Source organism: Streptomyces sp. NPDC047043, assembly GCF_040644055.1.
Classification (GTDB): Bacteria; Actinomycetota; Actinomycetes; order Streptomycetales; family Streptomycetaceae; genus Streptomyces.
In genome coordinates this window covers 56,460-113,748 of sequence record NZ_JBEYVO010000005.1, presented here as the reverse complement: position 1 = coordinate 113,748, position 57,289 = coordinate 56,460, and the positions used below count along the sequence as shown (strand labels likewise).

Here is a 57,289-nt window from a genome sequence, read left to right as displayed (position 1 = left end):
GCGCCGCCGGTCTGCTCGCGGCCTGGGTCATCACGATCGACAAGTTCAAGCTGCTCGAGGCCAAGGTCGAGGGCAAGACCTTCACCCCCGGCTGCAGCCTGAACCCGGTCGTCTCCTGCGGCAGCGTCATGGAGTCCAAGCAGGCCGCCGCCTTCGGCTTCCCCAACCCCATGCTCGGCCTGGTCGCCTACGGCATCGTCATCTGCGTCGGCATGAGCCTGCTGGCCCGCGCCCGCTTCCCGCGCTGGTACTGGCTCACCTTCAACTTCGGCACGCTCTTCGGTGTGGCCTTCTGCACCTGGCTGCAGTTCCAGTCGCTGTACCGGATCAACGCGCTGTGCCTGTGGTGCTCCCTGGCCTGGGTCGCGACGATCACCATGTTCTGGTACGTCACGTCCTTCAACATCCGCAACGACTTCCTGCCGACCCCGCGCTGGCTGAAGAGCTTCTTCGGCGAGTTCACCTGGGTCGTGCCCGTGCTGCACATCGGCATCATCGGCATGCTGGTCCTGACCCGCTGGTGGGACTTCTGGACCAGCTGACGGTCCCGAACGGATTGTCAGTGCGGTGATTTAGGGTTTCAGCGTGGAGCCCGACCTGTTCACCGCAGCCGCAGAAGAACGCCAGGAGAAGGACCCGACCGGCAGTCCCCTGGCGGTGCGGATGCGCCCGCGCACCCTCGACGAGGTCGTGGGCCAGCAGCATCTGCTGAAGCCCGGCTCGCCCCTGCGCCGCCTGGTCGGCGAGGGTGCGGGAGGCCCCGCCGGACCGTCCTCGGTGATCCTCTGGGGCCCGCCCGGCACCGGCAAGACGACCTTGGCGTACGTCGTCTCCAAGGCCACCAACAAGCGCTTCGTCGAGTTGTCGGCGATCACCGCGGGCGTCAAGGAGGTCCGCGCGGTCATCGACGGCGCCCGCCGCGCCACGGGCGGGTACGGCAAGGAGACCGTCCTCTTCCTCGACGAGATCCACCGCTTCAGCAAGGCCCAGCAGGACTCCCTGCTCCCGGCGGTCGAGAACCGCTGGGTGACGCTGATCGCGGCGACGACGGAGAACCCGTACTTCTCGGTGATCTCCCCGCTCCTGTCGCGGTCCTTGCTGCTGACCCTCGAGCCCCTCACCGACGACGACGTCCGGGGCCTGTTGAAGCGGGCGCTGAGCGACGAGCGCGGCCTCAAGGACGCCGTCACCCTCCCCGAGGACACCGAGGACCACCTTCTGCGCATCGCCGGCGGAGACGCCCGCCGCGCGCTGACCGCCCTGGAGGCCGCGGCCGGAGCGGCCCTCGACAAGGGCGAGACGGAGGTCTCCCTGACGACCCTGGAGGAGGTCGTCGACCGGGCGGCGGTGAAGTACGACCGCGACGGCGACCAGCACTACGACGTCGCCAGCGCCCTCATCAAGTCGATCCGCGGCTCCGACGTCGACGCCGCCCTGCACTACCTGGCCCGCATGATCGAGGCCGGCGAGGACCCCCGCTTCATCGCCCGCCGCCTGATGATCTCCGCGAGCGAGGACATCGGCCTGGCCGACCCGGGCGCCCTGCCCATAGCGGTCGCCGCCGCCCAGGCCGTCGCCATGATCGGCTTCCCCGAGGCCGCCCTCACCCTCAGCCACGCCACCATCGCCCTCGCCCTGGCCCCGAAGTCCAACTCCGCGACCATGGCGATCGGCGCGGCCCTGGAGGACGTACGCAAGGGACTGGCCGGACAGGTGCCTCCGCACCTGCGCGACGGCCACTACAAGGGCGCCGCCAAGCTCGGGCACGCGCAGGGGTACGTGTATCCGCACGACCTGGCCGAGGGCATCGCCGAGCAGCAGTACGCACCGGACGCCCTCAAGGACCGCGAGTACTACGCACCCACCCGGCACGGGGCGGAGGCGCGGTACGCGGACGCGGTGGAGTGGACCAGGAAGCACCTCGGTCGTAAGCGGTCCTGAGCACCCTGTAGACTTCGCCGAAGTGCTGAGTCCCGCGCAGTCAGAGCAGGACATCCAGCCGGAACCCCAGCGGGTTCCAGGAGCGTCGCGCACCGTCGAACGGTGTCGCGGGCAGCCCACCACCACTCGTCGTACGACGGGAACGGTCGGTGGGCCACTCGCGTGCTGCACGTATGTGCCCAGACCAGGGGAGCGGCTGCCCACCCCGTCCACTCGGACGAGGAGGGTTTCCCCGGCTGCGGATGCGACCTCCCTCAACCCTGACAAGCCGAAAACCAAGAAATGAGACAGAGACAGTGGCGAATCAGTCCCGCCCCAAGGTCAAGAAGTCGCGTGCCCTCGGCATCGCGCTGACCCCGAAGGCCGTCAAGTACTTCGAGGCCCGCCCCTACCCGCCGGGTGAGCACGGCCGTGGCCGCAAGCAGAACTCGGACTACAAGGTCCGTCTGCTGGAGAAGCAGCGTCTGCGCGCGCAGTACGACATCTCCGAGCGCCAGCTGGTCCGCGCCTACGAGCGTGCCTCCAAGGTGCAGGGCAAGACCGGTGAGGCCCTGATCGTGGAGCTCGAGCGCCGTCTCGACGCCCTGGTCCTGCGTTCGGGCATCGCCCGCACCATCTACCAGGCCCGTCAGATGGTCGTTCACGGCCACATCGAGGTCAACGGCCAGAAGGTCGACAAGCCGTCGTTCCGTGTCCGTCCCGACGACGTCGTGATGGTCCGCGAGCGCAGCCGCGAGAAGACCCTCTTCTCGATCGCCCGTGAGGGCGGCTTCGCCCCCGAGGGCGAGACCCCGCGCTACCTGCAGGTGAACCTCAAGGCCCTGGCGTTCCGCCTGGACCGTGAGCCGAACCGCAAGGAAGTTCCGGTCATCTGCGACGAGCAGCTCGTCGTCGAGTACTACGCCCGCTGATCTTCAGCAGGCGGTAGCACCACCTCAGCCCGCCGTCTCCCCGCCCTTCCGGGTGCGGGAGGCGGCGGGTTCGTGCATCTCCACCCGCGCCGTCGTGTGCCGCACCGGCCCCCGCGGCGACGGCACGGCGTCCAGCGGCCGCTCCAGCGCCCGCGACACCGCCGCCTCCCGCACCAGCCGCGCCCCTTCCCGTACGCACTCCTCGTACCGCTCGTCGCCCAGCCGCTCCCGGGCCATGGCCTCGCACAGCTCGTGCGGGGCGTTGTAGTACGCCGAGCCGAACAGCGGCAGGCCCACCGAGGGCCACATCCGGCCCGCTGCGCCCTGCAGCACCGCGGCCTCCGCCGCATCGCCCTGCACCGCCGTGACCAGGGCCAGCAGCTCGACCGACAGCACCGAGCCGAGCAGGTCGTGGAAGGCGTGGGCGCCGGCCAGGCAGTCGGTCAGCAGGGCACGGGCCCGTGCCGGATCGCCCTCGGCCCAGGCCGCGTACGCCAGGACGAACAGCGCATAGGCACGGGTCCAGCGTTCGCCGTGGTCCTCGCACACCTGGCGCACGTCCTCGCACAGCCGCACCGCGCCCGGCAGATCGCCCTGGAAGGCGCGGGTCATGGCCAGCTCGACCTGTGCCATCAGCACATTGCTGTTGAGCTCGCCGATCTCCTGGTAGCGGTGCAGCGCCGAGCGCAGCAGTGTCTCCGCACGCGCCATGTCGTCGCTGACCAGGGCCAGACACCCGCTGCGGTGCTCCGCATACGCGACGGCCGTCGGGTCAGCGGCGCGCTCCGCCTCCTCCCGGCACTCCTGCAGCGCCGCCAGCGCGGGCACCGTGTCGCCCTGCAGGATCGCCACATAGCCGAGCACCCACAGCGCCTTCAGCCGGGACTGCTCGTGCCCCGAGTCCTGCTGTACGACCTGCTCCAGCCAGTGCCGCCCCTCCGACAGGCGTCCGCAGCCCGCCCAGTAGAACCACAGCGAGCCCGCCAGGTACTGGCCCAGATGCGCCTCGTCCGGCTCGCTCAGACAGTGCTCCAGCGCACAGCGCAGATTCGGCAGCTCCGCCTCCACGCGCGCGGCCACCTCGGCCTGGCGCGGCGAGAACCAGTCCAGCTCGCACCAGGTCGCCAGGCCCAGGTACCAGTCGCGGTGCCGCCGTCGCAGCCGGAGCGCGTCACCCGTCGCCTCCAGCCAGTCGGCGCCGTACGCCCGGACCGTGTCGAGCATCCGGTAGCGCACACCCGTGGGTGTCTCCTCACGCGCGACCACCGACTGTGCGAGCAGTTCGGTGAGCACGTCGAGGACGTCGTCGGCGGCCAGACCGTGCCCACTGCACACGTACTCGACGGCCTCCAGGTCGAACCGCCCGGCGAACACCGACAGCCGCGACCACAGCAACCGCTCCTGGGGCGTGCACAGTTCATGACTCCAGCCGATCGCCGTGCGCAGCGTCCGATGCCGGGGCGGCGCGTCGCGCCCGCCGCCGGTCAGCAGCCGGAACCGGTCGTCCAGCCGCTCCAGCAACTGCCCGGGGGACAGGGCCCGCAGCCGCCCCGCGGCCAGTTCGACCGCGAGCGGGATCCCGTCCAGACGCCGGCACACCTCCCGTACGGCGGGGTCCTCGCCGGCCGCCACCCCGTGCCGCTGCGCCCGGTCGGCGAACAGCGCCACCGCCTCGTCCTCGCCCAGCGGCGCCAGCGGGAACACCCGCTCGCCCGCCACGGCCAGCGGCCTGCGCCCCGCGGCGAGCACCCTGAGCCCGGGCACCCGCCGCAGCAACTCGCCCACCAGCCCGGCACACGCATCCACCAGATGCTCGAACCCGTCCAGAACCAGCAGCAGTTGACGCTCGGCGAGATGCGCGAGCAGCGTCTCGCGCGGCAGCCGCGTCGTGTGGTCCGTCAGCCCGAGGGCTGCTACGAGGGCGTGGTCGACGAACTCCGGATCGCGCACCGGCGCCAGCTCCACCCGCCACACCCCGTCACGCGGCGCGCACCGCGCGGCCGCCCGCGCCGCGAGCCGTGACTTGCCGACCCCGCCCGCACCGGTCACCGTCACCAGCCGAGCGGCGTCGAGCGCCCGCGTCAGCCCGGCGAGTTCGGCCGTACGTCCGACGAAGGAGTTGGGTTCCAGGGGCAGATTGCCGTCCACGGAGCCGGCGCTGCACTGATGATCCCGCATGGAATACGGAGCGTACTGAGGCGTGTTCGTTCCGTACAATCGCTTCGCGCAACTCGGCAGCGCGCGGAGGGTAATCCGGTGCGGAGCCCCGTCCCCGGCGCGATAGGCTCGGTCCACTACTTTTCGATGTTCAGGCACGTTTCAGGGAGCGGGTGCACACGGTGTCCGGTGGAGAGGTGGCCGGGATCCTGGTGGCCGTCTTCTGGGCGATCCTGGTCTCCTTCCTCGCCGTCGCGCTGGCGAGGGTGGCCCAGACGCTCAGGGCGACCACCAAGCTGGTGGCGGACGTGACCGACCAGGCCGTCCCGCTGCTGGCCGACGCCTCCGCGGCGGTGCGCTCCGCGCAGACCCAGATCGACCGGGTCGACGCGATCGCGACCGACGTCCAGGAGGTCACGTCGAACGCCTCGGCGCTGTCGACCACCGTCGCCTCCACCTTCGGCGGCCCCCTGGTCAAGGTCGCGGCTTTCGGCTACGGCGTCCGCCGGGCCCTCGGCGCCCGCCGGGACGACGTGCCCGCCAAGGAGTCCCGGCGTACCGTGATCGTGGGCCGGACGGTCCCCGCGGCGCGGCGGGAGAAGCGCAAGTACCGCGGAAAGAAGGACTGAGCGAACCGATGTTCCGCCGTACTTTCTGGTTCACCACAGGCGTGGCCGCCGGTGTGTGGGCCACCACCAAGGTCAATCGCAAGCTGAAGCAGCTGACCCCCGAGAACCTCGCCGCGTCCGCGGCCAACAAGGCGATCGAGGCAGGTCACCGGCTCAAGGACCGCGCGGTCGGCTTCGCGCTCGACGTCCGCGACAACATGGCGCAGCGGGAGGAGGAACTCGGCGACGCGCTCGGGCTGAACGCCTCCGTCGACCCCGAACTCCCCGCACCCCGGCGGTACGCCGCCATCGAGAACCGCAACAGCCCGAAGTACGTCGAGGGCTCGACGTACCAGACGTACTCGTACAACCGGAATGAGGACCACTGATGGAGTCGGCCGAGATTCGCCGCCGCTGGCTGAGCTTCTTCGAGGAGCGCGGGCACACCGTCGTCCCTTCGGCGTCGCTCATCGCGGACGACCCGACTCTGCTCCTGGTCCCCGCCGGCATGGTGCCCTTCAAGCCCTACTTCCTGGGTGAGGTCAAGCCGCCCTTCGACCGCGCCACCAGCGTGCAGAAGTGCGTGCGTACGCCGGACATCGAAGAGGTCGGCAAGACCACCCGGCACGGCACGTTCTTCCAGATGTGCGGCAACTTCTCCTTCGGCGACTACTTCAAGGAAGGCGCCATCAAGTACGCCTGGGAGCTGCTCACCAGCCCCCAGGACAAGGGCGGTTACGGCCTCGAGCCCGATCGTCTGTGGATCACCGTCTACAAGGACGACGACGAGGCCGAGCGCATCTGGCACGAGGTCGTCGGTGTGCCGAAGGAGCGCATCCAGCGCCTCGGCATGAAGGACAACTACTGGTCCATGGGTGTCCCCGGCCCCTGCGGCCCCTGTTCCGAGATCAACTACGACCGCGGCCCCGAGTTCGGCGTCGAGGGCGGCCCCGCCGTCAACGACGAGCGGTACGTGGAGATCTGGAACCTCGTCTTCATGCAGTACGAGCGCGGCGAGGGCATCGGCAAGGACAACTTCGAGATCCTCGGCGAGCTCCCCAGCAAGAACATCGACACGGGCCTCGGCCTGGAGCGCCTCGCCATGATTCTGCAGGGCGTGCAGAACATGTACGAGATCGACACCTCCATGGCCGTCATCAACAAGGCCACCGAGCTGACCGGCGTGGCCTACGGCGACGCCCACGGCTCGGACGTCTCCCTGCGCGTGGTCACCGACCACATGCGTACGTCCGTCATGCTCATCGGCGACGGCGTGACCCCGGGCAACGAGGGCCGCGGCTACGTCCTGCGCCGCATCATGCGCCGCGCCATCCGCAACATGCGCCTGCTCGGTGCCACCGGCCCGGTCGTCCTCGACCTGATCGACACCGTGATCGGCATGATGGGCCAGCAGTACCCCGAGCTGGTCACCGACCGCGAGCGCATCGAGAAGGTCGCCGTCGCCGAGGAGAACGCCTTCCTCAAGACGCTGAAGGCCGGCACCAACATCCTCGACACCGCCGTCACCGAGACCAAGCAGTCCGGTGGCACGGTCCTCGCCGGTGACAAGGCGTTCCTGCTCCACGACACCTGGGGCTTCCCGATCGACCTCACCCTCGAGATGGCCGCCGAGCAGGGCCTCTCGGTCGACGAGGACGGCTTCCGCCGCCTGATGAAGGAGCAGCGGGAGCGCGCCAAGGCCGACGCCCAGGCCAAGAAGACCGGCCACGCCGGCGCCGGTGCCTACCGTGAGATCGCCGACAAGGTCGGCGAGACCGACTTCATCGGCTACTCGGACACCGAGGGCGAGTCCACGATCGTCGGCATCCTCGTCGACGGCGCCTCCTCCCCGGCCGCGACCGAGGGCGACGAGGTCGAGATCGTCCTTGACCGCACCCCGTTCTACGCCGAGGGCGGCGGCCAGATCGGCGACACCGGCAAGATCAAGGTCGACTCGGGTGCCGTCATCGAGGTCCGCGACTGCCAGAAGCCGGTCCCGGGCGTCTACGTCCACAAGGGCGTCGTCCAGGTCGGCGAGGTCACGGTCGGTGCCAAGGCCCACGCCTCCATCGACGCCCGCCGCCGTACGGCCATCGCCCGTGCCCACTCGGCCACCCACCTCACCCACCAGGCGCTGCGCGACGCGCTCGGCCCGACGGCCGCCCAGGCCGGTTCCGAGAACCAGCCCGGCCGCTTCCGCTTCGACTTCGGCTCCCCGTCCGCCGTTCCCACGACCGTGATGACCGACGTCGAGCAGAAGATCAACGAAGTCCTCGCCCGCGACCTCGACGTCCGCGCCGACATCATGGGCATCGACGAGGCCAAGAAGCAGGGCGCCATCGCCGAGTTCGGCGAGAAGTACGGCGAGCGGGTCCGCGTCGTGACCATCGGCGACTTCTCCAAGGAGCTGTGCGGCGGCACGCACGTGCACAACACCGCCCAGCTCGGCCTGGTGAAGCTGCTCGGCGAGTCCTCGATCGGCTCGGGTGTCCGCCGTATCGAAGCCCTCGTCGGTGTGGACGCCTACAACTTCCTCGCCCGTGAACACACGGTCGTCGCCCAGCTCCAGGAGCTGATCAAGGGCCGTCCGGAGGAGCTCCCGGAGAAGGTCTCCGCCATGCTCGGCAAGCTGAAGGACGCCGAGAAGGAGATCGAGAAGTTCCGCGCCGAGAAGGTGCTGCAGGCCGCCGCCGGTCTCGCCGAGTCCGCCAAGGACGTCCGCGGCATCGCGGTCGTCACCGGTCAGGTCCCGGACGGCACCACCCCCGACGACCTGCGCAAGCTGGTCCTCGACGTGCGCGGCCGCATCCAGGGCGGACGGGCCGTCGTAGTGGCCCTCTTCACGGTCAACAACGGCAAGCCGCTGACGGTCATCGCCACCAACGACGCCGCCCGCGAGCGCGGCCTCAAGGCCGGCGACCTGGTCCGCACGGCCGCCAAGACCCTCGGCGGCGGCGGTGGCGGCAAGCCGGACGTCGCCCAGGGCGGCGGCCAGAACCCGGCCGCGATCGGCGACGCCGTCGACGCCGTCGAGCGGCTCGTGGCGGAAACGGCCAAGTGAGCACCGACGAACGGTCGAGCGAGGACGGCCCGGTGATGCGCCGGGGCCGTCGCCTCGCGATCGACGTCGGGGACGCCCGCATCGGGGTCGCCTCGTGCGACCCCGACGGGATCCTCGCCACCCCGGTGGAGACGGTCCCCGGGCGTGACATCCCGGCAGCTCAGCGCCGGTTGAAGCAACTGGTCGAGGAGTACGAGCCGATCGAGGTCGTCGTCGGCCTCCCGCGCTCCCTCAAGGGGGGCGAGGGCCCGGCCGCGGTAAAGGTTCGCGGCTTCGCACAGCAGCTCGCGCAGGGCATCGCACCCGTTCCGGTCCGGCTCGTGGACGAGCGGATGACGACGGTGACGGCCAGTCAGGGACTGCGCGCCTCGGGCGTGAAGTCCAAGAAGGGCCGCTCGGTCATCGACCAGGCAGCCGCTGTGATCATCCTGCAGCAGGCCTTGGAATCCGAACGGGTGTCAGGTAAAGCACCCGGCGAGGGCGTCGAAGTGGTCATCTGATCGCGATACGGTAACGTTCCGCGCGACTGTGCCGCTGTTCGAACAGCCGGTGCATAGCAAGAGGCGGAACGGAAACCGGCCATAAGCCGCGTATCCGCCGCCTCGCGGCTCTAGGGGATCGATGACTGAGTATGGCCGGGGCCAAGGCTCCGAACCGTGGCATCCGGAGGACCCGTTGTACGGGGACGACGGATGGGGTGGACAGCAGGCCCACGCGGGCCAGCAGTCCCCCTACGGCGGCCAGCCACAGCACTATCCGGAGCAGCCGCAGCAGCACTACGGCAGCTGGGGCGACGGCGGGCAATCCGCATACGGCCAGGCGCAGCAGCACTACCCCCAGTACGACCAGCAGTACGGACAGCAGTACGGGAACCAGGGACAGCAGAACTACGCAGGTCAGGGACAGCAGCCGTACGACAACGGCGGCTGGGGCACGGGCACGCACGGGCACGTGCAGTACACCGACCCGTCGGACCCGTACGGACAGCAGTCCGCGGGGTACGGCGGGGGGCAGAACGACTACTACAGCGCGCCCGACGCCTACCCGCCGCCCGAGCCGCCCGCCCGCAGGCAGGCCGAGCCCGAGTCGCAGACCGACTGGGACCCTGGTCCTGACCAGGGCGAACACGCCTTCTTCGCAGGCGGGGCCGATGACGAGGACGAGGACGACGACCCGCGGGCCGACCGCAAGGGGCGCGGCGGCAAGAAGCCGAAGAAGCGCCGCAACGGATGCGCCTGCCTCGTCATCGTGATGGTCTTCGCCGGAGCCCTCGGCGGCGTCGGCTACTTCGGCTGGCAGTTCTACCAGGACCGTTTCGGCCCGGCCCCCGACTATGCCGGTGACGGCAACGGCGACCAGGTCACGGTCATCATCCCCAAGGGCGCCGGCGGCTATGTGATCGGCCAGAAGCTGAAGGAAGCGGGTGTCGTCGAGAGCGTCGACGCATTCGTCTCGGCGCAGCAGGCGAACCCCAAGGGCAAGAGCATCCAGGACGGCGTCTACACACTGCAGAAGCAGATGTCGGCGGCGAGCGTCGTCGAGCTGATGCTCAGCCCGAAGAGCCGCAGCAACCTGATCATCGCCGAGGGCACCCGCAACTCGAGGGTCTACCAGCTGATCGACGCGCGTCTGGGCGTCGCCGCCGGCACCACGGCGAAGGTCGCGAAGAACGACTACAAGAAGCTCGGCCTGCCTTCCTGGGCGCTGAACCACGCCAATGTGAAGGACCCGCTGGAAGGATTCCTCTACCCCTCCAGCTATGCGGCCACCAAGGGGCAGAAGCCCGAGGCCGTCCTGAGGGACATGGTCTCCCGCGCCAAGGGGAAGTACACGGAGCTCGGCCTCGAGAAGAAGGCGAAGAGCCTCGGACTCGACGACCCCTGGCAACTGCTCACCGTGGCGAGCCTGGTGCAGGCCGAGGGCACGAGCCACGACGACTTCCGCAAGATGGCCGAGGTCGTCTACAACCGCCTCAAGCCCGGCAACCCCGAGACCTACGGCTCGCTCGAGTTCGACTCCACGTACAACTACGTGAAGAACCAGAGCAAGATCGACCTGAGCATCGCCGAGCTCAGGAAGTACAACAACCCGTACAACACGTACTACATCAAGGGCCTGCCTCCCGGCCCCATCGACAACCCGGGCGAGGAGGCGCTCAAGGGCGCGCTCAACCCCACGCACGACGGCTGGTACTACTTCATCTCGCTGGACGGCAAGACCAGCAAGTTCACGAAGACGCTCGCCGAGCACAACAAGCTGGTCGACGAGTTCAACGCGTCGAGGAACAAGGACTGATGACGACAACCCGCAGGGCGGCCGTGCTCGGCTCGCCCATCGCCCACTCGCTGTCGCCGCAGCTGCACACCGCGGGCTACCGGGCGCTCGGCCTGGACGGATGGTCGTACGACAGGTTCGAGATCGACGAGTCGGCGCTGCCCGGGTTCTTCGCGCAGCTCGGACCGGAGTGGGCGGGGCTGTCGCTGACCATGCCGCTCAAGCGGGCGGTGATCCCGCTCCTCGACGAGATCACCGACACCGCGGCCTCGGTGGAGGCCGTCAACACCGTCGTCTTCCGGCCGGACGGGCGGAAGGTCGGCGACAACACCGACATCCCCGGCCTGGTGGCCGCACTGCACGAGCGCGGCGTCGAGAAGACCGAGTCGGCGGCGATCCTGGGCGCCGGCGCCACCGCCTCGTCCGCCCTCGCCGCGCTCGCCCGGATCTGCACCGGCGAGGTCACCGTCTACGTGCGCAGCGAGCAGCGGGCGGCCGAGATGCGGCAGTGGGGCGAGCGGCTCGGCGTCCAGGTCCGCCCGGCGGACTGGGCCGACGCGGCACGGGCCTTCGAGGCACCCCTGGTGATCTCCACGACGCCCGCCGGCGGCACCGACGCCCTGGCCGGACAGCTCCCCGCCCAGGTCGGCACCCTCTTCGACGTGCTCTACGAACCCTGGCCCACACGCCTCGCCGCGGCCTGGCAGGAGCGCGGCGGGCCCGTGCTCAGCGGCCTCGACCTGCTGGTGCACCAGGCCGTCTTCCAGTTCCACCAGTTCACCGGCGACCCGCGCTCCCCACTGGCCGCGATGCGCGAGGTGGCCGAGCGCCGCTGACCCGGCAGGCTCTCCCGGCGCCCTTCGCCCTGTCCGTTTGTCGGACTCCGATCGGAGTCGCCTCGCGGACGTGGGAGGATCGGAGGTGGCGGGCCGGGGCCGCGCACCTGGTCGCGCCGTCGCCGTACGCGAGGACGTGCGTACGCAGGCAGTACCAGGGCGCGAGCACTGAGGAGCACCGTTGAGCAGGTTGCGCTGGCTGACCGCGGGGGAGTCCCACGGTCCCGCACTCGTGGCGACGCTGGAGGGCCTTCCCGCCGGTGTGCCGATCACCACGGAGATGGTGGCGGATCACCTGGCCCGGCGCCGGCTCGGTTATGGACGCGGTGCGCGGATGAAGTTCGAGCGCGACGAGGTCACCTTCCTCGGCGGTGTCCGGCACGGCCTGACCCTCGGTTCCCCGGTCGCGATCATGGTGGGCAACACCGAGTGGCCCAAGTGGGAGCAGGTCATGGCGGCCGACCCCATTGATCCGGAGATCCTGGCGGGCCTGGCCCGCAACGCGCCGCTGACCCGGCCGCGCCCCGGCCACGCCGATCTGGCGGGGATGCAGAAGTACGGCTTCGACGAGGCCCGGCCGATCCTGGAGCGGGCGTCCGCGCGGGAGACAGCGGCCCGGGTGGCGCTGGGTGCGGTGGCCCGGTCGTATCTGAAGGAGACGGCCGGCATCGAGATCGTCAGCCACGTCGTCGAGCTGTGCTCCGTCAAGGCCCCGCAGGGTGTGTACCCCACGCCGGCCGACGTCGAGAAGCTGGACGCCGACCCGCTGCGCTGCCTGGACGCGGACGCGTCGAAGGCGATGGTGGCCGAGGTCGACCAGGCCCACAAGGACGGCGACACCCTCGGCGGTGTGGTCGAGATCCTGGCCTACGGCGTCCCGGTCGGGCTGGGCTCGCACGTGCACTGGGACCGCAAGCTGGACGCCCGCCTGGCGGGTGCCCTCATGGGCATCCAGGCCATCAAGGGCGTCGAGCTCGGCGACGGCTTCGAGCTGGCGCGGGTGCCGGGCTCCAAGGCGCACGACGAGATCGTCAACACCCCCGAGGGGATCCGGCGCGTCTCCGGCCGCTCCGGCGGCACCGAGGGCGGGCTGACCACGGGTGAGCTGCTGCGGGTGCGGGCGGCGATGAAGCCGATCGCGACCGTGCCGCGCGCGCTGCAGACCGTTGACGTGACCACCGGCGAGGCCACGCAGGCGCACCACCAGCGCTCGGACGTGTCCGCGGTGCCGGCGGCCGGCATCGTCGCCGAGGCGATGGTCGCGCTCGTCCTGGCGGACGCGGTCGCGGAGAAGTTCGGCGGCGACTCGGTGCCCGAGACCCGCCGCAACGTGCAGTCCTACCTCGAGAACCTGGCCATCCGGTGAGCGCTCCGCAGGTCGTCCTGGTCGGGCCGATGGGCGTGGGCAAGTCCACCGTCGGACAGCTGCTGGCCGAGCGGCTCGGGGTCGGCTACCGCGACACGGACGACGACATCGTCGCCGAGCAGGGCCGGAGCATCGCGGAGATCTTCGTCGACGAGGGCGAGCCGATCTTCCGGGCGATCGAGAAGGCCGCCGTGCGGAAGGCGCTGGCCGAGCACGACGGCGTTCTCGCGCTGGGCGGCGGCTCCATCCTCGATGCGGACACGCGCGCGCTGCTGGCCGGACAGCGGGTCGTCTACCTCTCGATGGACGTCGAGGAGGCGGTCAAGCGCACCGGGCTGAACGCGGCCCGCCCGCTGCTGGCGGTCAATCCGCGCAAGCAGTGGCGCGAGCTGATGGAGGCGCGCCGCTCGCTGTACGAGGAGGTCGCCACCGTGGTGGTGGCGACCGACGGCCGTACGCCCGAAGAGGTCACCCAAGTCGCCCTGGACGCACTGGAGTTGAAGGAAGCATGAGCGAGACAGTCACCCGGATCCAGGTCGGCGGGACCGCGGGCAGCGACCCGTACGAGGTTCTGGTGGGCCGTCAACTCCTGGGCGAGCTCGGTGGGTTGATCGGGGAGAAGGCCAAGCGGGTCGCCGTCGTGCACCCCGAGGCGCTCGCCGAGACCGGCGAGGCGCTGCGGGCCGATCTGGCCGGGCAGGGCTACGAGGCCGTCGCCATCCAGGTGCCGAACGCGGAGGAGGCCAAGACCGCAGAGGTCGCCGCCTACTGCTGGAAGGCGCTCGGCCAGTCCGGCTTCACCCGCACCGACGTCATCGTCGGCGTGGGCGGCGGCGCGACCACCGACCTCGCCGGTTTCGTGGCCGCGACCTGGCTGCGCGGCGTGCGCTGGATCGCGATCCCCACCACCGTCCTCGCCATGGTGGACGCGGCGGTCGGCGGCAAGACCGGCATCAACACCGCCGAGGGCAAGAACCTGGTGGGCGCCTTCTTCCCGCCCGCCGGCGTGCTGTGCGACCTGGCCGCGCTGGAGTCCCTGCCGGTCAACGACTACGTCTCCGGGCTCGCCGAGATCATCAAGGCGGGCTTCATCGCCGACCCGGTGATCCTGGAGCTCATCGAGTCCGACCCCGAGGTCGCGCGCACCCCGGCGGGCCCGCACACCGCGGAGCTCATCGAGCGCTCGATCAGGGTCAAGGCCGAGGTCGTCTCGTCCGACCTGAAGGAGTCGGGTCTGCGCGAGATCCTCAACTACGGCCACACGCTCGGCCATGCCATCGAGAAGAACGAGCGCTACAAGTGGCGGCACGGCGCCGCGGTCGCCGTCGGCATGCACTTCGCCGCCGAACTCGGCCGTCTGGCAGGCAGGTTGGACGACGCCACCGCGGACCGCCACCGCACGATCCTCGAATCCGTCGGCCTTCCCCTGCACTACCGCTACGACCAGTGGCCCAAGCTGCTGGAAACCATGAAGGTCGACAAGAAGTCCCGCGGCGACCTGCTGCGCTTCATCGTCCTCGACGGCCTGGCCAAGCCGACCGTCCTGGAGGGCCCCGACCCTGCGGTCCTGCTCGCCGCGTACGGAGAAGTGGGCGAGTAAGTCCGGCGGAGCGCCACCCGTCCGATTTGCCTTACGGGCATGGGCACTTCGGGCCGTCCCCGGCCGTTCACCAAACGGCGGCCGGGGAAGGTACCGTTCGGTAAGGAGCGGGGTCCGCACCCTGCTGCCAGCGTCAATTGCCTGTACGAGACGGAGTGGCACCGGATGCAGCACGCAGTGGGTTCTCCGCTGCCGCCGCCCCACCAGCCGGGGCACGGACCGGCCGCCGGCTGGTCGCCGGCCGCGCACCACCCGGGCAACCCGGGCCCGCACCAGGGTTCGGCCCCCGTGCCCCCGCCGCCCCCGGCGCCGGGCTTCACACCCCCGGGCCCGCTCCCACCCGCGCCGCACCACGCCCCGGCCCCACCGGTCCCGGACACCACCGGCCATGTTCCGCTGCCGCCCGGCGGCCCGGTCGCCGTGCCCAGCGCACCGCCCGCCACGGCCGCGCCCGACCCGACCGCCACGACCCTCGCGGTCCTGCTGATCGGTCCCGCGGGCGCCGGTAAGACGAGCGTCGCCAAGTACTGGGCGGACCACCGCCGGGTGCCCACCGCCCACATCAGCCTCGACGACGTACGCGAATGGGTCCGCTCGGGCTTCGCCGACCCCCAGTCCGGCTGGAACGACAACTCCGAGGCCCAGTACCGCCTGGCCCGCCGCACCTGCGGGTTCGCCGCGCGCAACTTCCTGGCCAACGGCATCTCCTGCATCCTCGACGACGCCGTCTTCCCCGACCGCCCGGTCGTCGGCCTCGGCGGCTGGAAGCGCCATGTGGGCCCCGGCCTTCTCCCGGTCGTCCTCCTCCCCGGCCTGGAAATCGTCCTGGAACGCAACGCGGAGCGCTCCGGCAACCGCCGCCTCACCGACGAGGAGGTGGCCCGAATCCACGGCCGCATGGCGGGCTGGTACGGCTCGGGCCTGCCGATCATCGACAACAGCCAACTGGACGTCCCCCAGACGGCAAGGGTCCTGGACGACGTACTGGCACGGTCGATAGCCAGTCCGCCGAGCTGGTAGCCGCGGGGAGTGCAGGCAGTCGCACCCCCGTCCCCCGATCGGCACCCTTAGAACCGGCACAAATCGCCCAACCCTCCTACGCTCATCTCATGTCAGAGGTGTACGCGACCCGCCGAGCCCGGCTGAGGGCACGCTGCAATGCCGGCGGCAGCCAAGCCGCACTGATCTCCTGCCCCGCCAACGTCCGCTACCTCGCGGGCCCCACCCCGTACGGTTCCGTCCTGCTGCTGGGCAAGACCGAGGACCTGCTGTTGTGCACCGGCCCGCCGGAGGATCGAGCCGCCGAGGGCCGCCCGGACGAGGCGCTGCGCGTGCAGGCCCTGTCCGGCAGCGCGGGCGACCCCGCGGTCGCCGCCGCGGACCTCGCCGAAGGCCAGCGCGCCGAATCCCTCGCCGTGGAGGAACACCACCTCACCGTGGCCCGGCACCGGGCCATCCGCTCGGTCGCCCCCCGCCTCCGCCTCGCGGACCTCGGCGGCGCTGTCGAGCAGCTCAGGGTCGTCAAGGACGAGGAGGAGATCTCCTGTCTGCGCATCGGCGCCGAGATCGCCGACCAGGCGCTCGGGGAACTCCTGGAGTCCATCCTCGTCGGCCGCACCGAACGGCACCTCGCCCTCGAACTCGAACGCCGCCTGGTCGACCACGGCGCCGACGGCCCCGCCTTCGCCACCTCCGTCGCCACCGGCCCCAACGCAGGCCGGCGTGCCCACCGGCCCACCGACCGGCGCGTGGAGGAGGGCGACTTCCTCTCCGTCTGTCTCGGCGCCACCTACCGCGGCTACCGCTGCGAGATCGGCCGTACGTTCGTCATCGGCACGTCTCCCGCGGACTGGCAGATCGAGCTGTACGACCTCGTCTTCGCCGCCCAGCGTGCCGGACGGGAGGCGCTCGCACCCGGCGCGGCCTACCGCGATGTGGACCGCGCCGCACGTCAGGTGCTGGATTCCGCGGGGTACGGGGAGGGGCTCCCGGGACTCATGGGCCACGGTGTGGGGCTCGAAATCGACGAGGACCCGCAGCTGGCCCCTTCGGCCATGGGTAAACTGGACGCTTGCGTGCCGGTCACCGTCGAACCGGGGGTCCACCTCCCGGGCCGGGGCGGCGTCCGGATCGATGACACGCTCGTCGTCCGCCCCGAGGCGGACGGCGGACCCGAGCTACTCACCATCACGACCAAGGAGCTGCTCGCCCTCTAGGCAGTGGCGTGCGCCGGGGTCGTCCACGTCAGTCCAGGAGATTCCGCAACCGTGGCTTCCACGAACGACCTCAAGAACGGCCTTGTGCTCAAGCTCGAAGGCGGCCAGCTCTGGTCCGTCGTCGAGTTCCAGCACGTCAAGCCCGGCAAGGGCCCGGCCTTCGTGCGCACCAAGCTCAAGAACGTGCTCTCCGGCAAGGTCGTCGACAAGACCTTCAACGCCGGCGTCAAGGTCGAGACGGCCACTGTCGACAAGCGCGACATGCAGTTCTCGTACATGGACGGCGAGTACTTCGTCTTCATGGACATGGAGACCTACGACCAGCTGATGATCGACCGCAAGACGGTCGCCGACGCCGCCAACTTCCTCATCGAGGGCTTCACGGCGACCGTCGCGCAGCACGAGGGCGAGGTGCTCTTCGTCGAGCTCCCGGCCGCCGTCGAGCTCGTCGTCCAGGAGACCGAGCCGGGCCTGCAGGGCGACCGCTCCACCGGCGGCACCAAGCCCGCCACTCTGGAGACCGGCCACCAGATCCAGGTCCCGCTCTTCATCACCACCGGTGAGAAGATCAAGGTCGACACCCGCACCAGCGACTACCTCGGCCGGGTGAACAGCTAACCGTGGCTGCCCGCAACACGGCCCGCAAGCGTGCCTTCCAGATCCTCTTCGAGGGCGACCAGCGCGGCGCCGACGTCCTGACGGTCCTCGCGGACTGGATCCGGCTCTCCCGGGACGACACCCGGCAGCCGCCGGTGAGCGAGTACACGATGCAGCTGGTCGAGGGCTACGCGAAGCAGGCGAAGCGCATCGACGAGCTGATCGCGCAGTACTCGGTCGGTTGGACGCTGGACCGGATGCCGGTCGTGGACCGCAACATCCTGCGCCTCGGCGCCTATGAGCTGATCTGGGTCGACGAGGTGCCGGACGCCGTCGTGCTGGACGAGATGGTGCAGCTGGCGAAGGAGTTCTCCACGGACGAGTCGCCCGCGTTCGTCAACGGCCTGCTGGGCCGGCTCAAGGAGCTGAAGCCCTCGCTGCGCCGGGACGAGGCCTGAGAGGCCGAGCGCAAGAGGTACGGCATCGCCAGGGGGCCCGCAGCGTGACTGCTGCGGGCCCCCTGGCGTTCCTGTGCCCGGGAGGCTCCCGAAGGCCGCAGAACGCCGCCGGGGTGGCCGGAACCGTGAAGTTCCGGCCACCCCGGCGGCACGTTTCTGCTGAGAGCCCTGAGAGCGATCAGACCTCTTCGTGGGCGACCGCGCGGCGCGCGTCCGCGTCCAGCACGCCCCAGCTGATCAGCTGCTCGGTGAGGACCGAGGGGGACTGGTCGTAGATGACGGCGAGTGTGCGCAGGTCGTCCTGGCGGATCGACAGCACCTTGCCGTTGTAGTCACCGCGCTGCGACTGGATCGTCGCCGCATAGCGCTGCAGCGGGCCCGCCTTCTCGGCCGGCACGGTCGCCAGCCGCTCCAGGTCCAGGACCAGCTTCGGCGGCGGCTCGGCGGCGCCGCCCGGGGTGGTGCCCGGCAGGAGCTCCTGCACCGGGACCCCATAGAAATCCGCCAGTTCGGCGAGGCGCTGTACGGTCACGGCACGGTCGCCGCGCTCGTACGAACCGACCACGACCGCCTTCCAGCGTCCCTGGCTCTTCTCCTCGACACCGTGGAGGGAAAGGCCCTGCTGGGTGCGGATGGCCCGGAGCTTGGCCCCGAGCTGTTTGGCGTATTCGCTGGACATATAGCTCCCCGGACACTGTGTCGACGCGGCTGCAGTGGTCCCGCGCCGCGCGTCTGGTAACTCACTGTGAGGTTACGCAGCGTGACTCTTGCGCGTCAAGCCGAATGGTCCACACCGACTCTTCCGTGGCAGCGGTGGCCGATTACGCCAGGGGGGTGATCAGGGGTGTCTCCCCGGGCTGCTACCGTGGATGGCGCAAATCCGACGTCCTTTAAGGTCCGTCCCGTGAGGCGGAGAAGGAGGTCCGTTTCGTATGGACAAGCAGGACATTCAAGCGTCCGATGCCCGGCCCGTGCTCGAAGGCCCCGACATCGCGCGGGTGTTGACCCGCATCGCCCACGAGATCGTCGAGCGCGCCAAGGGCGCCGACGATGTGGTGCTCCTCGGCATTCCCACCCGAGGCGTCTTCCTCGCCCAGCGGCTCGCCGCCAAGCTCGAGGAGATCACCGAGCGGAAGATCCCGGTCGGTTCGCTCGACATCACCATGTACCGCGACGACCTGCGCATGCACCCGCCGCGTGCGCTGGCCCGAACCGAGATCCCCGGTGACGGCATCGACGGCCGGCTCGTCGTCCTCGTCGACGACGTGCTCTTCTCCGGCCGCACCATCCGCGCCGCCCTGGACGCCCTGAACGACATCGGGCGCCCGCGCGCGGTCCAGCTCGCGGTCCTCGTCGACCGCGGCCACCGCGAACTGCCCATCCGCGCCGACTACGTCGGCAAGAACCTCCCCACGTCGCTGCGGGAGACGGTCAAGGTCCAGCTCGCCGAGGAGGACGGTCGGGACACCGTGCTGCTCGGTGCGAAGCCGGCCGCCCCGGGCGAGCAGTAGCAGCACTCAGTCGTACGACTCCGAGTGCACCCTGCGCGCCCGTATGCCCGAAATCTCCCTGAACTGCCTTACGGAGCCTGACAGATGCAGCGTCATCTCATCTCGGCCGCCGACCTCACCCGCGACGACGCCGTCCTGATCCTCGACACCGCCGAGGAGATGGCCCGGGTCGCCGACCGGCCGATCAAGAAACTGCCGACCCTGCGCGGCCGCACGATCGTCAACCTCTTCTTCGAGGACTCCACGCGCACGCGTATCTCCTTCGAAGCCGCCGAGAAGCGCCTCTCCGCGGACGTCATCAACTTCTCCGCCAAGGGATCGAGCGTGTCCAAGGGCGAGTCCCTGAAGGACACCGCCCAGACCCTCGAAGCCATGGGCGTCGACGCCGTCGTCATCCGGCACGGCGCCTCCGGGGCCCCCTACCGGCTCGCCACCTCCGGGTGGATCGACGCCGCCGTCATCAACGCTGGTGACGGCACCCACCAGCACCCCACCCAGGCCCTGTTGGACGCCTTCACCATGCGGCGCCGCCTGGTCGGCCGGGACGCCGGGCTCGGCCAGGACCTTTCCGGCAAGCGCATCACGCTCGTCGGTGACGTCCTGCACAGCCGGGTCGCGCGCTCCAACGTCGACCTGCTGCACACCCTCGGCGCCGAGGTCACGCTGGTCGCGCCGCCCACCCTGGTGCCGGTCGGCGTCGAGAACTGGCCCTGCGAGGTGTCGTACGACCTCGACTCGACGCTGCCCAAGTCCGACGCGGTGATGATGCTGCGCGTGCAGCGCGAGCGCATGAACGCCGCGTTCTTCCCGACCGAGCGCGAGTACTCCCGGCGCTACGGCCTCGACGGCGACCGCATGGCGCGGATGCCCGAGCACGCGATCGTGATGCACCCCGGTCCGATGGTCCGCGGCATGGAGATCACCGCCGAGGTCGCCGACTCCGACCGCTGCACCGTCGTCGAGCAGGTCGCAAACGGAGTCTCCATCCGGATGGCTGTCCTGTACCTGCTGCTCGGTGGAAACGAGCCCGCCGTCACCCACACCCGTACCGAGGAGAAGTAAGTCCCATGAGCAAGATCCTGATCCGTGGTGCGAAGGTGCTCGGCGGCGAGCCGCAGGACGTGCTGATCGACGGTGCGGTCATCGAGGCCGTCGGTACGGGGCTCTCCGACGAGGGTGCCGAGGTCCTCGAGGCCGGCGGCAAGCTGCTGCTCCCGGGCCTCGTCGACCTGCACACCCATCTGCGCGAGCCCGGCCGCGAGGACTCCGAGACCGTGCTGACCGGCACGCGCGCGGCGGCGAGCGGCGGCTACACGGCCGTCTTCGCCATGGCCAACACCTTCCCGGTCGCCGACACCGCCGGCGTCGTCGAGCAGGTCTACCGGCTCGGCCAGGAGCACGGCTACTGCGACGTGCAGCCCATCGGCGCCGTCACCGTCGACCTGGAGGGCAAGAAGCTCGCCGAACTCGGCGCCATGCACGAGTCGGCCGCCGGGGTCACCGTCTTCTCCGACGACGGCAAGTGCGTCGACGACGCCGTGATCATGCGGCGGGCCCTGGAGTACGTGAAGGCCTTCGGCGGAGTCGTCGCCCAGCACGCGCAGGAGCCGCGGCTGACCGAGGGCGCCCAGATGAACGAGGGCATCGTCTCCGCCGAGCTGGGGCTCGGGGGCTGGCCGGCGGTGGCCGAAGAATCGATCATCGCCCGGGATGTCCTGCTCGCCGAGCACGTCGGCTCCCGGGTGCACATCTGCCACCTGTCGACCGCCGGGTCCGTCGAGATCGTCCGCTGGGCCAAGTCCCGCGGCATCGACGTCACCGCCGAGGTCACCCCGCACCACCTGCTCCTCACCGACGAGCTGGTGCGGTCGTACAACCCGGTCTACAAGGTCAACCCGCCGCTGCGCACCGAACGCGATGTGCTCGCCCTGCGCGAGGCGCTCGCCGACGGCACGATCGACATCGTCGCCACCGACCACGCCCCGCACCCGCACGAGGACAAGGACTGCGAGTGGGCCGCGGCCGCCATGGGGATGGTGGGCCTGGAGACCGCGTTGTCAGTGGTGCAGGAGACCATGGTGGACACCGGGCTCCTCACCTGGGCCGGGGTCGCCGAGCGCATGTCCTTCAAGCCCGCCGAGATCGGGCAGGCGAAGGGGCACGGGCGTCCCGTCTCGGCTGGTGAGCCCGCCAACCTCACGCTCGTCGACACGGAATACCGTGGGTCCGTGGACCCCGCGGGCTTCGCCTCGCGCAGCCGGAACACCCCGTACGAGGGGCGTGAGCTGCCGGGCCGTGTGACGCACACGTGGCTCCGGGGCAAGGCCACGCTCGTCGACGGGAAGCTCACGTGACACCTGCAACTCTGCTCGCAGCCGGACTCGCCGCCGAGAAGAAGTCGGCCGAGGTCACCGACTGGGCCGCCCGCGCCGGCTGGCTCGTCGGACTGGCCCTCTTCGTCGCGCTCGTCTACTGGCTGATGCGCGAGGGCTGGAAGTGGCGCGGCACGCTCCAGGGCGACCTTCCGGAGCTGCCCACCGCGCCGGAAGAGCCCGGCGAGGCGAGACTGACGATGAGCGGCCGCTACCACGGCTCCACCACCGCAGGTCAGTGGCTGGACCGCATCGTGGCGCACGGCCTCGGCACCCGCAGCCGGGTCGAGCTCACGCTGACGGACTCGGGACTGGACGTTGTACGCCCCGGTGCGACCGACTTCTTCGTCCCGGTGGCGCAGCTGCGCGAGGCCCGGCTCGACAAGGGCATCGCCGGCAAGGTCCTGACCGAGGGCGGACTGCTCGTGGTGACCTGGGCGCACGGCGAGCGGCTGATCGACTCCGGCTTCCGCTCCGACCGCGCGGCCGAGCACACCGAGTGGGTCGACGCCATTAACTCCATGATCAACAAGACGGAAACGGAAGGCGCACGATGACGACCTCCACAAGGGGAGCCTCGAAGGTTCCCGCGGTACTCGTCCTGGAGGACGGCCGGATCTTCCGCGGCCGTGCCTACGGGGCCGTGGGGGTGACCTTCGGCGAGGCCGTGTTCTCCACCGGGATGACCGGCTACCAGGAGACCCTCACCGACCCGTCGTACCACCGCCAGGTCGTCGTCATGACCGCCCCGCACGTCGGCAACACCGGCGTCAACGACGAGGACCCGGAGTCCAAGCAGATCTGGGTGGCCGGTTACGTCGTGCGCGACCCCGCGCGCGTGCCGTCCAACTGGCGCTCCCGCCGCTCCCTGGACGAGGAGCTGCGCCACCAGGGTGTCGTCGGCATCTCCGGCATCGACACGCGCGCGTTGACGCGTCATCTGCGCGAGCGCGGCGCCATGCGCGTCGGCATCTTCTCCGGCAACGCGCTGCCCGACGAGGGCACCATGCTCGCCGAGGTGCGCCAGGCCCCCGAGATGAAGGGCGCCGACCTCTCCGCCGAGGTCGCCACCAAGGAGGCGTACGTCGTCCCGGCGATCGGCGAGAAGAAGTTCACCGTCGCCGCCGTCGACCTCGGCATCAAGGGCATGACCCCGCACCGCATGGCCGAGCGCGGCATCGAGGTGCACGTCCTGCCCGCCACCGCGACCGCCGAGGACGTCTACGCCGTGAACCCGGACGGCGTGTTCTTCTCCAACGGCCCGGGCGACCCGGCCACCGCCGACCACCCGGTCTCCGTCATGCAGTCGGTCCTGGAGCGCGGCACCCCGCTCTTCGGCATCTGCTTCGGCAACCAGATCCTGGGCCGCGCCCTGGGCTTCGGCACGTACAAGCTCAAGTACGGCCACCGGGGCATCAACCAGCCGGTGCAGGACCGTACGACCAACAAGGTCGAGGTCACCGCGCACAACCACGGCTTCGCCGTCGACGCCCCGCTCGACAAGGTCTCCGACACCCCCTACGGCCGCGCCGAGGTCTCCCACGTCTGCCTGAACGACAACGTGGTGGAGGGCCTCCAGCTCCTCGACCGCCCGGCCTTCAGCGTCCAGTACCACCCCGAAGCGGCAGCCGGCCCGCACGACGCCGCGTACCTGTTCGACCGCTTCGTATCCCTGATGGAGGGCCAGCGTGCCTAAGCGCACCGATATCCAGTCCGTCCTGGTCATCGGCTCCGGCCCGATCGTCATCGGCCAGGCCGCCGAGTTCGACTACTCCGGCACCCAGGCGTGCCGCATCCTGCGCGCCGAGGGCCTCAGGGTCGTCCTTGTGAACTCCAACCCGGCGACGATCATGACCGACCCGGAGATCGCCGACGCCACGTACGTCGAGCCGATCACCCCGGAGTTCGTCGAGAAGATCATCGCCAAGGAGCGCCCCGACGCACTCCTGCCCACCCTGGGCGGCCAGACGGCCCTCAACACGGCCATCTCGCTGCACGAGGCGGGCACCCTCGAGAAGTACGGCGTCGAGCTGATCGGCGCCAACGTCGAGGCCATCAACAAGGGCGAGGACCGCGACCTCTTCAAGGAGGTCGTCGAGGCCGTCCGCCGGAAGATCGGGCACGGAGAGTCCGCCCGCTCGGTCATCTGCCACTCCATGGAGGACGTCCTCGCGGGCGTCGAGACGCTCGGCGGCTACCCGGTCGTCGTGCGCCCCTCCTTCACCATGGGTGGCGCCGGCTCCGGCTTCGCGCACGACGAGGAGGAGCTGCGCCGCATCGCGGGCCAGGGCCTCACGCTCTCGCCGACCACCGAGGTGCTCCTGGAGGAGTCCATCCTCGGCTGGAAGGAGTACGAGCTGGAGCTGATGCGCGACAAGCACGACAACGTCGTGGTCGTCTGCTCCATCGAGAACTTCGACCCCATGGGCGTGCACACCGGCGACTCGATCACCGTCGCGCCCGCGATGACACTGACCGACCGCGAGTACCAGATCCTGCGCGACATCGGCATCGCCGTGATCCGTGAGGTCGGCGTCGACACCGGCGGCTGCAACATCCAGTTCGCGGTGAACCCCGAGGACGGTCGCGTGATCGTCATCGAGATGAACCCGCGCGTGTCGCGCTCCTCGGCCCTCGCCTCCAAGGCGACCGGCTTCCCGATCGCCAAGATCGCCGCCAAGCTCGCCGTCGGCTACACCCTCGACGAGATCCCGAACGACATCACCCAGGAGACCCCGGCCTCCTTCGAGCCGACGCTCGACTACGTGGTCGTCAAGGCCCCGCGCTTCGCCTTCGAGAAGTTCCCGCAGGCCGACTCCACGCTGACCACCACCATGAAGTCGGTCGGCGAGGCCATGGCCATCGGCCGCAACTTCACCGAGGCCTTCCAGAAGGCGCTGCGCTCGCTGGAGAAGAAGGGCAGCCAGTTCACGTTCGTCGGCGAGCCCGGCGACAAGGCTCTCCTCCTCGAAGAGGCCGTGCGCCCGACCGACGGCCGTATCAACACGGTCATGCAGGCCATCCGCGCGGGCGCCTCCCAGGAGGAGGTCTTCGAGTACACGAAGATCGACCCCTGGTTCGTCGACCAGCTCTTCCTGATCAAGGAGATCGCCGACGAGCTCGCCGAGGCCCCGGAGCTGACCAAGGACTTGATCGCCGAGGCCAAGCGCCACGGCTTCTCCGACCAGCAGATCGGCGAGATCCGCGGCCTGCGCGAGGACGTCGTCCGCGAGGTCCGGCACGCGCTGGGCATCCGGCCGGTGTACAAGACGGTCGACACCTGCGCCGCCGAGTTCGCCGCGAAGACGCCGTACTTCTACTCCTCCTACGACGAGGAGACCGAGGTCGCGCAGCGCGAGAAGCCCGCGGTCATCATCCTGGGCTCCGGCCCCAACCGCATCGGCCAGGGCATCGAGTTCGACTACTCGTGCGTGCACGCGTCCTTCGCGCTGAGCGAGGCCGGGTACGAGACCGTGATGGTCAACTGCAACCCGGAGACCGTCTCCACGGACTACGACACCTCCGACCGCCTGTACTTCGAGCCGCTGACCCTCGAGGACGTGCTGGAGATCGTCCACGCGGAGCAGCAGGCAGGCCCCGTCGCGGGTGTCGTCGTCCAGCTGGGCGGCCAGACCCCGCTGGGCCTCTCGCAGGCGCTCAAGGACAACGGCGTCCCGATCGTGGGCACTTCACCGGAGGCCATCCACGCCGCCGAGGACCGCGGCGCCTTCGGGCGCGTGCTCGCCGAGGCCGGCCTCCCGGCCCCCAAGCACGGCACCGCCACCACCTTCGCCGAGGCCAAGGCCATCGCCGACGAGATCGGCTACCCGGTCCTCGTCCGGCCGTCGTACGTCCTCGGCGGACGCGGCATGGAGATCGTCTACGACGAGACCCGGCTGTCGTCCTACATCGCCGAGTCGACCGAGATCAGCCCCTCCCGGCCGGTCCTGGTCGACCGCTTCCTCGACGACGCCATCGAGATCGACGTCGACGCGCTCTACGACGGCGAGGAGCTCTACCTCGGCGGCGTCATGGAGCACATCGAGGAGGCCGGCATCCACTCCGGCGACTCGGCGTGCGCCCTGCCGCCGATCACGCTGGGCGGCTTCGACATCAAGCGCCTGCGGGCCTCGACGGAGGCCATCGCCAAGGGTGTCGGCGTCCGCGGCCTGATCAACATCCAGTTCGCGATGGCCGGCGACATCCTCTACGTCCTCGAAGCCAACCCGCGTGCGTCCCGCACCGTCCCCTTCACCTCGAAGGCGACCGCGGTACCGCTGGCCAAGGCCGCCGCCCGGATCTCCCTGGGCGCGACCATCGCCGAACTGCGCGCGGAGGGCCTGCTTCCGGCGAACGGCGACGGTGGCGAGCTCCCGCTCGACGCGCCGATCTCCGTCAAGGAGGCCGTCATGCCGTGGTCGCGCTTCCGCGACATCCACGGCCGCGGCGTCGACACCGTCCTCGGCCCGGAGATGCGCTCCACCGGCGAGGTCATGGGCATCGACTCCGTCTTCGGCACGGCGTACGCCAAGTCGCAGGCCGGCGCCTACGGCCCGCTGCCCACCAAGGGCCGTGCGTTCATCTCGGTCGCCAACCGGGACAAGCGCTCGATGATCTTCCCGGCGCGCGAGCTGGTCGCCCACGGCTTCGAGCTGCTCGCCACCTCCGGCACCGCGGAGGTCCTCAAGCGCAACGGCATCAACGCCACCGTCGTGCGCAAGCAGTCCGAGGGCACCGGTCCGAACGGCGAGAAGACCATCGTCCAGCTCATCCACGACGGCGAGGTCGACCTCATCGTCAACACCCCGTACGGCACCGGCGGCCGCCTCGACGGCTACGAGATCCGTACGGCGGCCGTGGCGCGGTCGGTCCCGTGCCTGACGACGGTCCAGGCGCTCGCCGCAGCCGTCCAGGGCATCGACGCCCTCAACCACGGTGACGTGGGGGTCCGTTCGCTCCAGGAACACGCGGAACACCTGACCGCGGCCCGCGACTAGCAGCCCTGAGGGGGACACCGGAAACGGTGTCCCCCTCTTCGTGAGGTCACCTGAGACTTCAAGAGGACACTCGATGTACAAGATCTTTTTCAAGCTGGTCTTCAAACGGATGGACCCGGAGCAGGCGCACTACCTCGCCTTCCGCTGGATCCGCCTCGCCGTCCGCACCCCCGTGCTGCGCACCTTCGTCGCCGCCGCGCTCGCGCCCCGCTACGAGGAACTGCGCACCGAGGCCTTCGGGCTGCGCATGCACGGCCCCTTCGGGCTCGCCGCCGGCTTCGACAAGAACGCGGTCGCGATCGACGGGATGTCGATGCTCGGCTTCGACCACGTCGAGATCGGCACGGTGACCGGGGAGGCACAGCCCGGCAACCCCAAGAAGCGGCTGTTCCGCCTCGTGAAGGACCGAGCGCTCATCAACCGCATGGGCTTCAACAACGAGGGCTCGCTGGCCGTGGCGGCCCGCCTGGCGTCCCGTGAGCCGGTCTTCAGGACCGTTGTGGGCGTCAACATCGGCAAGACCAAGGTCGTCCCCGAGGACGAGGCCGCCGCGGACTACGTGAAGTCGGCCGAGCGGCTGGCGCCGTACGCCGACTACCTGGTCGTGAACGTCTCGTCCCCGAACACGCCCGGCCTGCGCAACCTCCAGGCCACGGAGGCGCTGCGCCCGCTGCTGAGCGCGGTCCGCGAGGCCGCCGACCGCATCGTCGCCAACCGTCACGTCCCGCTCCTGGTCAAGATCGCGCCGGACCTCGCCGACGAGGACGTCGACGCCGTCGCCGACCTGGCCGTCGAGCTGGGCCTGGACGGGATCATCGCCACCAACACCACCATCGCGCGCGAGGGACTCGGTTTGAAATCCGAACCCTCCCTCGTCAAGGAGACCGGCGGCCTGTCCGGCGCACCCCTCAAGTCCCGCTCCCTGGAGGTGCTGCGTCGCCTCTACGCGCGCGTGGGCGACCGCATCACCCTGGTGGGCGTCGGCGGCATCGAGAACGCCGAGGACGCCTGGCAGCGCATCCTCGCCGGCGCCACGCTCGTACAGGGCTACAGCGCGTTCATCTACGAGGGGCCCTTCTGGGGCCGCGCCATCCACAAGGGGCTCGCCGCCCGCCTGCGTACGAGCCCGTACGCCACCCTCGCCGACGCGGTCGGCGCCGACGTGAGGAAGAACGGATGACTGTCCTCGAACCCTTCGGTGCACGCCTCCGACGGGCCATGGACGAGCGCGGCCCGCTGTGCGTCGGCATCGACCCGCACGCGTCGCTGCTGACCGAGTGGGGCCTGAACGACGACGTGGCAGGACTGGAGCGGTTCAGCCGCACGGTCGTCGAGGCGATGGCCGACCGGGTCGCCGTCCTGAAGCCGCAGAGCGCGTTCTTCGAGCGGTTCGGGTCGCGCGGCGTCGCCGTCCTGGAGAAGTCGGTCGAGGAGGCGCGGGCGGCCGGTGCGCTGGTCGTGATGGACGCCAAGCGCGGCGACATCGGCTCGACCATGGCCGGATACGCCGAGGCCTTCCTGCGCAAGGACTCCCCGCTGTTCTCGGACGCCCTGACCGTCTCACCGTATCTCGGCTACGGGTCGCTCTCGCCGGCGATCGCGCTGGCCCGGGAGAACGGCACGGGCCTGTTCGTGCTCGCGCTGACCTCCAACCCGGAGGGCGGCGAGGTCCAGCACGCCGTCCGTGCGGACGGCAGGAACGTCGGAGAGACGATGCTGGCCCACCTCGCCGTGGAGAACGAGGGGGAGGAGCCCCTGGGCTCCTTCGGAGCCGTCGTCGGCGCCACCCTCGGCGACCTGTCCTCGTACGACCTCGACATCAACGGCCCGCTCCTGGCCCCGGGCGTCGGCGCCCAGGGGGCGACCCCGGCGGACCTTCCCGGGGTCTTCGGGGCCGCGGTGCGCAACGTCGTCCCGAACGTCAGCCGGGGTGTGCTGCGGCAGGGGCCCGACGTCGGTGCGCTGCGAGCCTCCGCGGACCGTTTCGCCGAGGAGATCCGGACCGCGCTGGCGGCCGTATGACGCTTCTGTGACGACCGTAGAAGACTTCCGCGACGACCGTATGCGGCTTTCGCGACGGTCATCGCGGGCGTTCGAGCAGCTCGCACGAGACCTCCGATGAGTGGTCCGAGGCCCGCTTGAGGCTGAATACATCCTCAAATCCAGGGCATTATGTCCTAAATGTCCGACCTGACGGAGGCTGACCAGGACTTTTCCGCTGTTCTCGCTGACTCTGGCGGACTTGGCCGCTAGTCTCCGACGAGAGTCAACGGGCAAGCGTGTTGCTCGTGGCTCCCCAGGTGTGGGGCGACTAGGTTCCTCACCGGTCCGTATCCGACAGTTCGACATCCGAGGTGACGTAGGCGTGGCTCTTCCGCCCCTTACCCCTGAACAGCGCGCAGCCGCGCTCGAAAAGGCCGCCGCGGCTCGCCGGGAGCGGGCCGAGGTCAAGAATCGACTCAAGCACTCCGGCGCCTCCCTGCACGAGGTCATCAAGCAGGGCCAGGAGAACGACGTCATCGGCAAGATGAAGGTCTCCGCCCTGCTCGAGTCCCTGCCGGGCGTGGGCAAGGTCCGCGCCAAGCAGATCATGGAGCGACTCGGCATCTCCGAGAGCCGTCGTGTGCGCGGCCTCGGTTCCAACCAGATCGCTTCCCTGGAGCGTGAGTTCGGCAGCACCGGCTCCTGATCCGGGCAGTCCGGACCGGGAGTCCCGGGCACTCCGGGATTGCTGGAATAATCGCTGCATGAGTGAACGTCCGCGGCTGACCGTGCTCTCCGGCCCCTCCGGGGTCGGCAAGAGCACGGTCGTCGCCCATATGCGCAAGGAACACCCCGAGGTCTGGCTCTCGGTGTCGGCGACGACCCGCAAGCCCCGCCCCGGCGAGAAGCATGGAGTCCACTACTTCTTCGTCACCGACGAGGAGATGGACAAGCTGATCGCCAACGGCGAGCTGCTGGAGTGGGCCGAGTTCGCCGGCAACCGCTACGGCACACCGCGTGCGGCCGTGCTGGAGCGCCTGGAGGCGGGTGAACCCGTCCTGCTGGAGATCGACCTCCAGGGGGCGCGGCAGGTCCGCGAGTCCATGGCGGAGGCCCAGCTGGTGTTCCTGGCTCCTCCCTCCTGGGAGGAGCTCGTGCGCAGGCTCACCGGGCGGGGCACCGAGCCGCCCGAGGTGATCGAGCGCCGCCTCGAAGCGGCGAAGATCGAGCTGGCGGCAGAGCCGGAGTTCGACGTGACCTTGGTCAACACCTCCGTCGAGGACGTGGCGCGCGAGCTGCTAGCCTTGATGGACGTAGTGTGATCACGATCTGTGATCATGACGATCTTTTCCCATCCATCGGAAGGTAGAGCGTGTCCTCTTCCATCTCCGCGCCCGAGGGCATCATCAACCCGCCGATCGACGAGCTCCTCGAGGCCACCGACTCGAAGTACAGCCTCGTGATCTACGCGGCCAAGCGTGCCCGTCAGATCAACGCGTACTACTCGCAGCTCGGCGAGGGCCTCCTCGAGTACGTCGGTCCGCTCGTCGACACCCACGTCCACGAGAAGCCGCTCTCGATCGCCCTCCGCGAGATCAACGCGGGTCTGCTGACGTCCGAGGCCGTTGAGGGCCCCGCGCAGTAGTATTTTCAGTTTGCAGTTGGCTTTTCCACAGGCCCGGCAGCGCGACTGTCGGGCCTGTGGTGTGTGATGGATGCGTGCGCCGAGAGCCGCGGCGTACGGGTGTCGAGTGCGGGGAGGCCCGGTGGACAAGCCGAAGGTCGTGCTGGGGGTCAGCGGTGGCATCGCCGCGTACAAGGCCTGTGAGCTGCTGCGCAGACTGACCGAGTCGGGGCATGACGTCCGCGTGGTCCCGACGGCCTCCGCGCTGCATTTCGTCGGAGCCGCAACCTGGTCCGCCCTCTCCGGCAACCCGGTCTCCACGGAGGTCTGGGACGACGTCCAGGAGGTCCCGCACGTCCGCATCGGGCAGCACGCCGACCTGGTGGTCGTAGCGCCGGCCACCGCGGACATCCTGGCGAAGGCCGCCCACGGACTGGCGGACGACCTCCTGACCAACACCCTCCTCACCGCCCGCTGTCCGGTCGTCTTCGCGCCCGCCATGCACACCGAGATGTGGGAGCACCCGGCCACCCAGGAGAACGTGGCGACGCTACGGAGCCGGGGTGCCGTCGTCATCGAGCCCGCCGTCGGCCGTCTCACCGGCGTCGACACCGGCAAGGGCCGTCTGCCCGACCCGACGGAGATCTACGGCATCTGCCGCCGTGTGCTGTCCCGGGGCGTCACCGAGCCCGACCTCGCGGGCCGGCACGTCGTCGTCAGCGCCGGCGGCACCCGCGAGCCGCTCGACCCGGTCCGCTTCCTCGGCAACCGCTCCTCCGGCAAGCAGGGTTACGCCCTCGCTCGCACCGCGGCCGCCCGCGGGGCCCGCGTCACGCTCATCGCCGCGAACACCGGCCTGCCCGACCCGGCGGGCGTGGACGTCGTCCAGGTCGGCACTGCCGTGCAGCTGCGCGAGGCGGTCCTCAAGGCGGCCCCGGACGCCGACGCCGTCGTCATGGCGGCCGCCGTCGCGGACTTCCGCCCCGAGACGTACGCCGCCGGAAAGATCAAGAAGAAGGACGGGCAGGACCCGGACCCCATCGTGCTGGTGCGGAATCCGGACATCCTCGCGGAGATCTCGGCAGAGCGCGCCCGCCCCGGGCAGGTGATCGTCGGCTTCGCCGCCGAGACCGACGACGTCCTGGCCAACGGCCGCACCAAGCTGGAGCGCAAGGGCTGCGACCTGCTCGTGGTGAACGAGGTGGGGGAGCGCAAGACCTTCGGCTCCGAGGAGAACGAGGCGGTGGTGCTGGGCGCCGACGGCAGCGAGACGCCCATCCACCGAGGCCCGAAGGAGCATTTGGCCGAAACCGTCTGGGACCTGGTGGCGGAGCGCCTCACCTGAATGTTTCATTCGCTTCTCAGTCCCCTCAAACCTCTGCCACAGAGGTGTGGCGGCCCTGGTCAAGGCCGCCGGGGATTGGGCAGAATGCCCGTGCCGCAGGTCACAGCGCTCCCGAGAGGCGAGACAGGGGGGCCGGTGGCAGAGTGCGACCGATAAACTGTTCTCGGACGACGCCGGGCGCAGCCCCCGAGCCCGTCCGCCAATGATCAGCCAGCAGCCGCTGCAACCCCAGGGAGCGTTGTGTCCCGTCGCCTGTTCACCTCGGAGTCCGTGACCGAGGGTCACCCCGACAAGATCGCTGACCAGATCAGCGACACCATTCTCGACGCGCTTCTGCGCGAGGACCCGACCTCCAGGGTCGCGGTCGAGACCCTGATCACCACCGGCCTGGTGCACGTGGCCGGAGAGGTCACCACCAAGACCTACGCGGACATCGCGACGCTCGTCCGCAACAAGATCCTCGAGATCGGCTACGACTCCTCGAAGAAGGGCTTCGACGGCGCCTCCTGCGGCGTCTCGGTGTCCATCGGCGCGCAGTCCCCGGACATCGCGCAGGGCGTCGACACGGCGTACGAGTCGCGGGTCGAGGGCGACGAGGACGAGCTGGACCGCCAGGGCGCGGGCGACCAGGGCCTGATGTTCGGTTACGCGACCGACGAGACGCCCACCCTCATGCCGCTGCCGATCTTCCTGGCGCACCGCCTGTCGAAGCGCCTCTCGGAGGTCCGCAAGAACGGCACCATCCCCTACCTGCGCCCGGACGGCAAGACGCAGGTCACCATCGAGTACGACGGCGACAAGGCCGTCCGCCTCGACACCGTGGTCGTCTCCTCGCAGCACGCGAGCGACATCGACCTGGACTCGCTGCTCGCCCCCGACATCCGCGAGTTCGTCGTCGAGCCGGAGCTGAAGGCGCTCCTGGACGAGGGCATCAAGATCGACACGGAGAACTACCGTCTCCTGGTCAACCCGACCGGCCGCTTCGAGATCGGCGGCCCGATGGGCGACGCCGGCCTCACCGGCCGCAAGATCATCATCGACACGTACGGCGGCATGGCCCGCCACGGCGGCGGCGCCTTCTCCGGCAAGGACCCCTCCAAGGTGGACCGTTCGGCGGCGTACGCGATGCGCTGGGTCGCCAAGAACGTCGTCGCCGCCGGTCTGGCCTCCCGCTGCGAGGTCCAGGTCGCGTACGCGATCGGCAAGGCCGAGCCCGTGGGTCTCTTCGTCGAGACCTTCGGTACCGCCAAGGTCGACACCGAGAAGATCGAGAAGGCCATCGACGAGGTCTTCGACCTCCGCCCGGCCGCGATCATCCGCGACCTCGACCTGCTCCGCCCGATCTATGCCCAGACCGCGGCGTACGGCCACTTCGGCCGCGAGCTGCCGGAGTTCACCTGGGAGAAGACGGACCGCGTGGACGCACTGCGGAAGGCTGTGGGGCTGTAAGTCGCGCGTTGCCCTGCGAGGCCCGGTTCCCTTCGGGGGGCCGGGCCTCGGCGTTGAGGAACCCGGTCTTGGTGTTGGGGGCCGGTTACTGGCGGGCGTCGGTTGTCAGTGGCGTTTGGTAAGAATGCAAGCGTGAGCAGCGAGAACGGGCAGTCGGGTGGCGGGGCCGAGGGGGCGCCGCCCGAGCAGCTTGCGCTGATCCGGGAGAGTGTGCGCAAGGCCGAGGTGCCGCGGGCCAAGCCGCGGACCTGGCGGGGGGCCGCGCTGGCCAAGGAGTTGCCTGTGGCGCGGGTGCTGGTCGACAAGGGCGTGCTGCATCTTGACCGGTACTTCGACTATGCGGTGCCGGAAGAGATGGATGCCGATGCCCAGCCCGGGGTGCGGGTGCGGGTGCGGTTCGGGGCCGGGCGGCATCGGGTGCGGGAGGGGCGGCGTGAGGGCGGCGGGCTGATCGACGGGTTTCTCGTCGAGCGGCTTGCGGAGTCCGACTACTCCGGGCCGTTGGCCGCGCTGGCTCAGGTCGTCTCGCCCGAGCCGGTGCTGAGCGAGGAGTTGCTGGGGCTGGCCCGGGCCGTGGCCGATCGGTATGCGGGCAGTCTGGCCGATGTGCTGCAGCTTGCCGTGCCGCCGCGCAGTGCACGGGCCGAGCAGCGGCCCTCGCCCGAGCCGCTCCCGGCGCCCGGGGCGCCGGAAATGGGGTCCTGGGTGCGGTACGAGCGCGGGGGCGCGTTTCTGGAGTCGCTGGCGTCGGGAGGTGCGCCGCGTGCCGTGTGGAACGCGCTGCCCGGGCCCGAGTGGAGCGAGGAGCTCGCGCGGGCCGTCGTGGCGACGCTGGCCTCCGGACGTGGCGCACTGGTCGTCCTGCCCGACGGGCGGGCGGTCGCGCGGGTCGACGCCGCGCTGACCGCGTTGCTGGGGGACGGGCGGCATGCCGTGCTCACCGCCGACGCCGGGCCCGAGAAGCGGTATCGCGAGTGGCTCGCGGTGCGGCGGGGGGCCGTGCGGGCGGTCGTCGGGACGCGGGCCGCCATGTTCGCACCCGTCCAGGATCTCGGGCTGCTCGCCATCTGGGACGACGGGGACGACAGCCACAGCGAGCAGCACGCGCCGCAGCCGCATGCGCGTGAGGTGCTGTTGTTGCGGGCGGCCCAGGACAAGTGCGGCTTCCTGCTGGGCAGTTGGAGCTGCACGGTGGAGGCGGCTCAGCTGGTCGAGAGCGGTTGGGCGAGGCCGCTCGTCGCCGGGCGGGAGCAGGTGCGGGGGGCCGCACCGCTCGTACGGACCGTCGGGGACCAGGACCTTGCGCGCGACGAGGCCGCGCGGGCCGCCCGGCTGCCCACGCTCGCCTGGCAGGCCGTCAGGGAGGGGCTGCGGCATGGGCCGGTGCTCGTGCAGGTGCCCCGGCGGGGATACGTCCCGCGGATGGCATGCGCCAACTGCCGGGCGCCCGCGCGGTGTCGGCACTGCTCAGGGCCGCTGGAGGCGCAGGAGTCGGAGACGGCCCTGCGGTGCGGGTGGTGCGGGCGGGACGAGGCCGGCTGGCACTGCCAGGAGTGCGGTGGGTTCCGGTTGCGGGCCCAGGTGGTGGGGGCGCGGCGCACCGCCGAGGAGTTGGGGCGGGCGTTTCCCGCTGTTCCGGTGCGGACGTCCGGGCGCGAGCACGTGCTCGACACCGTGCCCGGCGCGCCCGCGCTGGTCGTGAGCACACCGGGAGCCGAGCCGGTGGCCGAGGGCGGGTATGCGGCCGCGCTGCTGCTGGACGGCTGGGCGATGCTCGGGCGGCCCGATCTGCGTGCCGGCGAGGACGCGCTCAGGCGGTGGATCGCGGCCGCCGCGCTGGTGCGTCCGCAGGGAGCCGGGGGCACGGTGGTCGTCGTGGCCGAGCCGACGTTGCGGCCCGTGCAGTCGCTGGTGCGCTGGGATCCCGTAGGACACGCGGTGCGGGAGCTCGCCGAGCGGGCCGAGCTGGGCTTTCCGCCGGTGTCGCGGATGGCGGCCGTGTCCGGTACGGCGGAGGCGGTCGCCGAGTTCCTGCGTACGGTCGAGATGCCGCGGGAGGCCCAGGTGTTGGGGCCGGTGCCGTTGCCGGTCACGGCGGCGGGGCGGCCGCGGCGGGTGGGGGCGCCGCCGCCGGGGGAGCACTGGGAGCGGGCGCTCGTCCGGGTGCCGCCGGGGAGCGGGGCCGCACTGGCATCGGCGCTGAAGGCTGCGCAGGCGGCGAGGATGGCGCGGGGGGCCGGGGAGGCCGTGGTTCGGGTGCGGATCGATCCGCCCGACATCGGCTGAGGTCGCCCGGCACGAGGTGAGGAGCGGCTCGACCCGCAAGCAGGCCCCGAGCTGCGTCTGCCCTCCCGGGTGCGTGCCGGGAGGGCAGGAGGGGGGAAGGTGGCTCAGCCGTTGCGGGGGCCGGGGAATGCCGTTGGCCTGACCTCGTCGCGGAGGGCGGGGCTGCCCGCCGTCGGCTGGGTCGGCATCGAACGGGCCGCGGGAACCGTCGGCACCGTGGGGATGCCGGTGTTCACGCTGACGGTCCGGGGTCCCGTCGGCTCGGCGGTCCGCTCGGTCTCGGCCGCCGCCTGTGCCGCGGCACGGCGGGCGCCGTAACGGCGGTGGACCGCCTGCTTGGTGACCCCCAGCGCGGAACCCACCGCGTCCCACGAGAAGCCGAGGGAACGGTCGAAGTCGACCGCGGCCGTGACCAGGGTCTCGACGCTGTCGCGCAACTCCTGGGCGAGACGGACCGTCGGCGCGGGAGCGCGTCCGTAGACGACGAAGCCCGTGGAGGGGCCGGAGCGGCGCGGGCGGTAGACATTGCCCAACTGGGCGGTGAGCGTGCGCAGTGCGTCCACCTGCCGGCGGACCCGCTCGATGTCCCGCACCAGCAAGTGCAGGCTGGCCCGAGCCTGGGCGTCGTGGGTTGCGTGGTCGGCCATGAACAAGCCTCTCGAACCGGCGTTGAAAAGGACAGGGCCGCGCGATTGCGGCCCGTTGTGGTCAACTCTTTCTTGACCAACGCGGGAGCCGTCCGCGGGTCACGCAGTGGGGGCGTGTGGGCATATGCGTACGCCCCCGGGAGGGGGTGTGTGCGCCGTCGGCGGCTTTCCCCTCGTCGCGAGAACTCGCCGCACAGCCTTGGTCATAGACTTGTGTGTCGCCCGCAACCCCCTGCCCGAGAGGCCCGTACCCACCCATGAAGCTCGTCTTCGCCGGGACCCCCGAGGTCGCCGTTCCCGCTCTGGACGCTCTCATCGCCTCCGGGCGGCACGAGGTGGCCGCCGTCGTCACGCGGCCCGACGCGCCGGCCGGGCGGGGGCGCAGGCTGGTCGCGTCGCCCGTGGCGCAGCGGGCGGAGGAGGCCGGGATCGAGGTGCTGAAGCCGGTCAGGCCGCGGGATTCGGAGTTCCTGGAGCGGCTGCGGGAGATCGGGCCCGACTGCTGTCCCGTCGTCGCCTACGGCGCGCTGCTGCCGCGCGTCGCCCTCGACGTCCCCGCCCACGGCTGGGTCAACCTGCACTTCTCGCTGCTGCCCGCCTGGCGGGGTGCCGCGCCCGTGCAGCACTCGATCATGGCCGGGGACGAGATCACGGGCGCCTCCACCTTCCTCATCGAGGAAGGGCTCGACTCCGGGCCCGTGTACGGGACGGTCACGGAGGAGATCCGGGCCACCGACACCAGCGGCGACCTGCTGACCCGCCTCGCCTTCGCCGGCGCCGGGCTGCTCGCCGCGACCATGGACGGCATCGAGGACGGCACGTTGAAGGCCGTACCGCAGCCGGGCGAAGGCATCACGCTCGCTCCGAAGATCACCGTCGAGGACGCCCAGGTGGAGTGGTCCACCCCGGCCCTGCGGGTCGACCGGGTCGTGCGCGGCTGCACCCCTGCTCCCGGTGCCTGGACCACTTTCCGCGGCGAGCGGCTCAAGCTGATCCAGGTCGCGCCCGTGCCGGAGCGGACCGACCTCACGCCGGGGCAGCTCGCCGTCGGCAAGAACAGCGTTCATGTCGGGACCGGTTCGTACGCCGTCGAGCTGCTGTGGGTGCAGGCCCAGGGCAAGAAGCCGATGCGGGCGGCGGACTGGGCGCGCGGTGTGCGCATCGCGGACGGCGAGACGCTCGGCGGGTAGCAACAGGGAGTTGCCCGGCGGGTAGCGGGGGGACGAGCGGGACGTACCCTTGGGGCGTATCCAAAACAAACATCCGGAGCACCTTTTTCGTGAGCGACACCTCCCGTGGGCCCCGCAAGCCCGGCAAGCCCTACCGTCGGCCCAAGAAGGACCCCGTCCGCATCCTCGCCTTCGAGGCGCTGAGGGCCGTGGACGAGCGGGACGCGTACGCCAATCTCGTGTTGCCGCCCCTGCTGCGCAAGGCGCGGGAGAGGGGCGACTTCGACGGGCGGGACGCGGCGCTCGCGACCGAGCTGGTGTACGGGACGCTGCGGCGGCAGGGGACGTACGACGCCGTCATCGCCGCCTGTGTCGACCGGCCGTTGCGGGAAGTCGATCCGCCGGTGCTGGACGTGCTCAGCCTCGGGGTGCATCAGCTGCTCGGCACGCGGATTCCGACGCATGCCGCGGTGTCGGCCTCCGTCGAGCTCGCCCGGGTCGTGCTCGGTGACGGGCGGGCCAAGTTCGTCAACGCCGTGCTGCGGAAGGTCGCGCAGGACGGCCTCGACACCTGGATCGAGCGGGTCGCGCCGCCGTACGACGAGGATCCCGAGGACCATCTCGCCGTCGTGCACTCGCATCCGCGGTGGGTCGTCTCCGCGCTGTGGGACTCGCTCGGCGGCGGCCGGGCCGGCATCGAGGAGCTGCTGGCGGCCGACAACGAGCGGCCCGAGGTCACCCTGGTCGCGCGCCCCGGGCGGGCCACCGCCGAGGAACTGCTCGGCGAGGAGGCCGCGGTGGCCGGGCGCTGGTCGCCGTACGCCGTGCGGCTGACCGAGGGCGGGGAGCCCGGTGCCATCCAGGCCGTGCGGGAGGGGCGTGCGGGCGTACAGGACGAGGGCAGTCAGCTCGTGGCGCTTGCGCTGGCCAATGCGCCCCTCGACGGGACCGACGCGAAGTGGCTCGACGGATGTGCCGGGCCCGGTGGCAAGGCCGCGCTGCTGGCCGCGCTGGCAGCCGAGCGGGGCGCCGTACTGCTCGCCTCCGAGAAGCAGCCGCACCGGGCCGGGCTGGTCGCCAAGGCGCTGCACGGCAATCCCGGGCCCTACCAGGTCATCGCCGCCGACGGGACCCGGCCGCCGTGGCGGCCCGGCTCCTTCGACCGCGTGCTGATGGACGTGCCCTGCACCGGGCTCGGCGCCCTGCGGCGGCGGCCCGAGGCGCGCTGGCGGCGCCGTCCCGAGGACCTGGAGGGGTTCGCGCCGCTCCAGCGCGACCTGCTCCGCTCGGCCCTGGAGGCCGTACGGGTCGGCGGTGTCGTCGGCTACGCGACCTGCTCGCCGCATCTCGCCGAGACCCGGGCCGTCGTCAACGACCTGCTCAAGCAGCACCCCGAGGCCGAACTGATCGACGCGCGTCCCCTCCTGCCGGGCGTGCCGGACCTCGGCGACGGCCCCGACGTACAGCTGTGGCCGCATCTGCACGGGACCGACGCCATGTACCTGGCCCTCATTCGGAGGACTGGCTGACCTTCGCGCCGACCGCCTCGGGGGTGCGGGTCTCCCCGTCCTCGTGCGCCAGACGGTGCGGCCACCACACCTTCTTCCCCACGTCGAGGAAGAGCGAGGTGACCAGCACGGAGCGGACGACGAAGGTGTCCAGCAGGACGCCGAGCGCGACCGCGAAGCCGATCTCGGCGAACCCCACCATGGGCAGCGTGCCCAGGGCGGCGAACGTCCCCGCGAGGACCAGGCCGGCCGAGGTGATCACCGCGCCGGTCGCGGCCAGGCCCGTGACCACGCCGGGGCGGGTGCCCTGACGGTTGGCCTCCTCATGGATACGAGTGGTCAGGAAGATGTTGTAGTCGATGCCCAGCGCGACCAGGAACACGAAGACGAACAGCGGGAAGGCCACGTCCTCGCCCGCGTAGTCGAAGACGTACCGGAAGGCCAGGGCGCTCAGGCCCAGTGCCGTGGCCAGCGACAGTATGACCGTCCCGATCAGCAGCAGCGGGGCCACCAGGGCGCGCAGCAGTATGCCGAGCACCAGCAGGACGACGGCCAGCACCAGGGGGATGACCAGGTAGTTGTCGTGGGTCTGGGCGTTCTCCATGTCCAGCAGGGCGGCCGTGCCGCCGCCCACCTGGGCGTCGGCGCCGGGCACGGCGTGCACCGCGTCGCGGACCCGCTCCACGGTCGCCTTGGCCGCGTCGCTGTCGGCCGGGGCGCGCATGGTCGCCTCGAACAGCACCTGCCCGTTGTGCTCGGGCGCGGTGCCGGGCGGTACGCCGATGCTCCGCGGGACGACCCCGCGGTCCGCGGCGACGGCCCGGCCCACCTGCTCGGCCTGCGTCTTGTTGGAGACGATGACGAGCGGATCGCCGGTGCCCCGCCGGGAAGTAGCGTGCGGAGACCTTCTGGCCGGTGATCGAGTCCGGGGTGTTGGTGAAGGCGTCCGCGTTGGCGATTCCCGCCGCGCGCAGCTGGAACAGGCCGAGAGACAGTGCGATGAGCACCGCCGCCGTGATGCTCCAGACCATGCGTGGACGGTGGGCGATGGCGCGGCCCATGCGGGCCCAGACGCCGCGCTCGGTCGGATCGGGCGAGCCGTGGTGCGGGATCGCCGGCCAGAAGATCCAGCGGCCGAAGATCAGCAGCAGGGCCGGGAAGAGCGTGAGCATGGCCAGCAGCGCGATCGTGACACCGATGGCTGCCACGGGGCCGAGGCCCCGGGTCGAGTTCATCTCGGCGACCAGCAGGACCAGCATGCTCAGGACGACCGTCGCACCGGATGCCATGACCGCCGGCCCGGCCCGGTTCATGGCCAGCTCCATCGCCTCGTGCCGGCTCGTGTGGCGGCGCAGCTCCTCCCGGTAGCGGGCCACCAGCAGCAGCGCGTAGTCGGTGCCCGCGCCGAAGACGAGCACCGTCAGGATGCCCGCGCTCTGGCCGTTGACGGTCAGACCGGCGTGTTTCGCGAGCAGATAGATCAGCGCCTGCGCCGTGAACAGGGCCGCCACCACGCCGATCAGCGGCACGAACAGCAGGGTCGGACTGCGGAACGTGAGCAGCAGCATCACGATCACGACGGCCATCGCGGAGAACAGCAGCGTCGAGTCGATGCCCTCGAAGGCCTTGGAGAAGTCGGCTGACGTGCCGCCCGGCCCGGTGATGTGCACGGCGAGTCCGTCGCCGCCCTTGCCCGTCTGGTCGTGGATCGAGTCGACCGCGGGCGCGATGCGCTGCCAGCCCTGCGCGTCCATGGTGATCGGCACGTAGATCTGGGCGGCCCGCGGTGCCGTCTGCCGCTCGTAGACGGGCCCTCGGGTCTCCGCGCCGCGGATGCCGTGGTCGTGCAGCGCCTTGATCTGGCGGGCGTCCTCGGCGATCTGCAGCCGGTCCTGGACGGTCAGCCCGCTCGCGCGTGCGTAGCCGACGACCGCCGGGATCTGCTCGGGCCTGAAGTGCTCCGAAGTATCGAGGACTTGGGTGGATTCCGCGGAGCCGGGCAGCCAGGACTGGGCGTCGTTGTCCTGGGCGTCGTTGAGTTTCATCCCGAACGGCGCCGCGATCACCAGGACCACCAGCCACAGGATCACGATCAGCCACTTCGAGCGCCGTCCACACACGAACCGGATGGCGTTCCGCTTCCAGACGTCGAGTTGCCTCATGGCGACCCCCGTGGACGTACGTGGTGCCGGTCGGCGGCCCAGCATGGCACGCGTCGTCCGCCGACAACATCCGATGAACGGCTTAGGTCTGGACCGGCGCGAACAAACGTGCCCGGACATGGCAGGCTTGGGTCATGGCCGTGCAGATCAACCCCAGCATCCTGTCCGCCGACTTCGCCCGCCTCGCGGACGAGGCGAAGGCGGTCGAAGGAGCCGACTGGCTCCACGTAGACGTCATGGACAACCATTTCGTCCCGAACCTCACGCTCGGTGTGCCGGTCGTAGAGTCCCTGGCCCGTGCGACGGACACCCCGCTGGACTGCCATCTGATGATCGAGGCCCCTGATCGCTGGGCCCCGCAGTACGTCGAAGCGGGGGCCGGATCCGTCACCTTCCACGTCGAGGCGGCCACCGCTCCGGTGCGACTCGCCCGGGAGATCCGGGCCAAGGGTGCACGCGCCTCCATGGCGCTTCGGCCCGCGACGCCCATCGAGCCGTACGAGGACCTGCTCCCCGAGCTCGACATGCTGCTGATCATGACGGTCGAGCCGGGCTTCGGCGGGCAGGCGTTCCTCGACATCATGCTCCCGAAGATTCGCCGCACCCGCGAGTTGATCAGCAAGCACGGTCTCGAGCTGTGGCTTCAGGTCGACGGCGGAGTTTCCGCCTCCACCATCGAGCGCTGCGCGGAGGCCGGCGCGGACGTCTTCGTCGCGGGTTCGGCGGTGTACAACGCCGGCGACCCGGCCGAGGCGGTACGTGCACTGCGCAACCAGGCGGAGGCGGTGACCGCGAAGGCGTCCTGGGCATGCGACCACTGAGCCACAGGTACGTGAACGGAGCCCATCGGGGCGGATCAACTGCGCCGGATCTGCAAGGATGAACGGCGAATCCAGAGTGTGAACAGCAGTGAGGAGATCGCCGTGTCGGGTATGTCGGCGGGCCGGTCAGCAGTGCGGATGGGACCCGCTGAGCTGGTGCAGGCGGCGGCCATGGCCCGCCGCTTCTACCTCGAGGGCAAGTCCAAGATCCAGATCGCGGAGGAGTTCGGCGTCAGCCGCTTCAAGGTGGCCCGGGTCCTGGAGACGGCTCTCGAACGGGATCTCGTACGCATCGAGATCCGCGTCCCGGCCGAGCTGGACGCCGAGCGCTCGGACGCGCTGCGCGCCCGCTACGGCCTCAGGCACGCCGTCGTGGTCGAGTCCCCGGCCGAGGCCGAGGACTCGCCCGACCCCGAGAACCTCGGTGAGGTGGCCGCCGACCTGCTCGGCGAACTCGTCAACGAGGGCGACGTGCTCGGTCTCGCCTGGGGCCGCTCCACCATCCACATGGCCGCTGCCCTGGACCGGCTGCCGCCGTGCACGGTGGTGCAGCTGACGGGCGTGTACGACGCCGGGACCGCCGAGCGCGGCTCCGTCGAGGCCGTGCGCCGGGCCGCGCAGGTGTCCGGCGGCGACGCGCACCCCATCTATGCGCCGATGCTGCTGCCGGACGCGGCGACCGCGGCGGCGCTGCGCAATCAGACCGGGATCGCCCGGGCCTTCGAGTACTTCGACAAGGTCACGGTCGCCTGCGTCTCCATCGGTTCCTGGGAGCCCGGCATCTCCACGGTGCACGACATGCTCAGTGACGAGGAGCGCGCGCACTACGCCTCGCTCGGCGTCGCCGCCGAGATGTCCGCGCACCTCTTCAACTCCGAGGGGCGCCGGGTCGGCCGGGACCTCGGCGAGCGGTGCATCACCGTCAAGGCGGACCAGCTCCGCCGTATCCCCGAGGTCGTCGCGATCGCGGGCGGGGCGCGCAAGGCGTCCGCGATCGACGCGGTGCTGCGCTCGGGGCTCGTCACCAGCCTGGTGACGGACACGTCGGCGGCGGACGTGCTGATGACGGCGGGTCAGACACCGAAGCCCGCGCTCAACAGGGCGGACCCGGACGGGCCCTGACCCAGAGGGCCCTGACGGAGGGGCGAACACGTCGGGCTCGCGCGGGCGCGGGGCCCGGCGGATTGTCATCGGGCGGGGCGACGAGATCTACTACACCGGTGATCACTACTCGTCGTTCAGGGCGGTGCTGAGATGACCCACGACCCGCTCACGCAGGTCCTGTCGGGCCACACGCCACCGGGCGTGCTGTCCTGGCCCGCCGAACTGCCGGCGCATCGAGCCCTGGACGAAGCCCGCGCCGCGGGCTGGGAGACGGCCGTTGTGGAGCTGTCCGGAGTCCTCGACAAGGCCGGGCTCATGGCGGCGAGCGCGGTCGCGCTGCGGCTGCCCGACTGGTTCGGCGCCAACTGGGACGCCCTCGCCGACTGCCTGACCGACCTGGAATGGTGGCCGGCCGAGCGGGGACGGCTGATCCTTGTGCGGGACTGGCAGGGCTATGCGGCGGCCGATCCCAAGGGGTGGGGCGTTCTGCAGGAGATCTTCGCCGACGCGGCGGCTCACTGGCGCGACACGGACACCGGTCTGGCCGTCGTGATGACGCTGGGCTGAGCACCCCGGGGCCCCTGGGCCGGGGCGGTGTCGGAGGATTGCACGAACGCCCTGCCGGCCTGCCTGGACGTTCCGACCAGGCAGTGCATACCCGTCGACATGGGACAATGAAGTACGTGCTCTTCCCCCTGGCTGACCTGTCCGGGGACCACCTCTGATCGACTGGGATGTGCAGCACGTGCGTTTCCTCAATGACATCCAGCCCGCGTACGACCTGACGTACGACGACGTCTTCATGGTCCCGAGCCGCAGTGCGGTCGGCTCGCGGCAGGGCGTGGACCTCAGCTCCCCGGACGGCACGGGCACCACGATCCCGCTGGTCGTCGCCAACATGACCGCCATCGCCGGGCGCCGCATGGCCGAGACGATGGCCCGGCGCGGCGGGCTCGTCGTCATCCCGCAGGACATCCCGATCGAGGTCGTCACCGACGTCGTCGCCTGGGTGAAGAGCCGCCACCACGTGCTCGACACCCCGATCGTGCTGACCCCGCACCAGACCGTCGCCGACGCACTGGCCCTGCTGCCCAAGCGGGCGCACAACGCCGGTGTGGTCGTCGACGAGGCCGGCCGGCCCGTCGGTGTCGTCACCGACCAGGACCTGACCGGCGTCGACCGCTTCACGCAGCTCGAGGTCGTCATGTCCAAGGACCTGCTGCTGCTCGACGCGGACATCGACCCGCGCGAGGCCTTCAACCGCCTGGATCACGCGAACCGCCGCTACGCGCCCGCCGTCGACAAGGACGGCCGCCTCGCCGGCATCCTCACCCGCAAGGGCGCCCTGCGCGCCACGCTGTACACCCCGGCCGTGGACGCGAACGGCAAGCTGCGCATCGCCGCCGCCGTCGGCATCAACGGTGACGTCGCGGGCAAGGCCAAGCAGCTGCTCGACGCGGGCGTGGACGCGCTCGTCATCGACACCGCGCACGGCCACCAGGAGTCGATGATCGCCGCGATCAAGGTGGTGCGGGCGCTCGACCCGCAGGTGCCGATCGTCGCCGGCAACATCGTCGCCGCGGAGGGTGTGCGGGATCTGATCGAGGCCGGCGCCGACATCGTCAAGGTGGGCGTGGGCCCCGGCGCCATGTGCACCACCCGCATGATGACCGGCGTCGGCCGGCCGCAGTTCTCGGCGGTCCTGGAGTGCGCGGCCGAGGCCAGGAAGTACGGCAAGCACGTGTGGGCCGACGGCGGTGTCCGGCACCCGCGCGACGTGGCCATGGCGCTGGCGGCCGGTGCGTCCAACGTGATGGTCGGGTCCTGGTTCGCGGGGACGTACGAGTCGCCGGGCGACCTGCAGCAGGACGCCAACGGCCGCCTCTACAAGGAGTCGTTCGGCATGGCGTCGGCGCGGGCCGTGGCCAACCGGACGTCCGACGAGTCGGCGTACGACCGTGCCCGCAAGGCGCTGTTCGAGGAGGGCATCTCGACCTCCCGGATGTTCCTCGACCCGGTCCGGCCGGGCGTCGAGGACCTGATCGACTCGATCATCGCGGGCGTCCGCTCCTCCTGCACCTACGCCGGCGCGGGCTCTCTCGAGGAGTTCGCCGAGAAGGCCGTCGTCGGCATCCAGAGCGCCGCCGGCTACGCGGAGGGCAAGCCGCTGCACGCCAGCTGGAGCTGAGCCAAGTCCCCTGCGTACGGCCCCCGTTGAAATTCGGGGGCCGTACGGCTGCCCGGGCTCTACCGTCGGGTGCATGGAGATCACCGTTTGCCGGGCCGCCGATGTCGCGGCGCTCGACCGGTTCATGGGTGCGACCGCGGCCACGTCCTTTCACGCGCGGCGCTTCGCGCGTCAGGAGGCAGGGGAGTGCACGTATCTCATCGCCTGGCTGGACGGGCGGTCCGTCGGGCACATGGAGATGCGCTGGGTCGGCTGCGACGCTCCCGAGGTCACCGTGGACTGCCCCGAGATCGGCGGGCTGGGCGTCTGGCCGGAGGAACTGCGCTCACGCGGCATCGGCAGCCAACTGATCCGCGCCGCCGAGGAGTTGGCCCGCAAGCGCGGCCTGACCGTCGTCGGTATCGGTGTCGGCAGGGACAATCCGCGCGCCGCCGCGCTGTACCAGCGGCTCGGGTACCGCCCGGTGATCGACTACCTGGACCGCTACACGTACCTCGGCGCGGACGGCGTGGAGCACGAGGTCGTCGACCCGTGCACGTTCCTGACGAAGCCGCTGGTCTGACGCCCCCGGCCGCCGTGCAACGGCCGCACACGGCCGCGCAACGAAACCACGCCCGGTTGCCATGAACGCAACGATCTTGCGGGTATGCGCAAGGTTGCTGCATTACGCCCGTGAAGGCGTGGCAAATAGGGTCATGCGCTGTACGTGGCGTGGCGGGGACCCCGCTCGGTGGGTTTCTGCTCACGCAGGCATGCCGCCGGTCCCCGCCGCCCAGACAGCAGCGACGAAGGAGTCAGCGCGTGCTGGATCAAGGCGCACCCCCGACCGACCGCACCTCGACAGCCCCACCGTCCCCGGGAGCCGTCGGCCGCCTCATGCGGCGCAAACCGGTGGAACGCCTGGTCGCGGAGGGCGGCCAGGGTGAGGGCGGCAGCCTGCGGCGCTCCCTCGGGCTGTGGCAGCTCACCATGATCAGCATCGGCGCCACCCTGGGCACCGGCATCTTCGTGGTCCTCGGCGAGGCCGTCCCCAAGGCCGGTCCCGCCGTCACCCTCTCCTTCGTGATCGCCGGTCTCACGGCGCTCTTCTCCGCCCTCTCGTACGCCGAACTGGCCGGCACCATCCCGGTCTCCGGCTCCTCGTACTCGTACGCATACGCAACGATGGGCGAGCTGATCGCCTGGATCTGCGGCTGGTGTCTGGTCCTGGAGTACGGCGTTTCCGTGGCCGCCGTGGCCGTCGGCTGGGGCGAGTACCTCAACGAGTTGCTCGACGGGACCATCGGCGTCACCATCCCGGACGCCCTGTCGGCCCCGCCCGGCGACGGCGGCATCTTCAACCTGCCCGCGCTGATCGTCGTACTCCTCGCCATGGCGTTCCTGATCGGTGGCGCCCGCGAATCCGCCCGTGCCAACACCGTCATGGTGTGCGTGAAGATCGCCGCCCTGGTGCTGTTCTGCGCGATCGGCGTCCAGGGCTTCAGGTCCGGGAACTACGAGCACTTCATGCCGCTGGGCATGGCGGGTGTGAGCGCCGCCGGGGCGACTCTGTTCTTCTCGTACATCGGCTTCGACGCGGCCTCCACCGCCGGCGAGGAGGCGAAGAACGCACAGCGCGACCTGCCTCGCGCGATCATGCTGTCGCTGGTCATCGTCACCGCGCTGTACGTGCTGGTCGCGGCCGTCGCCGTCGGTGCCAAGCCCTGGCGGCGGTTCAACGACTCCGAGGCCGCGCTCGCCCAGATCATGCGGGACGTCACCGGGCAGACCTTCTGGGGCACCCTGCTCGCCGCCTGCGCCGTCATCGCCATCGCGAGCGTCGTGCTGACCGTGCTCTACGGCCAGACCCGCATCCTCTTCGCGATGTCCCGCGACGGCCTCGTGCCCAAGGTGTTCGCCAGGGTCCACCCGAAGACCGGCACGCCCCGCGCCAACACCGTGATCGTCTCGCTGTTCTGCGGTGTGCTCGCCGCCGCGATCCCGCTCGGGCAGCTCGCCGACGCCACCAGCATCGGCACCCTGTTCGCCTTCGCCCTGGTCAACATCGCCGTGGTGGTGCTGCGCCGGACCCGCCCGGCCATGACCCGCACCTTCCGCGTCCCGCTCTCGCCGGTCCTGCCCGCGCTGGGCTTCGCGTTCTGCGTCTGGATGATGGGCAGCCTGTCCGCCGTCACCTGGGTGGTCTTCGGTGTCTGGATGGCCGTCGGGCTCGTGTTCTACTTCGTGTACGGGTATCGGCGTTCCCGCCTCGCCGCACCGGAAGTGCCCGCAGACTCCTGAGTATCCGCAAACACCTGAAGTGCCCGCACCACCAGAAGTGAAGTGAACGACCCCCAGTGCTGAACGATCTCGACGAACGCATCGTGCACGCCCTCGCCGAGGACGCCCGCCGCTCCTACGCGGACATCGGGCAGCTCGTCGGCCTGTCCGCGCCCGCTGTGAAGCGGCGCGTGGACCGGCTGCGCGCCACCGGTGCCATCACCGGGTTCACCGTGCGGGTGGACCCGTCGGCCCTCGGCTGGGAGACCGAGGGGTTCGTCGAGATCTACTGCCGGCACAACACCTCGCCGGACGTCATCCGGCGGGGCCTGGAGCGCTATCAGGAGGTTGTGGCCGCGTCGACCGTCACCGGCGACGCGGACGCGATCGTCCAGGTCTTCGCCTCCGACATGCGCCACTTCGAGCGGGTCCTGGAGCGGATCGCCGGGGAGCCGTTCGTCGAGCGCACCAAGTCGGTGCTGGTGCTGTCGCCGCTGCTGCGCCGCTTCTCGTCGGGTTCGCCGACGTAACGTTCCTGACGGTCGGCGGTCGTAATCCCGCTGACTGACGCGCCGGTTCTGTCTACCATCGGTGACATGACCTGGCGACATTGATCTTCCCGCCGTGCCTCCCGAGGGCCGCCTCGGACGCCGTACTCCGAGCGTCCGAACTGTCCCTGCGGGAAGGCCACATGACACTCTCACCTGCACGCGTGCCCGCCGCCACCGGCGTGCGGCGGCTCACGGCCACGCTGTACGGCTACGCGTTCCTCGACGACTTCGTCCTGCTCTACCCGGTGTACGCGCTGCTGTTCAGCGACACCGGTCTGTCGGTCTGGCAGATGTCCTCCCTGTTCGCCATCTGGTCGATCACCGGCGTGGTGCTGGAGGTGCCCTCCGGCGCCTGGGCCGACGCCGTCTCCCGTCGGCTGCTGCTCTGGCTCGGCCCGCTGCTGACCGCCGCGGGCTTCGCCCTGTGGGTGCTCACCCCGTCGTACTGGGCCTTCGCCCTCGGCTTCGTGCTGTGGGGCGCGCGCGGAGCGCTCGGCTCCGGTGCGTTGGAGGCCCTCGTCTACGAGGAGCTGGAGCGGCTCGGCGCGGCCGATCGGTACGCCCACGTCATGGGCCGGGCCCGGGCCGCGGGGCTCGTCGCGGTCATGGCGGCGATGGGTCTCGCCGGGCCCGTGTTCGCCTGGGGCGGCTACCCGGCCGTCGGCGCGGCGAGCGTGCTGGCCTGTCTGGCCTCCGCGGCGACGGCGACCCGCTTCCCGGAGCACCGGGTGCCGGGGGAGAGCGACGGCGACAGCTGGGCCGTGACCCTGAAGGCCGGGCTCGCGGAGGTCCGCCGCAACCGGTCGCTGCGCGGGGCGATCCTGCTCGTCCCGGTCGTCAGCTCCGTATGGAGCGCGCTCGACGAGTACACGCCGCTGCTGGCACGGGACACCGGCGTGGCCGAGGCGACGGTGCCGTATCTGCTCCTGATGATCTGGACCGGCGCGACGGCCGGGAGCCTGCTGTCCGGCCGTTTCGAACGCCTCGGGACGCCGGGACTCGCGTGGCTGCTCGGCGGAGCGGCCGTGGCGCTGGCCGTGGGTGCCGCGGCCCGGACACCGGTCGCCCTCGGCCTCGTCGCCCTCGCCTTCGCCGGCTTCCAGCTGGCGACCGTCCTGGCCGACGTCCGCCTCCAGCGGCGCATCGACGACACCGGCCGGGCCACCCTCACTTCGGTCGCGGGCCTGGGCACGGAACTGGTCACGGTCGCCGTGTACGCCGGTTACGCGGCGATTGCGACGAGGACCGCCCACAGCACGGCCTTCGCGCTGTTCGCGATGCCGTACCTGGTGACGGCGGTGCTGCAGGGGCTGACTAGAAGCCCGGCCGCCAAGGCACGACCTTGAAGTCGCCGGTGCCCTTCCTGACCTTCTCGAAGGGGGCCGAACTCACGCACTTGGGCAGGTCCTTCGGCCCCATGTCCTCACTCGCCGCCCAGCTGTACCCGAGCCGGTCGACGCCGCCCGTGTCGTGGACGGTGATGCCCACGTGGTGACCCTTGACCCCGTCCAGATCGGTGTCCGTGATGACGCCGGAGACGACGGCCACCTTGCCGCCGGTGACCAGGCAGTCGACCTTCGCCTTCGCCCAGCCGCCCTCGCCGTTGGCCGCGTAGTGGCTCCAGCGGAAGGTGCCGGTCGCCTTGAGCGGGTTGTCGTTGTCCTTCGCCGCGAGGTGGGCGTCGAAGGTGAAGGTGATGTCGTCGCCCGCGACGCGGTAGAGCTTCGCGGTGCCGGTGAGCGCGGCGGCCTCCCGTTGCGGGCGGCCGCCGTCTCCGGACGCAACGGCGACCCCCGTCGCGCCGGCGGTGAGCAGGAGCACGGCCCCGAGCACGGCGATCCTGGTGCGAGTACGACGCTGCATGACGGTCCTTTCTGCAGGTGAAGCGGACGCTCACCACTGTCCCCGGCGCCGCGCCCCCGCCGCATCGAGCCCGAGTCGGCACCCCGCCTCCGCCGCCCGGCGGGGACCCCGTGGTGCGCTGCGCCTCCAGGAGGACCAGCCCTACGCCCGAGGGCACGCAACGAATCGCCGCCGGACGGATGGCGCACGCAACAAACCGCTCACTGGCGCGCAACGGCTCCTTCTTGCTGGTCCGAGCCCTGCGCCCGTACCGTCTACATGGCCCCCGAAACCCCTCCATACCGTCGAGGAATCCCCATGCGCACCGCCCTGCTGCAGAGCTCCGGACGCCCCGGCTCAGTCGCCGAGAACCTCAAGGTCCTCGACGCTGCCGCGGGCCGTGCCGCCGCCGCGGGCGCCGGGCTGCTTGTGGCGCCGGAGATGTTCCTGACCGGCTATGCGATCGGCGACGACATCGGCCGCCTCGCCGAGCCCGCCGACGGCGACTCGGCGGACGCGATCGCCGACCTCGCCGGACGGCACGGGCTCGCGATCGCGTACGGATATCCGGAGCGGGACGGTGAGACGGTCTTCAACTCCGCCCAGCTGATCTCCGCCGAGGGCATCCGCCTCGCCAACTACCGCAAGACCCACCTCTTCGGCTGCTTCGAACGCGACCACTTCACCCCGGGCGAGCAGCCGGTCGTCCAGGCCGAGCTGGGCAGCCTCCGCGTCGGCCTCATGATCTGCTACGACGTCGAGTTCCCGGAGAACGTCCGCGCCCACGCCCTCGCCGGCACCGACCTCCTGGTCGTCCCGACGGCGCAGATGCACCCCTTCCAGTTCGTCGCCGAGTCGATGATCCCGGTGCGCGCCTTCGAGAACCAGATGTACGTCGCGTACGTCAACCGGGTCGGCCAGGAAGGGGAGTTCGACTTCGTCGGGCTCTCCGCGCTGGCCGGTCCCGACGGGGTCGCCCGCGCCCGCGCCGGCCGCGGCGAGGAGCTCGTCTTCGCCGACACCGACCCCGCCTTCCTCGCCGCCTCCCGCGAGGCGAACCCGTACCTGAAGGACCGCCGCCCCGGCCTCTACGGGTCCCTGGTCTGAAGTCCCACCGAAACAAGCCTCCCCCAGTAGCTTTCGTGCAAGGAGTCCGTACCCCATGACGTCCACCGTGCCCAACGCCGTCGAGCACGCAGACGAGCAGCAGCCGCCGATCACGATGTTCGGCCCGGACTTCCCGTACGCCTATGACGACTTCCTCGCCCACCCGGCGGGCCTCGGCCAGATACCGGCGACCGAGCACGGCGCCGAGGTCGCGGTCGTCGGCGGCGGCCTGTCCGGCATCGTGGCCGCGTACGAGCTGATGAAGATGGGCCTCAAGCCCGTCGTGTACGAGGCCGACCGGATCGGTGGGCGCCTGCGCACGGTCGGCTTCGACGGCCCGGGCACCGACGGACTCACCGCCGAGATGGGCGCGATGCGCTTCCCGCCCTCCTCCACGGCGCTCCAGCACTACATCGACCTGGTGGACCTGAAGACCCAGCCGTTCCCCAACCCCCTTGCGGAGGCGACCCCTTCGACCGTCGTCGACCTCAAGGGCGAGTCGCACTACGCCGAGACGGTCGACGACCTGCCGCAGGTCTACCGCGATGTCGCCGCCGCCTGGAACAAGTGCCTCGAAGAAGGCGCCGACTTCTCCGACATGAACCGCGCGATGCGCGAGCGCGACGTGCCGCGCATCCGCGAGATCTGGGCGAAGCTGGTCGAGAAGCTCGACAACCAGACCTTCTACGGCTTCCTCTGCGACTCGGAGGCCTTCAAGTCCTTCCGGCACCGCGAGATCTTCGGCCAGGTCGGCTTCGGCACGGGCGGCTGGGACACCGACTTCCCGAACTCCATCCTGGAGATCCTGCGCGTCGTCTACACCGAGGCCGACGACCACCACCGCGGCATCGTCGGCGGCAGCCAGCAGCTGCCGTTGCGCATGTGGGAGCGCGAGCCGGAGAAGATCGTCCACTGGGCCCACGGGACCTCGCTGGCGAAGCTGCACGAGAACGGCGAACCGCGCCCGGCCGTGACCCGGCTGCACCGCACGGCGAACAACCGGATCACGGTCACCGACGCGAACGGCGACATCCGCACCTACAAGGCGGCGATCTTCACCGCCCAGTCCTGGATGCTGCTGTCGAAGATCGCCTGCGACGACTCGCTCTTCCCGATCGACCACTGGACGGCGATCGAGCGCACCCACTACATGGAGTCGAGCAAGCTCTTCGTGCCCGTCGACCGGCCGTTCTGGCTGGACAAGGACGAGGAGACCGGCCGGGACGTCATGTCGATGACGCTCACCGACCGTATGACGCGCGGGACTTACCTGCTGGACGACGGTCCCGACAAGCCGGCCGTCATCTGCCTCTCCTACACCTGGTGCGACGACAGCCTGAAGTGGCTGCCGCTGTCCGCGAACGAGCGGATGGAGGTCATGCTGAAGTCGCTCGGCGAGATCTATCCGAAGGTCGACATCAGGAAGCACATCATCGGCAACCCGGTGACCGTGTCCTGGGAGAACGAGCCCTACTTCATGGGCGCGTTCAAGGCCAACCTGCCCGGCCACTACCGCTACCAGCGACGCCTGTTCACGCACTTCATGCAGGACCGGCTGCCCGAGGACAAGCGGGGCATCTTCCTCGCCGGCGACGACATCTCCTGGACGGCCGGCTGGGCCGAGGGCGCCGTCCAGACCGCGCTGAACGCGGTCTGGGGCGTCATGCACCACCTCGGCGGCACGACCGACGCGACCAACCCGGGCCCGGGCGACGTGTACGAGGAGATCGCGCCGGTCGAGCTGCCCGAGGACTAGATTCCGGCGGCGCGCGCCTTCTCGTACACCTCGGCGGCGAGGTCCTTGAGCTCCTGGGCGTCGCGCAGGTCGTGCTGGAGGTCGACGAGGATCTCGTCGACCCCGACCTCGGCATGCGCGAGAAGGTCCTCGACGATCTGGTCGACGCTGCCGTGGAAGGGCGGGCGGTCGGCGCCGTCGTAACCCCCGGGCCGGTAGCGGGTGTTGGCGCGCAGGACCGTCTGGATCGGCTCGGTGCGCCCGCGTTCGGCGGCCAGTTCCTGCAGCTCCTTCCACTGCGCGGCGAGCACCTCGGCTCCCCCCATGCCCACCGGCAGCCAGCCGTCGGCATGGTCGACGAGGCGGCGCCTGGCCTTCCTGGAACCGGCCGCCAGCAGGATCGGGATGGGCCGGGCGGGCTTGGGGCCGACGACGGACGGGTTGATCGTCGTCACGCGACCCTCGTACGACACCGGGTCCGGGCCCCAGACCGCGCGGCACACCTCGATCAGCTCGTCCAGGACCTGGCCGCGCTCCTCGAAGGGGCGCACGGAGGCGGCCGCGTACTCGTCGAACGACCAGCCCGTGCCCAGGCCCGCGACGACCCGGCCGCCGCTCGCCGCGTCCAGCGTGGCCAGGGCCTTGGCGAGCTGGAACGGCACATGCAGCGGGGCGACCAGAACGCTGCTGCCGAGCCGGGCCCGCCGGGTGGCCGCGGCGGCGAGGGTCAGCGTGACCAGGGGCTCGGCGACGCCACGGTACGCGTCCGGCCAGGGCAGGCCCTCGATGCCGTACAGGCCCTGGGTCGCGGGATCCGGGACCAGCAGCCGCTCGTACACCCACAGACTCTCGTAGCCGATCTCCTCGGCCGTGCGCGCGACGTCGGGGACGTCCCTGCCGAGGTCGTACTGCTTGTTCTGGGGGAGACCGAGTCCGAGCCGTACCGGCATACCTGTGCTCCTTTGCAGAAGGTCCGCTCCTGTCGAACGTACAACGCTCATCCAACAGTTGAGGGGCCTCGGCGACGGAGTGGCCGGATCACACCGGCAGGGGTGTGAGCAGCATGCGGCCCGCGAACCCCACCGCCGTGTCGAGCCGTTCCGTGAACTCGGCGGCGACGTCCGGCAGTCCGCGCAGCGCCCACAGCGCACGGGCCGCGGTCCATGTGGCGTCCCTGGCGCGCTCGAGGCTCCATGCGCCGAGCAGATGGGTGAGCGGGTCGGCGATCTGGAGGAGGTCGGGGCCGGGCATCAGATCCTCGCGGATGCGCTCCTCCAGCGAGACGAGGAGGTCGCCCACGCGATCGAACTCGTCCTCCAGCTCGGCCGGTTCGCAGCCGAGGCTACGACAACTGTCCACGACGGCGAGCGCCAGGTCGTGGCCGATGTGCGCGTTGATGCCCGCAAGCGCGAACTGCAGCGGACGTACGCCGGGATGGCGGCGCAGCTGGAACAGCGGCCGCCAGCAGGCCGGCGGCCGACGCTCGCGGGCGACCGCGTCGACGGCGGCCAGATAGCGCTCCGCGAACCGCACGTCCAGCGTGATCGCGGCCCGGGAGTCCGGGAACCCGCCGCCGTCGATACGCCGGTCGACCGCCTCGGTGACGGCGAGGTAGACGCGGTTGAAGACGGCCACGCCGTCGCGCCCGGGCAGGGCGGCGTCCAGGGCGCGCATCCGCGAGACGACTGTGTCGACTTTGTCTACGGGTTCGGTGAACTGTTCCAATTGCCCCATGGAGGAAGGGTCCCAGTCATAGGCTGACGGGAGTGTCGGCGGGCCCGGCGCTTCCCCAGAACGGGGGAACGCACGAGTCGCGGGGCCGGAGAACTGGGGGGAGCGGTACGGTGCCAGGCTTACGCGCGCAGCGTCTGGCGGCACGCAGGGCCGAGCGCAGGCGCGCCGCCCGGCGCGGTGTCATGGTCGCGGCGGCCTCGGTCGTGGTCGCCGTCGGAACGGTGACCGGTATGGTCTCGGCCCTCGACGACGGCCGTGGCGCCGACGAGGCGAAGCCCGAGGTGACCAGCTCGCCGCGGCTGGAGCAGCTGCCGGTGCTGCCGTCTCCGTCGGTGACGGCCACCAAGTCCGTCTCGCCGACGCCGAGTTCGTCGAAGAAGGTCAGTCCCTCGCTGACGAGGACGGAGAAGAAGCGGCAGCCGGCCACCGTGTCCGCCCGCCTCTACCGCCACCCCGACTCCCAGGTGCTCGACTGGGTCCGCTCCCACCCGGGCGACCCGCGCACGCCGGTCATAGAGTCGCGCATCGCCGACCAGCCGGCCGCGGTGTGGTTCGCCGACTACACGCCCGCGACCATCGCCTCCCGGGTCCGCGCGGTCACCTCGGGCGCCGCGGCGCAGGGCCGGGTGCCGGTCGTGGTGCCGTACGCGATACCGGACCGCGACTGCGGCGGCGCCTCCGAGGGCGGGGCGCCCGACCTTTCCGCGTACGACGCCTGGATCGAGAACTTCGCGGCGGGACTGGGCTCGGGCGAGGTCGTCGTGGTCCTGGAACCCGACTCGATAGCCCAGTCCGACTGTCTCTCCGAGGGCGGGCGGGCGGACCGCTTCGCCTCGTTGGCCCGCGCCGGCCGCGTCCTCAAGGCCGTGAACCCGAAGGCCCGGGTCTACTACGACGCCGGCCACTCCGGCTGGAACACCCCCGGCAAACAGGCCGCGCTGCTGAAGCAGGCGGGCGCCGCCTCGGCCGCCTCCTCCGACGGCATCTTCAGCAACGTCTCCAACTTCCACACGACGGCCGACGAGATCGCCTATGACCGACAGGTCCTCGCCGCCCTCGGCGGACCGCCCGGCCTGGGCGCCGTCATCGACACCAGCCGCAACGGCAACGGCGCCCCGGCCGACGGTGAGTGGTGCGATCCGGCGGGCCGCAGGATCGGCCGCACGCCGACGCTCGGCACGGGCGAGGCACGCATCGACGCATACCTGTGGGTGAAGCTGCCGGGGGAGTCGGACGGCTGCAAGGGGTCGCCGGGGACGTTCACGCCGTCGTACGCCTACGACTTGGCGCGCTGAGCCCCCTCGTCGTAGGAACTGGTCCCCTCGTCGAGCAGCGGATGCTGCGTCTTGAGGTGGGCCGGGGCGAACGCCCGCAGTGCGTGGTAGCCGGTGATGACGACCAGCGTGCCCAGCGCGATCTCTGTACGTGAAATCTGTCCGGACCATTGTCACGGGTACCTCGGGGTTCTACGCTCGCACGGTCCTACTCATGAACTGCGTTCACATTCCTGACCATTTGTTCGATGGATCGGAGTGCTAGATGAGAGGAAGATCCCGTGCGGCCGTCCTGCTGGCCGCGATGGTGAGTCTTGGAGCCGTCCTCGTCCCCTCGGCACATGCGACCCCGAAGGCCCCGGACACCGCCGTCCTCGACGGCAGCCGGCTGCAACAGACGAAGGTCCGGCTGGACCGAGGCGATCCCCAACTGCGCCGCTCTCTGCGCAACTTGACGACCCGCGCCGACAACTGGCTGTCCCAGGGCCCCTGGACGGTCGTCGACAAGCCGAAACCCGCACCCGGCGGCGACGTCCACGACTACCTCAGCCAGGCCCCCTACTGGTGGCCCACCACGACCCCGACCGCCGACAACCCGTGGGGCTGCCCCTACGTCCAGCGCGACGGCCAGCGCAACCCCGAGGTCGACTCGGGCACCGACCGCCAGGACGTCGAGCACGTCTTCGACTCGACGTACGACCTGTCCCTGGCCTGGTACTACACGGGCAAGCGGCAGTACGCCGAAAAGGCCGCCCAGATCCTGCGCACCTGGTTCCTCGACCCGGCCACCCGCATGAACCCGAACCTGAACCACGCGCAGTTCATCCCGTGCAAGTACGACGGCCGGGCCATCGGCATCATCGACTTCTCGCAGTCGTACACGAGCGTGCTCGACGCCCAGGCCGTCCTCGCCACCGGCGCCCCGGGCTGGAGCGCCAAGGACCGCACCGCGATGGGCAAGTGGAACGCCGACTTCCTCGGCTGGCTGAAGAACAGCGACTTCGGCAAGGAGGAGGGCGCGGCGGCCAACAACCACGGCACCTTCTACGACATGCAGCTCGCCGCCCTCGCGTACGCGACCGGCGACAAGGCGCTCGCCCGGCGGACCGTCCTCGACGCGCGCGCCCGGCGCATCGACCCGCAGATCGCCGCCGACGGCAGCCAGCCGCAGGAGCTCGCGCGGACGCGGAGCTGGCACTACTCGACCTTCGACCTGGTCGCCTACACCCGGCTCGCGGCCATCGGCCGGCATGTCGGCGTCAACCTGTGGGCCTATCAAGGGCCGGACGGACAGGGCCTGTTCAAGGCCGTGGACTATCTGCTGCCCGCCGCGACCGGGGCCGCCGCGTGGTCGTACCCGGAGCTCGAGTTCCACCGCTTCGCGGCGACCGACGTGGTGCACGCGGCGGCGGACGCGGGGGACAAGGCGGCGCAGAAGGCCGTACCGAAGCTGGAGTCACCGCCCGGCGGTGACCTCTGGGGCCTGCGGCCGGCCGCCGAGCAGTTGGACTCCATAGCGGGCTGACCGGGCCCTTCCCGACCGGGACTCCTGGGCGTCCGCTCCGGGTGGAGCGTCCCCACCGCTCCATCCCGCGA

General features: G+C 70.7%; 50 protein-coding genes and 3 pseudogenes (1 of these 53 running past the window's edge). 45 read left to right on the top strand and 8 right to left on the bottom strand.

All coding sequences use genetic code 11. The features are described from left to right. The 3 genes from ABZ880_RS09525 to rpsD all read left to right on the top strand — a co-directional run. Positions 1-542 carry the 3' portion of a vitamin K epoxide reductase family protein gene (locus ABZ880_RS09525; protein WP_361259515.1) on the top strand. 115 nt of this gene lie to the left of the window's left edge, so the window shows 542 of its 657 coding nt (coding positions 116-657); its start codon lies off the left edge, out of view; it ends in the stop codon at positions 540-542. Between the two features lie 43 nt (positions 543-585). Continuing rightward, positions 586-1,941: a replication-associated recombination protein A gene (locus ABZ880_RS09520; RefSeq protein ID WP_361259512.1), complete on the top strand. Its 1,356-nt coding sequence runs from the start codon at positions 586-588 to the stop codon at positions 1,939-1,941. A gap of 296 nt (positions 1,942-2,237) precedes the next feature. Next, the gene (gene rpsD / locus ABZ880_RS09515) at positions 2,238-2,852 is read left to right on the top strand and encodes a 30S ribosomal protein S4 (protein ID WP_361259509.1); all 615 of its coding nucleotides are present in this window, start codon (positions 2,238-2,240) and stop codon (positions 2,850-2,852) included. A 24-nt stretch (positions 2,853-2,876) separates the two neighbouring features. Here rpsD and ABZ880_RS09510 read toward each other — a convergent pair whose 3' ends face one another. Beyond that, positions 2,877-5,030 (bottom strand): AAA family ATPase, encoded by a 2,154-nt coding sequence (locus ABZ880_RS09510; protein WP_361259506.1) that lies wholly within the window; start codon positions 5,028-5,030, stop codon positions 2,877-2,879. A 152-nt stretch (positions 5,031-5,182) separates the two neighbouring features. Between ABZ880_RS09510 and ABZ880_RS09505 the strand changes: the two genes are divergently transcribed. The 13 genes from ABZ880_RS09505 to nusB all read left to right on the top strand — a co-directional run bounded on the left by ABZ880_RS09505 (position 5,183) and on the right by nusB (position 18,025). After that, positions 5,183-5,638: a DUF948 domain-containing protein gene (locus ABZ880_RS09505; protein ID WP_361259503.1), complete on the top strand. Its 456-nt coding sequence runs from the start codon at positions 5,183-5,185 to the stop codon at positions 5,636-5,638. 8 nt (positions 5,639-5,646) lie between these two features. Continuing rightward, the gene (locus ABZ880_RS09500; RefSeq protein ID WP_361259500.1) at positions 5,647-6,006 is read left to right on the top strand and encodes a hypothetical protein; all 360 of its coding nucleotides are present in this window, start codon (positions 5,647-5,649) and stop codon (positions 6,004-6,006) included. After that, on the top strand, positions 6,006-8,678 hold the full coding sequence (alaS, locus tag ABZ880_RS09495) for an alanine--tRNA ligase (protein WP_361259497.1): 2,673 nt from the start codon (positions 6,006-6,008) through the stop codon (positions 8,676-8,678). The genes ABZ880_RS09500 and alaS overlap by 1 nt, the downstream gene beginning before the upstream one ends. 35 nt (positions 8,679-8,713) lie before the next feature. Further along, positions 8,714-9,178 (top strand): Holliday junction resolvase RuvX, encoded by a 465-nt coding sequence (gene ruvX, locus ABZ880_RS09490; RefSeq protein ID WP_361259939.1) that lies wholly within the window; start codon positions 8,714-8,716, stop codon positions 9,176-9,178. Positions 9,179-9,299: 121 nt separating this feature from the next. Next, positions 9,300-10,973, top strand: a complete 1,674-nt coding sequence (gene mltG, locus ABZ880_RS09485) for an endolytic transglycosylase MltG (RefSeq protein WP_361259494.1) — start codon at positions 9,300-9,302, stop codon at positions 10,971-10,973. After that, positions 10,973-11,788 (top strand): shikimate dehydrogenase, encoded by an 816-nt coding sequence (locus tag ABZ880_RS09480; protein ID WP_361259492.1) that lies wholly within the window; start codon positions 10,973-10,975, stop codon positions 11,786-11,788. Before mltG ends, ABZ880_RS09480 begins: the two co-directional genes overlap by 1 nt. 181 nt (positions 11,789-11,969) lie before the next feature. Further along, the gene (gene aroC / locus ABZ880_RS09475; protein WP_361259490.1) at positions 11,970-13,154 is read left to right on the top strand and encodes a chorismate synthase; all 1,185 of its coding nucleotides are present in this window, start codon (positions 11,970-11,972) and stop codon (positions 13,152-13,154) included. 29 nt (positions 13,155-13,183) lie between these two features. Beyond that, positions 13,184-13,666: a shikimate kinase gene (locus tag ABZ880_RS09470; protein ID WP_361259937.1), complete on the top strand. Its 483-nt coding sequence runs from the start codon at positions 13,184-13,186 to the stop codon at positions 13,664-13,666. After that, on the top strand, positions 13,663-14,754 hold the full coding sequence (aroB, locus tag ABZ880_RS09465) for a 3-dehydroquinate synthase (protein ID WP_361259487.1): 1,092 nt from the start codon (positions 13,663-13,665) through the stop codon (positions 14,752-14,754). The genes ABZ880_RS09470 and aroB overlap by 4 nt, the downstream gene beginning before the upstream one ends. A gap of 165 nt (positions 14,755-14,919) precedes the next feature. After that, a complete protein-coding gene (locus ABZ880_RS09460) occupies positions 14,920-15,774 on the top strand; it encodes a Pro-rich N-terminal domain-containing protein (RefSeq protein ID WP_361259484.1) in 855 nt (284 codons plus the stop codon). Between the two features lie 89 nt (positions 15,775-15,863). Then, complete coding sequence (locus ABZ880_RS09455) at positions 15,864-16,970, top strand: aminopeptidase P family protein (RefSeq protein ID WP_361259481.1); 1,107 nt, start codon at positions 15,864-15,866, stop codon at positions 16,968-16,970. Between the two features lie 51 nt (positions 16,971-17,021). Beyond that, positions 17,022-17,588 carry an elongation factor P gene (gene efp / locus ABZ880_RS09450; RefSeq protein WP_289919136.1) on the top strand — a complete coding sequence of 189 codons (567 nt, stop codon included), beginning with the start codon at positions 17,022-17,024 and terminating at the stop codon, positions 17,586-17,588. Between the two features lie 2 nt (positions 17,589-17,590). Next, on the top strand, positions 17,591-18,025 hold the full coding sequence (gene nusB, locus ABZ880_RS09445; protein ID WP_361259476.1) for a transcription antitermination factor NusB: 435 nt from the start codon (positions 17,591-17,593) through the stop codon (positions 18,023-18,025). Positions 18,026-18,203: 178 nt separating this feature from the next. Here nusB and bldD read toward each other — a convergent pair whose 3' ends face one another. Next, positions 18,204-18,704 carry a transcriptional regulator BldD gene (bldD, locus tag ABZ880_RS09440; protein WP_030946861.1) on the bottom strand — a complete coding sequence of 167 codons (501 nt, stop codon included), beginning with the start codon at positions 18,702-18,704 and terminating at the stop codon, positions 18,204-18,206. A gap of 253 nt (positions 18,705-18,957) precedes the next feature. Between bldD and pyrR the strand changes: the two genes are divergently transcribed. The 14 genes from pyrR (at position 18,958) to ABZ880_RS09370 (ending at position 35,592) form a co-directional block, all read left to right on the top strand. Further along, complete coding sequence (gene pyrR, locus ABZ880_RS09435) at positions 18,958-19,536, top strand: bifunctional pyr operon transcriptional regulator/uracil phosphoribosyltransferase PyrR (RefSeq protein ID WP_361259472.1); 579 nt, start codon at positions 18,958-18,960, stop codon at positions 19,534-19,536. Positions 19,537-19,620: 84 nt separating this feature from the next. Then, positions 19,621-20,598, top strand: a complete 978-nt coding sequence (locus ABZ880_RS09430; RefSeq protein WP_361259469.1) for an aspartate carbamoyltransferase catalytic subunit — start codon at positions 19,621-19,623, stop codon at positions 20,596-20,598. Positions 20,599-20,603: 5 nt separating this feature from the next. After that, the gene (locus ABZ880_RS09425; RefSeq protein WP_361259466.1) at positions 20,604-21,890 is read left to right on the top strand and encodes a dihydroorotase; all 1,287 of its coding nucleotides are present in this window, start codon (positions 20,604-20,606) and stop codon (positions 21,888-21,890) included. Next, on the top strand, positions 21,887-22,465 hold the full coding sequence (locus ABZ880_RS09420; RefSeq protein ID WP_361259463.1) for a hypothetical protein: 579 nt from the start codon (positions 21,887-21,889) through the stop codon (positions 22,463-22,465). Before ABZ880_RS09425 ends, ABZ880_RS09420 begins: the two co-directional genes overlap by 4 nt. After that, positions 22,462-23,604, top strand: coding sequence for a glutamine-hydrolyzing carbamoyl-phosphate synthase small subunit (carA, locus tag ABZ880_RS09415; protein ID WP_361259460.1), 1,143 nt, complete (start codon positions 22,462-22,464; stop codon positions 23,602-23,604). Before ABZ880_RS09420 ends, carA begins: the two co-directional genes overlap by 4 nt. After that, positions 23,597-26,905, top strand: coding sequence for a carbamoyl-phosphate synthase large subunit (carB, locus tag ABZ880_RS09410; RefSeq protein ID WP_361259457.1), 3,309 nt, complete (start codon positions 23,597-23,599; stop codon positions 26,903-26,905). The genes carA and carB overlap by 8 nt, the downstream gene beginning before the upstream one ends. Positions 26,906-26,978: 73 nt before the next feature. Continuing rightward, the gene (locus ABZ880_RS09405) at positions 26,979-28,085 is read left to right on the top strand and encodes a quinone-dependent dihydroorotate dehydrogenase (RefSeq protein WP_361259453.1); all 1,107 of its coding nucleotides are present in this window, start codon (positions 26,979-26,981) and stop codon (positions 28,083-28,085) included. Continuing rightward, a complete protein-coding gene (gene pyrF, locus ABZ880_RS09400) occupies positions 28,082-28,927 on the top strand; it encodes an orotidine-5'-phosphate decarboxylase (protein ID WP_361259450.1) in 846 nt (281 codons plus the stop codon). Before ABZ880_RS09405 ends, pyrF begins: the two co-directional genes overlap by 4 nt. A gap of 343 nt (positions 28,928-29,270) precedes the next feature. Next, complete coding sequence (locus ABZ880_RS09395) at positions 29,271-29,594, top strand: integration host factor (protein ID WP_003977346.1); 324 nt, start codon at positions 29,271-29,273, stop codon at positions 29,592-29,594. A gap of 58 nt (positions 29,595-29,652) precedes the next feature. Further along, positions 29,653-30,210 (top strand): guanylate kinase, encoded by a 558-nt coding sequence (gene gmk, locus ABZ880_RS09390; RefSeq protein WP_361259447.1) that lies wholly within the window; start codon positions 29,653-29,655, stop codon positions 30,208-30,210. Positions 30,211-30,260: 50 nt separating this feature from the next. Beyond that, positions 30,261-30,533, top strand: coding sequence for a DNA-directed RNA polymerase subunit omega (rpoZ, locus tag ABZ880_RS09385; protein ID WP_003988945.1), 273 nt, complete (start codon positions 30,261-30,263; stop codon positions 30,531-30,533). 121 nt (positions 30,534-30,654) lie between these two features. Continuing rightward, complete coding sequence (gene coaBC / locus ABZ880_RS09380; RefSeq protein ID WP_361259445.1) at positions 30,655-31,857, top strand: bifunctional phosphopantothenoylcysteine decarboxylase/phosphopantothenate--cysteine ligase CoaBC; 1,203 nt, start codon at positions 30,655-30,657, stop codon at positions 31,855-31,857. A 240-nt stretch (positions 31,858-32,097) separates the two neighbouring features. Continuing rightward, complete coding sequence (metK, locus tag ABZ880_RS09375; protein ID WP_361259442.1) at positions 32,098-33,306, top strand: methionine adenosyltransferase; 1,209 nt, start codon at positions 32,098-32,100, stop codon at positions 33,304-33,306. Between the two features lie 132 nt (positions 33,307-33,438). Next, the gene (locus tag ABZ880_RS09370) at positions 33,439-35,592 is read left to right on the top strand and encodes a primosomal protein N' (protein ID WP_361259439.1); all 2,154 of its coding nucleotides are present in this window, start codon (positions 33,439-33,441) and stop codon (positions 35,590-35,592) included. A gap of 104 nt (positions 35,593-35,696) precedes the next feature. On the opposite strand, the gene ABZ880_RS09365 is transcribed toward ABZ880_RS09370, so the two are convergent. Then, positions 35,697-36,239 carry a hypothetical protein gene (locus ABZ880_RS09365; RefSeq protein WP_361259436.1) on the bottom strand — a complete coding sequence of 181 codons (543 nt, stop codon included), beginning with the start codon at positions 36,237-36,239 and terminating at the stop codon, positions 35,697-35,699. A 257-nt stretch (positions 36,240-36,496) separates the two neighbouring features. On the opposite strand from ABZ880_RS09365, the gene fmt reads away from it, so the two are divergent. Together fmt and ABZ880_RS09355 are read left to right on the top strand one after the other, a co-directional pair. Then, positions 36,497-37,429 carry a methionyl-tRNA formyltransferase gene (gene fmt, locus ABZ880_RS09360; RefSeq protein ID WP_361259432.1) on the top strand — a complete coding sequence of 311 codons (933 nt, stop codon included), beginning with the start codon at positions 36,497-36,499 and terminating at the stop codon, positions 37,427-37,429. Positions 37,430-37,518: 89 nt separating this feature from the next. Further along, the gene (locus ABZ880_RS09355; protein ID WP_361259429.1) at positions 37,519-38,937 is read left to right on the top strand and encodes a transcription antitermination factor NusB; all 1,419 of its coding nucleotides are present in this window, start codon (positions 37,519-37,521) and stop codon (positions 38,935-38,937) included. Here ABZ880_RS09355 and ABZ880_RS09350 read toward each other — a convergent pair. Next, positions 38,918-41,078, bottom strand: a pseudogene (locus ABZ880_RS09350) (MMPL family transporter). The gene ABZ880_RS09355 and the pseudogene ABZ880_RS09350 overlap by 20 nt on opposite strands. A gap of 134 nt (positions 41,079-41,212) precedes the next feature. Here ABZ880_RS09350 and rpe point away from each other — a divergent pair. The 9 genes and pseudogenes from rpe (at position 41,213) to ABZ880_RS09305 (ending at position 49,347) form a co-directional block, all read left to right on the top strand. Further along, a complete protein-coding gene (rpe, locus tag ABZ880_RS09345; protein WP_361259426.1) occupies positions 41,213-41,899 on the top strand; it encodes a ribulose-phosphate 3-epimerase in 687 nt (228 codons plus the stop codon). A gap of 78 nt (positions 41,900-41,977) precedes the next feature. Then, positions 41,978-43,021: a sugar-binding domain-containing protein gene (locus ABZ880_RS09340; protein WP_361259423.1), complete on the top strand. Its 1,044-nt coding sequence runs from the start codon at positions 41,978-41,980 to the stop codon at positions 43,019-43,021. Between the two features lie 28 nt (positions 43,022-43,049). Continuing rightward, a pseudogene (locus ABZ880_RS09335) lies at positions 43,050-43,157 on the top strand (ribonuclease domain-containing protein); the annotation flags it as partial. Next, on the top strand, positions 43,154-43,570 hold the full coding sequence (locus ABZ880_RS09330) for a barstar family protein (protein ID WP_361259420.1): 417 nt from the start codon (positions 43,154-43,156) through the stop codon (positions 43,568-43,570). The pseudogene ABZ880_RS09335 and the gene ABZ880_RS09330, both read left to right, overlap by 4 nt. Positions 43,571-43,748: 178 nt before the next feature. Next, positions 43,749-45,191: a GuaB1 family IMP dehydrogenase-related protein gene (locus ABZ880_RS09325; protein ID WP_361259417.1), complete on the top strand. Its 1,443-nt coding sequence runs from the start codon at positions 43,749-43,751 to the stop codon at positions 45,189-45,191. Between the two features lie 73 nt (positions 45,192-45,264). After that, positions 45,265-45,753: a GNAT family N-acetyltransferase gene (locus ABZ880_RS09320; protein ID WP_361259414.1), complete on the top strand. Its 489-nt coding sequence runs from the start codon at positions 45,265-45,267 to the stop codon at positions 45,751-45,753. Positions 45,754-45,992: 239 nt separating this feature from the next. Further along, positions 45,993-47,471, top strand: a complete 1,479-nt coding sequence (locus tag ABZ880_RS09315) for an amino acid permease (protein WP_361259411.1) — start codon at positions 45,993-45,995, stop codon at positions 47,469-47,471. Between the two features lie 56 nt (positions 47,472-47,527). After that, positions 47,528-47,980, top strand: a complete 453-nt coding sequence (locus tag ABZ880_RS09310; RefSeq protein ID WP_361259409.1) for an Lrp/AsnC family transcriptional regulator — start codon at positions 47,528-47,530, stop codon at positions 47,978-47,980. 161 nt (positions 47,981-48,141) lie between these two features. Beyond that, positions 48,142-49,347 (top strand): MFS transporter, encoded by a 1,206-nt coding sequence (locus ABZ880_RS09305; RefSeq protein WP_361259405.1) that lies wholly within the window; start codon positions 48,142-48,144, stop codon positions 49,345-49,347. Here ABZ880_RS09305 and ABZ880_RS09300 read toward each other — a convergent pair. Then, a complete protein-coding gene (locus ABZ880_RS09300; protein WP_361259402.1) occupies positions 49,316-49,864 on the bottom strand; it encodes a hypothetical protein in 549 nt (182 codons plus the stop codon). The genes ABZ880_RS09305 and ABZ880_RS09300 overlap by 32 nt on opposite strands. Positions 49,865-50,161: 297 nt before the next feature. Between ABZ880_RS09300 and ABZ880_RS09295 the strand changes: the two genes are divergently transcribed. Beyond that, complete coding sequence (locus tag ABZ880_RS09295; RefSeq protein WP_361259399.1) at positions 50,162-50,950, top strand: carbon-nitrogen hydrolase family protein; 789 nt, start codon at positions 50,162-50,164, stop codon at positions 50,948-50,950. 55 nt (positions 50,951-51,005) lie between these two features. Beyond that, on the top strand, positions 51,006-52,706 hold the full coding sequence (locus tag ABZ880_RS09290; RefSeq protein WP_361259396.1) for an NAD(P)/FAD-dependent oxidoreductase: 1,701 nt from the start codon (positions 51,006-51,008) through the stop codon (positions 52,704-52,706). Here the strand turns inward: ABZ880_RS09290 and ABZ880_RS09285 are convergent. After that, entirely contained in the window at positions 52,703-53,635 is a 933-nt protein-coding gene (locus ABZ880_RS09285; protein ID WP_361259393.1) for an LLM class F420-dependent oxidoreductase, read from the bottom strand. The two genes, ABZ880_RS09290 and ABZ880_RS09285, sit on opposite strands and share 4 nt — an antisense overlap. 88 nt (positions 53,636-53,723) lie before the next feature. After that, a complete protein-coding gene (locus ABZ880_RS09280) occupies positions 53,724-54,419 on the bottom strand; it encodes a DUF5995 family protein (RefSeq protein ID WP_361259390.1) in 696 nt (231 codons plus the stop codon). Positions 54,420-54,601: 182 nt separating this feature from the next. Here ABZ880_RS09280 and ABZ880_RS09275 point away from each other — a divergent pair, with 182 nt between their 5' ends. Then, positions 54,602-55,714: a glycoside hydrolase family 6 protein gene (locus ABZ880_RS09275; RefSeq protein WP_361259935.1), complete on the top strand. Its 1,113-nt coding sequence runs from the start codon at positions 54,602-54,604 to the stop codon at positions 55,712-55,714. On the opposite strand, the pseudogene ABZ880_RS09270 reads toward ABZ880_RS09275, so the two are convergent. Further along, positions 55,696-55,866: pseudogene (locus ABZ880_RS09270) on the bottom strand (nitrate reductase); the annotation flags it as partial. The gene ABZ880_RS09275 and the pseudogene ABZ880_RS09270 overlap by 19 nt on opposite strands. Positions 55,867-55,958: 92 nt before the next feature. Here ABZ880_RS09270 and ABZ880_RS09265 point away from each other — a divergent pair. Beyond that, positions 55,959-57,218 carry an alginate lyase family protein gene (locus tag ABZ880_RS09265; protein ID WP_361259387.1) on the top strand — a complete coding sequence of 420 codons (1,260 nt, stop codon included), beginning with the start codon at positions 55,959-55,961 and terminating at the stop codon, positions 57,216-57,218. Positions 57,219-57,289: the final 71 nt, after the last annotated feature.

Excerpts from the sequence above, each read along its gene's own strand:
- ABZ880_RS09510 (WP_361259506.1), bottom strand. The coding sequence starts at position 5,030 with ATGCGGGATCATCAGTGCAGCGCCGGCTCCGTGGACGGCAATCTGCCC.
- ABZ880_RS09500 (WP_361259500.1), top strand. The coding sequence starts at position 5,647 with ATGTTCCGCCGTACTTTCTGGTTCACCACAGGCGTGGCCGCCGGTGTG.
- alaS (WP_361259497.1), top strand. The coding sequence starts at position 6,006 with ATGGAGTCGGCCGAGATTCGCCGCCGCTGGCTGAGCTTCTTCGAGGAG.
- ruvX (WP_361259939.1), top strand. The coding sequence starts at position 8,714 with ATGCGCCGGGGCCGTCGCCTCGCGATCGACGTCGGGGACGCCCGCATC.
- mltG (WP_361259494.1), top strand. The coding sequence starts at position 9,300 with ATGACTGAGTATGGCCGGGGCCAAGGCTCCGAACCGTGGCATCCGGAG.
- ABZ880_RS09480 (WP_361259492.1), top strand. The coding sequence starts at position 10,973 with ATGACGACAACCCGCAGGGCGGCCGTGCTCGGCTCGCCCATCGCCCAC.
- ABZ880_RS09470 (WP_361259937.1), top strand. The coding sequence starts at position 13,184 with ATGGGCGTGGGCAAGTCCACCGTCGGACAGCTGCTGGCCGAGCGGCTC.
- aroB (WP_361259487.1), top strand. The coding sequence starts at position 13,663 with ATGAGCGAGACAGTCACCCGGATCCAGGTCGGCGGGACCGCGGGCAGC.
- ABZ880_RS09460 (WP_361259484.1), top strand. The coding sequence starts at position 14,920 with ATGCAGCACGCAGTGGGTTCTCCGCTGCCGCCGCCCCACCAGCCGGGG.
- ABZ880_RS09455 (WP_361259481.1), top strand. The coding sequence starts at position 15,864 with ATGTCAGAGGTGTACGCGACCCGCCGAGCCCGGCTGAGGGCACGCTGC.
- bldD (WP_030946861.1), bottom strand. The coding sequence starts at position 18,704 with ATGTCCAGCGAATACGCCAAACAGCTCGGGGCCAAGCTCCGGGCCATC.
- pyrR (WP_361259472.1), top strand. The coding sequence starts at position 18,958 with ATGGACAAGCAGGACATTCAAGCGTCCGATGCCCGGCCCGTGCTCGAA.
- ABZ880_RS09430 (WP_361259469.1), top strand. The coding sequence starts at position 19,621 with ATGCAGCGTCATCTCATCTCGGCCGCCGACCTCACCCGCGACGACGCC.
- ABZ880_RS09425 (WP_361259466.1), top strand. The coding sequence starts at position 20,604 with ATGAGCAAGATCCTGATCCGTGGTGCGAAGGTGCTCGGCGGCGAGCCG.
- carA (WP_361259460.1), top strand. The coding sequence starts at position 22,462 with ATGACGACCTCCACAAGGGGAGCCTCGAAGGTTCCCGCGGTACTCGTC.
- ABZ880_RS09405 (WP_361259453.1), top strand. The coding sequence starts at position 26,979 with ATGTACAAGATCTTTTTCAAGCTGGTCTTCAAACGGATGGACCCGGAG.
- pyrF (WP_361259450.1), top strand. The coding sequence starts at position 28,082 with ATGACTGTCCTCGAACCCTTCGGTGCACGCCTCCGACGGGCCATGGAC.
- gmk (WP_361259447.1), top strand. The coding sequence starts at position 29,653 with ATGAGTGAACGTCCGCGGCTGACCGTGCTCTCCGGCCCCTCCGGGGTC.
- ABZ880_RS09365 (WP_361259436.1), bottom strand. The coding sequence starts at position 36,239 with ATGGCCGACCACGCAACCCACGACGCCCAGGCTCGGGCCAGCCTGCAC.
- fmt (WP_361259432.1), top strand. The coding sequence starts at position 36,497 with ATGAAGCTCGTCTTCGCCGGGACCCCCGAGGTCGCCGTTCCCGCTCTG.
- rpe (WP_361259426.1), top strand. The coding sequence starts at position 41,213 with ATGGCCGTGCAGATCAACCCCAGCATCCTGTCCGCCGACTTCGCCCGC.
- ABZ880_RS09330 (WP_361259420.1), top strand. The coding sequence starts at position 43,154 with ATGACCCACGACCCGCTCACGCAGGTCCTGTCGGGCCACACGCCACCG.
- ABZ880_RS09320 (WP_361259414.1), top strand. The coding sequence starts at position 45,265 with ATGGAGATCACCGTTTGCCGGGCCGCCGATGTCGCGGCGCTCGACCGG.
- ABZ880_RS09305 (WP_361259405.1), top strand. The coding sequence starts at position 48,142 with ATGACACTCTCACCTGCACGCGTGCCCGCCGCCACCGGCGTGCGGCGG.
- ABZ880_RS09300 (WP_361259402.1), bottom strand. The coding sequence starts at position 49,864 with ATGCAGCGTCGTACTCGCACCAGGATCGCCGTGCTCGGGGCCGTGCTC.
- ABZ880_RS09295 (WP_361259399.1), top strand. The coding sequence starts at position 50,162 with ATGCGCACCGCCCTGCTGCAGAGCTCCGGACGCCCCGGCTCAGTCGCC.
- ABZ880_RS09290 (WP_361259396.1), top strand. The coding sequence starts at position 51,006 with ATGACGTCCACCGTGCCCAACGCCGTCGAGCACGCAGACGAGCAGCAG.
- ABZ880_RS09285 (WP_361259393.1), bottom strand. The coding sequence starts at position 53,635 with ATGCCGGTACGGCTCGGACTCGGTCTCCCCCAGAACAAGCAGTACGAC.
- ABZ880_RS09280 (WP_361259390.1), bottom strand. The coding sequence starts at position 54,419 with ATGGGGCAATTGGAACAGTTCACCGAACCCGTAGACAAAGTCGACACA.
- ABZ880_RS09275 (WP_361259935.1), top strand. The coding sequence starts at position 54,602 with ATGGTCGCGGCGGCCTCGGTCGTGGTCGCCGTCGGAACGGTGACCGGT.
- ABZ880_RS09265 (WP_361259387.1), top strand. The coding sequence starts at position 55,959 with ATGAGAGGAAGATCCCGTGCGGCCGTCCTGCTGGCCGCGATGGTGAGT.